A 57020-nucleotide genomic window follows, 5' to 3' on the forward strand; every position below is an offset into this window, starting at 1 on the left:
CGGTACGCATAGTGCGGCGTAGGCCGGGTAGCGCGTTGTCGTGGCGACGGAAGCCACAGCGCGGCAACGGTTGTCGCGTATTCCGACCGTGAAGGAGGTCAGCAATGGCGGACCGGAACAACCCCGGTCAGTTCGGGAACCGTTCGGACACCGAGGAGCAGGCGAGCCGCGGTGGCCGGGCGAGCACCGGAAGCTTCGGCGAACGCAACGCCGCCGATCCGCGGGAGGCGGGGCGCAAGGGCGCCGACGCGCAGCCGGCCGAGGCCAAGGCCAAGGGCGGTCAGCACAGCCACGGCGGCCACTGACGAACGAGCCGCGGGAATCGACCGCGGGTCGATGACGGCTCACCGCGAGGCCGGGCGACGGACGTCGCCCGGCCTCGCGCCCGGCCGGCGCGGTCGCCGGCTGCCGGCCCGGCCCCCAGTCGGCGATGCGGATATCAGAGCGAAACTTGCTGCGGGACAGCCGCCGTCAGCTTTCGGACGCGCGGCGAAGTTGCTCGGCTCGATGGAGCCGCTCGCGTTCGCGGCCACCGTAAGCGGCCTTGCGTACCGTGACGTCGTCCTCCAGGCCCGACCCCACGGCACCGGCGATGGTGCCCAGCACCGTGGCCATCAGCGCGATCGTGAGATAGTCGCGCACATCCACGTGCCGTGCGAGCACCCTGCCGAGGTAGGCCGGGGGTACGGTCAGCGCCACCGCGCCGAGCGTGAGCAGATACAACGTGGCGAAGAACGTGATCGCCCCCGCCGCAACGGTTGTCAGCGTGCCGATGTTGCGCAGGGTGCGGTCCGGGTCGCGAGCGCGCACGGTGTCGTGTTCGGGCCGTTGCCACAGGCTGTGTCCCAATACGATCCACACCGTCAATGTGACGAGCGCGACCATGGTGATCGCGGCCAGGCGCCACGGCCCCAGCACGGTGGCCAGCTGCCAGATACTGGAGTAGAGCACCCCGAAAGCCGTGCCCGCCAACGCACCCGCCAACGCCGTGGACAGGCCGACCACCAGCTGCCAGGGGCGATTCGCCCGCACCATACCGGCCAGCAACGTCACCGTTCCCGCCAGGCGAGGCCGATAGACGTTCACCTCCGAGCAGTCGGGGCCGTAGATCCGTACCCGGCGCGATCGCGCGGCCAGGAATGGTGACAGGCCCGCCGGCGGTCGGTTCGGCACCGCGAGCATGCCGACGACGGTCGCGGCCAGCGCGGTCACTCGATGCCGCAATCGCAGACCGCCCAGGGCCGGGACGGACACCAGTGCGACGCGATGCACACTGTCGATGGTCGCGATCCGCACCCCGGTGTCGTCCCGCACCGGCAGATCGGTCAGGCACAGCGCCAGATCCCACGAGGTGTCGCGCACATGGTGACGGGCCTTGTCGATGAGGTATTCGTCCCCCGGATACATGGCCTCGAACGGGGCATCCAGGGTCTCGACCCGCCAATCGACCTCGTCTCCGCCGCGGGCGCGCAGCTCATCGGGCAGATCCGTGACCAGGTGTCGGGCGAGCCGCACCGGCAGATCGGGGTCGGCCAGCACACCGACCGTCACTTGTGACACATCTTCCTCCGGGGGTAATCGCCAGTCGATCCATCGCGGCACTACCCGGCAGCGCACCCGCCAATCCGATCGATCGATGTGCGATGCGGTGCGGACTGGGCGGTGTGAGTGCCCCGCGTGCGGGTAGGTCGCAAGGACACTCCCGAGAGAGAGGAATCAGATGGGAAACGACACCGACGCCACCGTCATCGATCTGCTTCTGGCACAACATGTTCAGATCGAGCAGTTGCTCCACCGCATCCTGTCGACGCCGAGCACCGCGAAGCGGGAGCCCTTCGAGGACCTGGTCCGCCTGCTGGCGGTGCACGAAAGCGCCGAAGAGGAGATCGTGCACCCGTTCGTCCGGCAGTCCGGCATCGATCAGGGCGTCGTCGACAGTCGGCTGGCCGAGGAGCACGAGGCCAAGCAAGTGCTGTCGGACCTGTACGAGCTGGGCGTGGAGAACGTCGAATTCGACACCAAATTCCAGGAATTCGCGCACAGCGTCATCGAGCACGCGCGCAACGAGGAAAAAGAGGAGTTCAACCACCTCGCCGAACACTGCGGCCGGGCCGAACTCACCCGGCTCGCAACGTTGGTGCGCGCCGCCGAGGCCATCGCTCCCACCCGGCCGCACCCGAGCGGCGGAGAGAGCGCGGTGGCCAACCTCATCGCCGGTCCGCCCCTGGCGGTCTTCGATCGCGTCCGCGACATGGTTCGCGACTGGAGTCGCAAAGCCGGCGACTGAGTACCGAGAACGGATATGACAGACGAGTTCGACGCGGCGGACGCCGGTCACGAATCCGCTGTGGGACAACCGCATTCATCACGTGAAGGGGAGCCGATCGTCGAAGCGGAGGCCGCGGCGGAACGGGCGAGCACCCCGGCGCACCCGCTGGGGCAGCCGGGTCGGCTGTTCGATCGCCGCTCGCCGTTCATCGTCGGATTGACCGGCGCCGCCGGAGTCGCGGTGACCTACGCCCTGATCCAGGCCATGCTCACCGCCGGGCAGGCGCTGATGTTGATCGCGGTCGCGCTGTTCCTCGCGATCGGGCTCGAGCCCGCCGTGTCGTGGCTGGTCCGGCATCGGCTGCCGCGGTGGGCCGCGGTCACCCTGGTCCTGCTGCTCGTGCTCGGGCTGATCGCCGGATTCCTGGCCGCCGTCATCTCACCGCTGGCCTCGCAGGGGGCCGCGTTCGCGCACAACGCGCCGGGGTACCTGCAACATCTCGCGCAGCGATACCCGATCGTCGGCAGCCTCGACTCGCGGTTCCACCTGCAGAATCAGGTCCGGCACGCGCTGGGTTCGGAATCGTCCCGGCTGGCCGGCGGAGTCCTGGACATCGGGCGCGCGGTCTTCGGGGCGGTGACCGCGACGGTGGTCGTCTTCGTGCTGACGGCCTATTTCCTGGCCGACTTCCCCCGGGTTCGCAGCAGTGCGTACCGGCTGTTCCCGCGCGAACGCCGGCCTCGCGCCATCCTCATCGGCGACGAGATCTTCGCGAAGGTCGGCGCGTACATCCTCGGAAACCTGCTGATCTCGCTGATCACCGGTGTCGCGACCATCATCTGGCTGCTCGCCTTCGACGTTCCGTACGCGCTGGTGCTCGCCGTGCTGGTCGCGGTGCTGGATCTCATCCCCATCGTGGGGTCGACCGTCGCGGGCGTCATCGTCGCGCTGGTCTCGCTGACGGTGTCGTTCCCGGTCATGATCGCGACGGTCGGCTTCTTCATCGCGCTGCGCCTGATCGAGGATTACCTGCTGGTGCCGCGCATCATCGGCCGCACGGTACGGGTGCCGGCGCTGGTCACTGTGGTCTCGGTACTGCTCGGCGGAGCGCTGCTCGGTGTCGTCGGCGCCCTGCTGGCGATCCCGGTCGCCGCGGCACTGCTGCTCGTGGTCCGCGAAACCGTGCTTCCCTCGCTGGACCGGTGATCGGCACCCGGAAAAGGTGGCCCCGGATCTTCCGGGGCCACCTTTCATTCATCAGCCATGTCGGGGTCGGACCATCCTGGCGGATCGGCTAGAAGTAGTGGGAACGGCCCGCGACCGGGCGTCCCAGCGCCCCGAGCAGCGCCAGGGCCAATCCGACCACGAGCGCGATTATGCCGAGGATCCACAGGATGTGGATCCCGAAGATGAAACCGAGAACCAGAAGAATGATTCCGATGACGATCATGAACAACTCCTTACCTCGACGAGCCGGCCCGCGACCCGCTTCCTGCAAACCCCGCGCTGGTGACGAAGGGCGTGCGGGTGCCGGACGGCGCCACTTGCGTCGATGCGCCAGTGGCACTAGCCGGAACCCGCGACGTCGAGCGCAATACCCGCAATCGCGCGGTCGAACCCGGCGGCGGATGGTTTCGCGGACAACCTCGGTGAGTGTGTTCGCGCCGGGAACGGGTAGGTCGCCGGTATGGACCATTCCCACGCTCCGATCCTGTCCGCGCTGGCGGACTACCATCGCCGCGGCCGCTACGGATTCACCCCGCCCGGACATCGGCAGGGCCGCGGCGCCGACCGCCGGACGATCGAGGTCATCGGACAGGACGCGTTCGGCTCGGACGTGCTGGCCAGCCCCGGCCTGGACGACAGGCTGTCTCGCGGCGGATACCTCGCCGAGGCCGAGTCCCTGATGGCCGACGCGGTCGGCGCCGACTCCGCGTTCTTCTCCACCTGCGGAAGCTCCCTGTCGGTGAAGGCCGCGATGATGGCCGTCGCCGGCGGGCAGGACGGCGGCCTGCTCGTGGCCCGCGACAGCCACAAATCGATCGTCGCCGGGCTGATCTTCTCCGGTGTGCAGCCTCGGTGGATCGCACCGCGCTGGGACGCGGACCGCCATTTCTCCCACCCGCCCTCGCCCGAACAGGTACGCCGGGCCTGGAACCGACACCCCGACGCCGCCGGCGCGCTGATCGTGAGCCCGAGCCCCTACGGCACCTGCGCCGACATCGCGGGCATCGCCGAGGTGTGCCACGAGCGCGGCAAACCGCTCATCGTCGATGAGGCGTGGGGTGCGCATCTGCCGTTCCACGACGAATTGCCCACGTGGGCAATGGATGCCGGCGCCGACGTGTGCGTGGTCAGCGTGCACAAGATGGGCATGGGATTCGAGCAGGGGTCGGTGTTCCATCTCCAGGGCGACCTCGTCGACCCCACGCGCCTGAGCGAATGCGCGGATCTGCTGATGACCACCAGCCCGAACGTGCTCGTCTACGCGGCCTTGGACGGCTGGCGCAGGCAGATGGTCGAATACGGGAGGAAATCGCTCGGTCATGCCCTGGACCTGGCCCGGCGCGCCCGCGACGGGCTCGACGCCGTCGCTGACGTCGTGGTCCTCGAGGACGCGTTGCTCGGCGTGCAGGCATCGCACGACCTCGATCGGTTGCAGGTGCTGACCGACGTGTCTGCCACCGGCGCCACCGGTTACGCCGCGGCCGACTGGCTGCGCGAACATCGCGGGATCGACGTCGGTCTCAGCGACCATCGACGAGTGCTGGCGAGTCTGTCCATGGCCGACACCGCCGAGCGCATCGATCAACTCGTGCGGGCGATGACCGATTGGCGCGCACAGGTCGGCGATCCCGCACCGCACGGAATTCGGCTGCCGTCCCCGAACGAGCTCCAGCTCGAGAGCGTGATGCTGCCCCGGGACGCGTTCTTCGGCCCCACCGACATGGTCCCGGTCGAGGACGCCGCCGGACGTATCGCCGCCGAACAGCTCACTCCGTATCCGCCCGGTATCCCCGCCGTCGTTCCCGGCGAATGTCTGGACGCCGCCGTGCTCGAATATCTGCGGACCGGCGTCGAGGCGGGGATGAACGTTCCGGACGCCGCCGATCCGGAATTGAAGACGATCCGCGTCGTCGCTCGCACCGCGAAGAGGTGAGCGCCCCGGATGCCGCCCCAGCCGAATTCCGTGTACCCCGCTCGATACGACGTTTGGCCCGATACGGCACGGGGTACCGCGGTCAGACCGAAACGTCAGCACCGCTTCCGAGTCGCAGGAGGTTCGTCATGGTGACCACCGATTCCGACCGCGTGCGAAAAGCGTTGTCCAACGCGCATTTCCCGGCGGAGAAGGAGCAACTGGTCGAATGCGCGAGGCGGGCGCACGCCGATGCCGACACCGTCCGCGCCCTGCGCGCGATACCGGTGGTCTCCTATGCCAACGTCACCGAGGTCCTGCAATCGGTCGACCTGCGGCCGAGCACGAACCCCGCCGATCGGGCCGCGCGCCGGCGCACCCACACTCATCCCGGACTGGCCGAACAGGAGAAGGATGTTCCCGTCGGCCCGATCGTCGACGAACTCGGCTTCAACCGCGACAGCTGAGCGATCCCGGAGGAGGGGCATCGGTGCATGTGACAGTTCTCGGAATGGGCAGAATGGGCCACGCGCTCGGCGAGCGGCTACTGGGCGCAGGACATGAGGTCGAGGTGTGGAACCGCACGCCGGGCCGGGCCGACGGGTTGGTCGAGCGCGGCGCACGCGAACTCGAGGCTCCGGACGACATCGCGGCGGGCACCGATGCCGTCTTCGTCTGCACGGCCGATGATCGCAGCGTGCTGGACGTCGCGGCGCCCGAAGGCACGGCTCGGCCGAAATGGGCGGACACGGTCGTGGCCGTCATGTCGACCGTGTCCGCGGACACCCTGACGCAACTGCACCGGCTCTACCGTGACCGACTGGTCGCGGCACCTATTCTCGGTGCGCCTCGAGCGGTTTCGGCCGGCAAGGCAACCTTCGTCATCGGCGGCGCACGCTCCGCACGGGCGGCCCTGGGGCCGGTCTGGGAGCTGTTCGCCGGGCCGATCGACACCGGCGACGACCCGGTCCGTGCGGGCGTGGTCAAACTGGTCAACAATCAGTTGCTGATGACCGGCCTGGCCGTGGTGGCCGAGGCCGCCCGCGTCGCCCGCGCGGCCGGTATCGAGGAGCAGGCGCTGGCCGACCTGTTGCGCGAATCGCCGATGGTCCCGGCGGGCGTGCACAACCGGATCGACGGCCTGTTCGACCCCGGACACGACGGCTGGTTCACCACCGTGCTCGGAGCGAAGGATCTCGGTCACGCCCTCGACCTCGTCCCGGACGACTACCAGCTTCCGCTGACCCGGGCCGCCCGCGAGGCGTATCTGCGCGTCGCGCGGGACGGCTGGGACACAGCCGACCTGACCGCGATCGTCGAACTCGGCCGACCGGCCGGCGGCGGACCTCAGTCGGCGAGCGCTCGCTGACGCAGGCCCGCGAGCGTCTTGGACAGCAGCCGGGAGACCTGCATCTGCGATACGCCGATCCGCTCGGCGATCTCGGTTTGGGTGAGATTCTCGAAGAACCTCAGCCGCAACACCATTCGCTCCCGGTCCGGGAGTTCACGCAGCAGCGGGCCGATCGCGAGCGAGTCCTCGGTCAGCTGGTAACCGTCGTCCTCGTCGCCGAGTTCCGCGATGACCCGGGCGGTGCTGGGCTCCTGATCGGCGTCGCTCGGTGAATTATCGATCGAGTCGGCGCTGTAGGCGTTCGCGGCCAGCAGGGCCTGGGTCATCTCGAACCGGTCCACGTCCAGCTCGGCGGCCAGTTCGGTGACGGTGGGCATCCGGTGCAGCCGCTGCGCCAGGCGTTCGGTCGCGGGCCCGATGGCGGCCTGGAGTTCCTTGGCCGGGCGCGGTACCCGCACCATCCAGGTGTGGTCCCGGAAGTGACGGCGAACCTCCCCCATGATCGTGGGTACCGCGAAGGACATGAACGTGCTCTGCCGCGACGGGTCGAAACGATCCACCGCCAGGACGACGCCCAGTGACGCGATCTGGAACAGATCCTCGAAGGCTTCCCCCCGCCGGCTGTAGCGGCGCGCGATATGGTCGGCCAGCGGCAGGCAGCGGTCCACAATCTCCTTGCGTAGCCGGGCGCGTTCGGGATCGTTCTCGGATAGTGCGGCCAGTTTCTCGAACCAGGGCTCGAGATCGTCGTAACTGTCGCGGCCTCGATTCGAGCGTGACGCGGACGTCGCCCCGGTGGTGACGTGCGAGGTCATGAGGTGCCTCTCCAGCGGCCAGGTCGTCGCGCGCCGAACGCTGGAGATTCAACGTCGGCGCATCGAGTAGGCCGCGGCCCCCAGTATTGCTCGAGCCGGCGCACCCGGTCAGTGCGCAATACGAAGTGCCCGGTCCGAAACGCGAAGAGGCTGGTCAGCGAGGGTGGCGAGATCGGTTCCGGCAGCGGTGCCAGAGCGTCCGGCACGCCCAACCGGGACACAGTTCGGCGCCCGGTGTCGCACCGGGCGCCGGAAGGGTGCAGGAGGCTGCGCGCGAAGCCTCAGGAGACCGTGACGGGGTGGTGAATATCCTTGTCCGAGACGATTTTCCGGGTCGGTCCGGTCCCAAGGGCGGTGGCGCCGGCGTCGATGATCGGGGTCTCGTCACCGCGGATCGCGCGTTCGCAGCGGCGGGCCAGATCGTGTCGGTCATCACCCGCGGGTTCGGCCGGCAGCAGAGTCAGTTCGGCGACCACGCCGCGCGAGTGCAGCACCCGGGCGACCGAGTCCAGGAAGGTGTCCACGCCGACGAAACCGGGCACGGTGGACAGCTCACCGGTTCGATCCAGATACCGTATCCGGATCGGCTGTACGGCCGTGCCGGTGTCCACCGCGGCCTGGAAGAGCGCCGGGCGCATCCGGCCGTGCGCCCGGCCGCACCAGGTGGTGCCCTCGGGGAACATCCCGACGTGCTCACCCCCAGACAGCCGCGCGGCGATGGACCCGATCACGTCCGGCAGTCCGCGCAACCGTTCCCGCTCGATCGGGATGACCCGCATCAGTCGCGCGAGACGGCCGAGTACCGGCCACTCGATCAGATCCGCACGAGCCACGAAGCCCATCGGCTGAACCGCGGCCAGCGCCAGCACATCGGTCCAGCCGACATGCCCGGCCACGATCAGCAGCGCCGGGTCGGCGGGCGACTCACTCGACTCGCAGGTCGCGCCACGCTCGTCGACGACCCGCAATCCGAGTCCGCAACAACGCAATACGGCACGCGCGTAGCGACGGTGCAGGGTGCGCCGGCGACTGCGCGGCGTGGCCAGGTTGACCACCGGGAAGGCGAACAGCAGACCGAACGCACCCATCACCCGCGCGGCGACGCGCAGCGACCCGCCCTCGGCGACGGTCTCGACGCAGCCGGGTTCACACGGACTCGACGGCATCCAGGCGTGCACCGCTTCCGCAGGCGGGCACGATAACGCTGCGGATCCCGGAGATACCAACGCGGACATCGAATTTCACCGCCCATCCATGACCGAGGCCGCCGACTGTAAGCGCTCCAGGTACCGGCGGTTGATGGTGTCCAGGCCGAGCAGGACCACGAAGTCCGCGACGGCGAAATCCGGGTCGTGCGCGGGCTGGCCGCAGATGTCCGCGCCCAGGCGCAGGTATCCGCGCAGCAGCGGCGGAAGTTTCGGCCGCGCGGGCGGTTCCAGCTCGTCCAGGGTGCGGCCGTCGACCACGACCGGATTCAGCGGGCGCGCCCACCGGGCCGGATCGCCACCGTGCTTGGCCAGCACCAGGTCTCGCACTCCGCGCACATTCGCGCCGACGGGATCGCCGGGCGCGTCCTGCATGGGCACCGACGCGCAACCCATCACCCAGTCGTAGCCGGTGAGCTGGATGTAGTGCAGGATGCCCGCCCACATCAGCGTCACCACCGAGCCGTTGCGGTGGTCGGGCACCACGCAGGCCCGGCCCATCTCCACGATCCGCTGACCTTCGGGATCCATTGCGCTCAGGTCGAATTCGGTGGCGGTGTAGTAACCGCCCGCCGCGGCGACCTTGTCCGGCGGCAGCATCCGATAGCAGCCCACGAACTGATCGGTCAGCTCGTCGCGCACGAGCAGGTGGTCGCAGTGGTCGTCGAACGAGTCCGCGTCCAGGCCGTCGGCGCGCTCGGGGATGCGGAATCCGGGTTCCCCGGCGAAGACCTGGTAGCGCAGCCGCTGTGCGGCGATGCGGTGCTCGGCGTCGGAGGACACCACCAGCGAGTACTGTGGGCGGCCGTCCCCGGCGGCCGCGCCGTGCACCGGCGCGGAGGAAGCCGCGGCGGGTGCGGACTCGGGTGAGAGCAGGGCGGGGTCTGACACTGCCTTTGTCGCCATGATCCGATGAAGCCAGCTCGAATCGGCCCCTGAGCATCCGCTGAGTGTCGCCCCGATGCCAGTCCGGTGAACGAGACGAGCATCACACCCGACGTTAACCGCGAGGTTGTGTCCAGTTCGCCCGCGATTGCCGAACGGGTCGCAACCGAGGCGAATCCGCCATCCCCCATATCCTGTCAACTCTCGATCGTGTCCGCGAAACCGGGCTCGCCGATCCGGCGGGTATTGCTCCGCAGAATCTCGGTGACTCGCTCGACCCAGTCCGCGATGGCGGCCCACTCCTCGGCGCTGTACCGACCCGTCAGTCCGGCCATGTCCTGCCCGTAGGGCCCGAACACCGCGGCCAGCAACGCATCGACGCGGCTGTTCGGAACCAACTCGACCAGCACCTTGCGCCGATCGCCCGGGTCGCGAGTGCGGCGGGCGTACCCGGCCTTTTCCAAGCGATCGACCAGTCCGGTGACCGCCCCGGTGGTCAGCCCGGTGCGTTCGGCGATCACCCCCGCGCTGACCGGCCCGAGGGCCGACAGCAGATCCATGCATTTGCGTTCGGATGCGCTGAGCCCCAACAGTTTTCCGGTCGCCTCGTGAAAGTTGACCATCGCCGCCGCGAATTCGCGGCCCAGCAGCGTGTGGTCCTGCGGCACTTGCGTCATGGCCCGATCATATCTTAGCCTTTAACTATCTTGGCAACTAAGATACTTGCCAGCTGAACTGATACCAGGGGGAATCGAACCCATGCCCGAACCCGATAAACGCACCAAGGCGACCTGGCTCGCGATCACCGTCGTGAATCTCTTCGCGGATATGTTGCTGCCGACGCTGATCTACCTCGCGCTCGCACCGACCGGGCTGTCCGCCGCGCTACGCCTGACCGTCGGTGGAATTCTGCTCGGCGCCAAGGCGTTCGGCGGGCGCATCGAAACCGGCGAATTTCGTTGGCGGACGGCACTTCTCGCTACCACGATCCCGCTCATCGCCCTCTTCGGCTGCCATCTGGCCGGTGGCGACGACCGGATCTCGATGGTCGCGGGCGCGATCGCGGGCGCGGTGGTCGCCGCGGCCGATCTGGCATTCACCCGGCTGCGCAGCGCGTCGCGCCTCCCGATCGATACCTTCGCGGTCATCGTGCTGGCCGAGGTCGCGACCAGCGTCGTGGTCACCTCGATCAGCGGTGACGCTCGATTCGTCCTGGCTCGCGGCTCGTTCTACCTCGCCGTCGCCGGACTGGTCATCCTGGGATCGACCTGGACCGATCGGCCGATGATGCAAGTGGCGCTCGAGCCCGTTGCCACGAAAGGTGACCCGCTGCGCACCGCGGCCTACGACCGGCTCTGGGTGAGCTCCGCCCGGTTCCGCACGATCTATCGCGCGATCAACGGTTCGCTGGGCGTTGTCCTGCTGGCCGACGCGGCGCTGCGGATCGTCGTGATCTACAGCTTCACATCCGGGCAGATCGCACAATCCGGACTCGTATCCCAATTGCCTTTCGCCGCATTGATCCTCGCGTGGTTCGCGATCAATCGAGGACTGGTGGTACCGCGCGCCCGCCGCATGCTGGACGCCGAATGTGATGTGATCCGACCTTCGGAAAAGGAGCTTTTGCAGGAAGCGGATGCTTCATATACTCGGGTGTCGCCGACCGTCCGGTCGGCCGGGTGAAAAGGGATTAATAAGACATGAAACGTGTTTTCGCAAGCGCCGCAGTGACTCTCGCCCTCGTGGCGGGTGGCAGCACCGTCGCCGCGACCACCGCGGGCGCGCAGACGATGCCGGCTCCGATCGCCGCCACCGGCTCCGCCGACGGCGCGGGCACTACCGGCATCCTGCAGACACTGCTCGCGGGTAAGGTCGGATGCCTGCTGGGCAGCCTGCTCGGGACCAAGCTGCCCAACTGCTGATCCACCCGAAACACATCGCTCGAAAACGTTCGAGCACAGCGTGATTCGCGCCCGTCCGGCGATATCCGGGCGGGCGCGACGGCTGTCCGGGACAATCACCCCGGGATGTCACCAACGCCGCACGGTCGCCTGCGAATGCGACCGGATCGCCTCGGATTCCTCCTCGGGCACGTAAACCGACTGCACCGCAACACGTCCCGGGCCGACCAGCCGCAACCAGATGCTGCGATAGCTGAAACTGCGCCACCACCCCAGCCCGCGGGTGTGCGGATACTCCAGATGCAGATGCGCGGTCACCGACAGATCCCGGTACAGCAGCGCGGAAGGCTTGACCAGCAGACTCTGCCCCGGCGCGAGATCGCGGATGAAGGTATTGCCCGGCGCGTGCAGCAACAGCAGCCCGGGACCGGTCTGGGCGCTGAAGATATCGCCGAACATGCCCAGCGGGTAGTGCGTCTTGCGGTCGTCGCCGCTGCCGGTGACGAACCAGACGTTGTTGTTGGACCAGTCGTAGGAGATGTTGCCGCCGGCCGCCAGGAATCGGTGCTCGCGCACCCACATCTGCTGACCGTGCGCCAGCGGCAGTACCACGATATCCCCGGCGTGCGTACCGGACAGCGCGATATGTCCGGGCCCGCGACCGGTCATCATGATCAGCGGCAGCCCGCCCATCATCCGCCGCCACGCGCCCTTGAGGCTCATCCGGTCCAACTGCGCGTTCGGATCGACCCACAGCAGGTTGTGGTGCGAGAAGTAGATCCAATCACCCCGCGCCAGAGCGAAATCCGCCGCCGGGACCAGCGTTCCCTCGATCTGGCAACGGGATTGGCCGAACTGGATCCGGGTCATATCGCGGACCGCGGGCTGTTTGGTCCAGCCCGACGCGCTCACCGCGGCCCGGATATCCACCGGCGCACCGCAATTCGGGCAGGTGCTCGCGTTCGGATCGCTCGGTTGACGACAGAACAGGCAGGTGTAGGCGTTCATCTCGGCCTACCCGGACCGGTGGTGAACGTACATCGATTGGATGCCGACCCGGCCGGGCCCGGTCATCTCGGCCAGATACATCCGGCCGAACAAGCCGACCTTGATGTTCTGCGGTACCGCCTGCATCTGCACGGACGCGTCCTTGTAGAGGAATCCGCCCGGCTCGACCAGGATCTTCTCGCCCGGACGCAGATTCCGTTCGAAGACGTTGCCGTACCCGTGCAGCATCAGCAGCCCCGGATAGCCCTGGGTGATGAAGCGGTCCATGTACATTCCGTTGCCGCCGTGCAGGATATTGGCCAGTCCCTTGATCCGCACGAACGAATAGTTGATGCTGCCCGAGGCGAGCAGGAACGCGTGCTCGCGCACATCGAGTTCCATCCCCGGATGCATCGGCAGCACCACCAGCTCGCCGGGCGAATCCCGGGAGAACGCGATCCGGCCCGGCCCCTGCGACACGGTGATGACGTGCGGCATTCCGGCCAGCGAACGTTTCACCCCGCCACCGGTATTGAGCGCGAAGATCGGGACGGTCTCGTCCTTCCAGAGCATCACGTGATGCTCGTAGTAGACCTGATCGCCCGGCCCGAGCGCGATCTCGGCTACCGGGACCAGCTCACCCTCGACCTGACACACGCTGCCGCCGAACCGGAATTCGGTCATATCGCGCAGTCGCGGCGCCTCCCGCCAGCCCGAATCGCTGACCTTGTTCGCCTCGTCCAGCGGCGCACCGCAACTGGGGCAGGTATGCCCCGTGCCGGGCGGTGTCTGCACCCCGCACCAGTCGCACTGCAGCTTGTCCACAGCCGAATCCTCCCCGTGCGCAACCGGTCCGCGACCGTTCGTCGAAACGAGTAGAAGGTAGCACCCGGCCGGGGATCATTCGAGTGCGTTATTCCGAATTCGGATCCCGTTCCGGCAGCGGCCGCTCGACGACGACCGGACGTCCCAGCGGATTGCGCACCCGGCGCTTGGCGGCCTGATAGACCAGGATCGTCTCGGCCGCGACCACATCCCAGGCGAAGTCGGCGGTCAGCCGCTCCCGCGCGGCGAAGGCGCGATCCTGCGCGGCCCGCGGATCATCCAGCACCGCGCACGCGGCCTCGACCAGGCCGGATACATCGGCGGGTGCGAACGAAGCACCCGTGACGCCGTCCACCACCAGCTCACCGAGCCCGCCCGCGGTCGAGGTGACCAGCGGTATCCCCGCCGCGGCGGCCTCGAGCGCGACGATGCCGAAAGGTTCGTAGCGGCTGGGCAATACGACCGCGTCGGCGCCGTGCAGCCAGCCCAGCAACTCCTCGTGGTCGAGACGGCCGACGAAATTGACCGCCCGCGCCACCCGGTGCACCCGGGCACGCTCGCGCAGCCATTCGAACTGGGTGCCCACACCGGCGACGGTCAGCGTCGTCCCGGGATGTGCGCGCCTGATCCGAGGTAGCGCCGCGATCGCGTCCTGCACGCCCTTCTCGTATTCCAGCCGCCCGACGTACAACAGCCGCGGCGGACCCGAGCGCGGCAGCCGGGCGCGAAAAGGCCAGGCCCCCACGTCGATTCCGTTGCGGATCACCCGCAGCGGCACCCGCTCGGGGTGATAGAGCCGCTCCACCTCGTCCTGCATCGAGGCCGAACACGTGATGAGCGCGTCGGATTCGTTGGCCAGCCACCACTCCACCGAGTGCACCTGCCGGTTGACCCGGCCCGACACCCAGCCGCTGTGCCGCCCGGCCTCGGTGGCGTGAATGGTGGAAACCAGTGGTACGTCGAAGTATTCGGCCAGTGCGATGGCCGGATGCGCGACCAGCCAGTCGTGCGCGTGCACCACATCGGGCGTCCAGCCCTCGGCGATGCCCGGCTTGCTCAGCGCCACGCCCGCGCGCACCATCGCGTGCCCCATCGCGAGGGTCCAGGCGAGCATGTCCTCGCCGAAGTCGAACGCGGGGGGATCCTCCGCGACCGCGACGACCAGCACCCGGTCCTCGATATAGGTGTGCGTGGGGTGGGTGGAGGCGTCGGTGCCCATCGGACGGCGGGCCAGCACGACGACCTCGTGCCCGGCGGCGGCCAATTCGGTGGCCAGGTGATGGACGTGCCGCCCCAGGCCGCCGACCACGACCGGTGGGTATTCCCACGACACCATCAAGATCTTCATGCTGGTCCTCTGTGTTGGGTGTGATCGCCCGCCGAGGGGACCACCGGCGCCGCGGGGCCCAGCCGCCGCGCGTCCAACGCGGGAAAGAGTCCGTCGGCCGCGTACCATCCTGCCGCCAGATCCCGTGCCTTGGCCAGTTGTCCGGCCAGGGCAGCCGCGGCGATCTCCCGCACCGCGTGCGAATGCCGGTGCGCGCGATCGCGGGCATATCCGGCGGCGGAATCCTTGCTGACCATGAACGCCCAGTCGCTCGACACCGCCAGCACGACCTCGCGCAGCAGCTGATCGGCGATCGGATCGCGCAATTGCGCACCGCCCGCCTCGGCGCGCAGCTTGTCCAGCGTGTCCAGGGTGAAACGGACGATCTCGGCGTTCAGCTCGACCAGATCGCGCACCTGGTCCCCGGCCCAGACCCGCCAATCCTTGCCCGAACCCCAGGACGAGTCCGCGAGCTGAACCGGCTCTCCCACGTACCCCTTCGCGCGGGCGCCGGCCAGCGTGCCGACCTCGACCCCGGCCTCGGGCAGTGCGCGCAGCACTTGTTCGAGCCACTGCGGACCCTCGTGCCACCAGTGCCCGAACAGTTCGGTGTCGAACGCGGCCACCACCAGCGCCGGCCGCCCGATCCGGGCGGATTCGGCGATCAGGCGCTCGCGCACGGTCGTCACGAAGTCGGCCACGTCGCGGCGCACCGCCGCGGCCGCGAGTTCCGGATCGTAGGGGGCCTTGTCCGGGCCCTCGACCTGCTTGCCGGTGACCCGCGCGGGTTTGAGTCCGGTGGCGTGGTCGTAATGGTGGAAGTCGCGGTAGGCGCCGTGCCCGGGATATCCCGATTTCGGCGACCACACCCGATAACTCACCTGCAGGTCCCGGCCGAATGCCAGGACGTCCGAATCGCGCACCGGCCGCCCCAGGGTGGTGTCACCGCGCAAGGCGGGACCGTCCACCATGAAGTGCGTCACGCCCGCGGCGGCGTATTCCGCTTCCATTCCCGGGGTGAAACCGCATTCGGGAGCCCAGATACCCGCGGGAGTGTGGCCCCAGCGGTGCCGGGCGTCGGCCAGTCCTTCGGCGAGTTCGAAGGTGCGCAGCCGCCGATCCAGCAGCGGCTGGAACGGGTGGGCCAGCGGCCCGCCGAGCAGTTCGATCGCGCCGGCATCGATCAGCTCCCGCCACACCGGCGAACCGCCGTGCCGCCAGCGCTGTTCGAAATCGGCCAGCGCGGCCGCGGCCAGGCCGTGCTCGTGGCGCCCGAGCGCGACGTTCCCGGCCATCGCGGCCTCGTCGGCGCGCAACTGCCAGTTGCCGAGCCAGTGGTGCATACCGGCCAGCGCGTGCGGATCGTCCAGCTGGGCGGCGAGCACCGGCGTGATACCCAGGCTCAGCAGATTCGAACGGCCTTCGGCGGCAAGGTTTCTCAATACCCGCGCCACGGGAAGATAGGACGCGGCCCAGGACTGGTAGAGCCACTCCTCCCCCACCGGCCAGCGCCCGTGATGGGCCAGCCACGGCAGATGCGAGTGCAGCACCAGGGTGAACTGTCCCGGCACGGACCGTGCCTGCGCGCCGGATGCGCCGGTCACGGCTTCACCGCGATCGCGACCAGGTCCAGGCTCGCGTCGATGCGCGGATCCCACACTCCGCCAACGCCTTCCGGCCCGGCGCCCGCCGGGGCGATGTCCATTGCGAAATCCTCGCTGCGAACCGCGGCGACGTCGGCGGCCAGGTCGGCGGGCCAGGGCTGCCCGGCCAGGGCGCGCTCGATCTGCGCGTCGATGATCGATCCGCCCCATTTATCGTCCAGCGTGACGATTTCCGGCCCATGGTGCACGCCGGTCATCACCTCGACGCGAAAACCCGCCGCCACCAACAGTTCCGCCATCTCCGCGGCGTTCAGCTCGCGGGTGTGGAAGGGGTTCAGCGGCGTATCGCGGCCGGGCGAGAAGGTGATCCGGTTCGGCGTGCTGATCAGCAGCTCACCGCCGGGACGCAACACCCGCAGACATTCGCGCAGGAACTGCGCCTGATCCCAGAGATGTTCGATCACCTGGAAATTCACCACGACGTCGACCGAATCGTCGTCCAGCGGCAACTCGGCCAGATTCCCCTGGATCATCTCCACCCGGGGGTACGCCGCGCGCACGTGCTCGACCGCGCTCGCGTCGTAGTCCAGGCCGATCACCCTGGCGGCGACATCGGCGATCACGTTCGCGCCGTAGCCCTCCCCGGACCCGGCCTCGAGCACGGTGCGGCCGGCGCAGCGCGAAAGCAGTCGCAGGTAGGCGATCTCGTGCCGGCGGAACCAGTAGTTCTCCTCCGGGATACCCGGCACGGTCCGCTCACCGGTCAGCGGTAACGGGTCCACCGCGCTGGCTTCCGCAGCAGAGAAAACGGCCTCACTCATCCGACAGACGTTAGCGGTCGCCTGTATCACACCGACGCGCGGAGGTGGCGATGGAGAACATCACACCGTAAGTTACCCATGAGTAACTTAACGTAGGGTAATCTCCCGAAACGAGCTACTTCCGTGGACGTACGGCCCTCGTGCGACCCCACTTTCACGTGTCCACCAGAACAGGAGGTCGACGAAGACCAATGCCGAACATCGTCGTACTGATCAAGCAGGTTCCCGACACCTGGTCCGAGCGCAAGCTGACCGATGGCGACTACACCCTCGACCGCGAGGCCGCCGACGCCATCCTGGACGAGATCAACGAGCGGGCCGTCGAAGAGGCCCTGCTGATCAAGGAAGCGCAGGGCGGCGAGGTGACGGTCCTGGCCATGGGCCCCGAGCGTGCCACCGAGGCCATCCGCAAGGCGCTGTCCATGGGCGCCGACAAGGCGATCCACGTCAAGGACGACGCGATCCACGGCTCCGATGCCGTGCAGACCGCGTACGTGCTGGCCGCCGCGCTGGGCCAGGTCGAGGGTGTGGAACTGGTCATCGCCGGTAACGAGGCCACCGACGGCCGCAGCGGCGCGGTGCCCGCGATCATCGCCGAATACATCGGCATCCCCCAGCTGACGCACCTGCGCAAGCTGACCGTCGACGGCGACAAGATCACCGGCGAGCGCGAGACCGACGAGGGCGTGTTCAAACTCGAGGCGAACCTGCCCGCCATCGTCTCGGTCACCGAGAAGATCAACGAGCCGCGTTTCCCCTCCTTCAAGGGCATCATGGCCGCGAAGAAGAAGGAAGTGCAGACCTTCACCCTGGCCGACCTCGGCGTGGATCCGGCCACCGTCGGCGTCGCCAACGCGGGTTCCGCGGTCTCCGGAGTCACCCCCAAGCCGCCGCGCACGGCGGGCGAGAAGATCGTCGACGAGGGTGAGGGCGGCAACCAGATCTCCGCCTACCTGGTCGGTCAGAAGATCATCTGACGCTGCGCCCTCTGCGGCATGAGCGGGGGCCTGCGTGGTGACGCTTCGCTACCGCCTCCGGCCCTGACCGCTCATGCCGACCCCGAGCAACCCCCAGGAGAAGAGAACAATGGCAGAAGTACTCGTGCTCGTGGAGCACGCCGAAGGCGCGGTCAAGAAGGTCAGCGCCGAACTCCTCACCGCCGCCCGCGCACTGGGCACCCCGGCCGCGGTCGTGCTGGGCCCGGCCGGAACCGGTGACAAACTCGCCGACGCGCTCGCCGCGGCCGGTGCGGAGAAGATCTACGTCGCCGAATCCGATGACGCCGACGGCTTCCTGGTCACCCCGAAGGTCGACGTGCTGGCCGGGCTGAGCGAATCGGCCGCGCCGGCCGCGATCCTGGTCGCCGCCTCCGCCGAGGGCAAGGAGGTGTCGGGTCGCCTGGCCGCCCGCATCGGCTCCGGTCTGCTGGTCGACGTCATCGACGTCAAGTCCGACGGCACCGTCGTGCACTCCATCTTCGGTGGCGCGTTCACCGTGGACGCCAAGGCCACCGGCGACGTGCCGGTGATCTCGGTGCGCCCGGGCGCGGTCGAGGCCGTCCCGCAGGCCGGCGCCGGCGAGAAGGTGTCCGTCGAGGTTCCCGCGCAGGAAGAGGGCGTCACCAAGGTGACCTCCCGCGAGCCCGTGGTCGGCGGCGACCGTCCGGAGCTCACCGAGGCCACCATCGTGGTCTCCGGTGGCCGCGGCGTCGGCAGCGAGGACAACTTCCACAAGGTCGTCGAGCCGCTGGCCGATGCGCTCGGCGCCGCGGTGGGCGCGTCCCGCGCCGCGGTCGACTCCGGCTACTACCCGGGTCAGTTCCAGGTCGGCCAGACCGGTAAGACGGTCTCCCCGCAGCTGTACGTCGCGCTGGGCATCTCCGGTGCGATCCAGCACCGCGCGGGCATGCAGACCTCGAAGACCATCGTCGCGGTCAACAAGGACGAGGAAGCCCCGATCTTCGAGATCAGCGATTACGGCATCGTGGGCGACCTGTTCAACGTCGCTCCGCAGCTGACCGAAGCGGTCAAGTCGCACAAGGGCTAGTCAGCTCGAACTGCACTACAGTGGCCCCGGCTGGAAACAGCCGGGGCCACTGTTGTTTTCGATCACAAGAGTTTGTAACGGTTCGGTCGCTGTCATCCTGAATTACTGCTAATGTTGGCCGTCGTCGGGTTACAGGAGCGGTTGGGTCCTGATCCGGCGGTGCCGTCGCGAGATCGCCTGTCCCGGCGGCATTTCGAGCTTTCGAAGGGTAGGTTTTCGCCTGCCCTGTTCGGAGAAGTTGACAGGCATGAATCCGGTCGCGGGCAAGACGCGGCCGACGAGCTGAGGAAGGCGAGGCGGCCGGGCACCCGGCAAGAGGAAACCTGATGAATCAATCTACTGCCGTGACGATTTCGTGGATCCTCGCCGTGGTGCTCCTCCTGGCCGTCTGCGCGGCGGTCTACGCGGTCTACTATGCGGCTCAGCAGCGCGCACGCGCCGAGACCGCCGCCCGCGAGGTCACCTCGCGCGAGGACGCGCTCGAGTATTTCGTCACCACGACGATGCCCTTCGCGGTCGAGTCCACGCGACATTCGGACAGCCAGGTGGAACTGCCCACCGGCAACGAGCGCTTCCCCCGGCTGCTGCGCGGCCTGGCCGAGCGCTACATCTCCGATCTGCACATGGTGCAGGCCGAGACCCGCGACCGGACCCGCCACGAGGCGGAATTCGAAGCGCAACAAGCTATTTCGCAAGCCGAGAGCGCCAGCCGGGCCGAGATCGAGGCCGCCCGCGCGGAGGCCGACAAGGTCCGCAACGACGTGCAGGCCGGGGCCCACGAGGCCACCAGTGCCGCGGTGCGCTCGTTCGGCACGTCGGTGGTGAGCCTGGGCGCCGACGTCGGCCAGGTGGTCAGCGACGCGCTGCGCCGCCACCGCGGTGACGAGGTCTACGAGACGCTCTCCCGGATCGACCACAACGTCCAGCAGATGATCCGTCAGGCGCAGTCCTACGTCATCGTCTGTGGTGGTCTGCCCGGACGCCGCTGGCCGCAGCAGTCGCTGACCGACATCGTCGGCGGCGCCATCGGCCGCGTGCGCGACTACACCCGCGTCCGGCCCGGACAGCTCGACCGGGTCGTGATCAGCCGCGCGGTCGAGCCGCTGGTGCACACCCTGGCGACGTTGCTGGACAACGCGTTGCGCTACTCCCCACCGACCTCCTTCGTGGATGTCAGTTTCCAGGAAGGCCACCACGGCGTCACCGTCATCATCGATGACGCCGGTGTGCGGATGAACGCCGAGCAGATGGAGGAGGCGCGGCAGATCCTGGCCGGAGAACGCGCCGTGGACATCCACCAGCTCGGCCCCGCCCCGCGAGTCGGCCTGCCCGGTATCGCCGCCCTGGCCCGACGCTACGGCTTCAGCGTCTACGTCGATGGCCCCAACGCGTACGGGGGTATGCGCGCCATGGTATTCGTTCCCGAAACCCTGCTGACCGAGCGCAAGACCACCGAGCAGTCCGCCGCTGATCCGGCGGTGCCGGCGGTATCCGCACCCGCGCCCGTGGAACCTGTTGCGGTGCAACCGAACCCGCCGATACCCGCGCCCGCCCCGATCCGGGAGCCGGAGCCGGTGTCGATCCAGGAGCCGGAACCAGTCACCACCTCGACCGTGCACGAGATCACCCCGGGCGGACTGCCGCGCCGCCGCCGCCGGACCGTTTCGGTCTCCAGCGTGGCGCGACTGGCCAGCGCCGAGGACGGCACTGTCTCCGAAACCACCGCGCTGCCCCGCCCCGAGATCGCGACCGCGTGGCACAGCGGTTCCCAGAGCGGCCGCGCCGCATTCGACGAACACAGCGAAGGGATGACATCCTGATGGGCACACCCGGTACAGCCGTCACCGACGGCAACAAACTGGCCTGGATGCTCGACGATCTCCACGTTCCCGGCGTTCGCTTCGCCGTCCTGCTCTCCGAAGACGGTCTGCGGATCGCCCATGTCGGCGACATCGGCCTCGACGACGCCGAACGCTTCGCCGCCGCTTCCTCCGGGCTGCGTTCACTGGGCAAGGCCCTGGGCGAGTTCTGCGGTACCGCGAACGCGGTGCGGCAGAACATGACCGAGTACGACGACGGGATGATCTTCATCACCGCGGCCGGCGAGGGTGCGCTCATCGGCGTGTCGACCACCAGCGAGGTCGATGTCAGCATGGTCGCCCACCGGATGAACGAACTCGCCGGTCGAGTCGGCCGGGAGCTCGGTAGCCTTCCGCGCCAGCACTAGCGGCCGGTGACATGAGTAACCACCGGCGCGACCCGGATCTGGTGCGTTCGTATGTCCGTACAGGCGGTCGTCTACGTCCCAGTCGTGAACTCGACCTGGTGACCCTCGTTGTGGCAGCTCAGGATCCAGCACCGGGCACGAGCCCGGATGCGCTGCGGGTCCTGGGGGTGTGCAGTCGGCGCCGCGTGCTCTCGCTCGCCGAGATCGCCGCCTACCTCGATCTGCCACCTTCGGTGGTCAAGATCCTCGCATCCGACCTGCTGGACAGCGGCCACCTGGCCACACCGGCCCCGGCGAAATCCGTGCCGGAGCTTGCTTTGCTCGAGGAGGTACTCAATGGGCTCCGCGCTCTCGCCGTCTGAGTCTGCGGTTCCCGACCGCACCGTCGACTATGTGCCCGAGACCGTGACCCGGTCGGTGAAGTTACTGGTCGCCGGTAACTTCGGTGTCGGCAAGACCACGTTCGTGGGCAGCGTGTCCGAGATCCGGCCGCTGCGCACCGAGGAGACCATCACCGAGGCCAGTGTCGGCATCGACGATATGGCCGGTTTGCCAGGTAAGGTGACCACCACCGTGGCAATGGATTTCGGCCGCATCACGCTGAATCCCCAACTGGCGCTGTATCTGTTCGGCACGCCGGGGCAGCGACGGTTCATCCCGTTGTGGGAGGAGCTGTCCCGCGGCGCGCTGGGCGCGCTGGTCCTGGTCGACACCCGGCGAATCGACAAGGCCGACGAGGTACTCGCGGTGCTCGAGGAGCGCGGCGTTCCGTATTCGGTGGCGGTCAACGAATTCGAGGGGTCGCAGCGTTATCCGCTCAGCGAGATCCGCGATGCCCTGGACCTCGAGCCCAACACCCCGCTGACCGCCCTGGACGCTCGCGACCGCGGCACTTGCCTGCGTTCGCTGATCACCCTGGTCGAACATCTCTTCCACCGGGTCGAGACCCGAGGCTGAGATCCGCGGCTCAGGAGCTGTGTAGTGCGGCCAGCAGTGTCACCAGAATCGGTGAGGGCCGCACATCACTGCGCACGACCGAGGACACCGGCACCCGCAGCGGGCGGCCGGCCAGATTCAGTCGCGCGATTCCCTCGACCGCGGTGTTCGCGTACAGGATGGTCCAGGCGTCGGGCCGGTTGATCAACTCCATCGTGGCCGTGTGGTCCGGCGGGATGGGCGGCCCGAAGGTCGGCCGGATCGGCAGGTCGGCGAATGCGGCGCGGATCACATTGTGCAGCAGCACCTGTTCCTGTTCCGGCGGCAGCAACAACGGGTAGTTCCCCAACTGGGTGAGCGTGACGTCCTCGCGTCCGGCGAGCGGGTGAGAGGTCGAGGCCGCCAGTACGAGGTCCTCGACCCACAGTTGTTCGACCGTCAGACCGGGCTGATCGACGCTGCCCCGGATGAGAGCAAGATCACAATCGCCATCCGCTACCGCACTGATGCGCTGCCGGAAGGGCTTTATGACGAACTCGATCTCGGCCCCCGGATGCGCATCGCGCGCCCCGGCGATCGCGGAGAGCGATCTTGTTGCGAATGACATATTGGCGGCCAGGCGAATTCGTGGCCCCGAGGCCCGCACAGCAGCGCGAATGGCCGATTCGAGGCTCAGCATCTGTTTCGCAAGCGGAAGTAGCCGAGCGGTTGCGTCGGTCGGAACGACCGATCGCGTGGAGCGTTCGAAGAGCTGTACACCAAGATCGTGTTCGAGTCTGGCGATCTGGTGACTGATAGCCGATTGCGATATAAAGCACCGCGATGCCGCCCGACTGAAGCTGAGTTCCTCGCAGACGGCGACGAAGTACGAGAGTTGCCGTAATTCCATCACGGTCTCCATTCATGAAAGATCAAGATAAGAGTCATCTGAATTATGCGCCCTGACCCGTGGAACAGTCCCCTTCCGGATCGCGTTTACTAATGACAGAAGGAGGCTGTCATGCAAAACGTGGATGCGGGTATCGAAGCCGCGGATGTCGTCATCGTCGGATCGGGCTTCGGCGGGCTCGCCGCCGCGAAGCAGTTGAGCAAGTCGGGGGTTGATTACGTCCTCATCTCGAGCACCCCGGAGCATCTGTTCCAGCCGCTGCTGTATCAGGTAGCGACGGGTGTGCTCCCGGCCACAGACATCGCCCCGCCGATCGCGCAGGTGCTGCGTCGGCACAAGGGTGCGGATGTGCGGCTGGGTAAGGTCGTCGAGGTCGACGCCGACGCGGCGGTGCTCACCTACGAGACCGAGCAGGGCGCGCGCAAGATCCGGTACGGCTCGCTGATCGCGGCCACCGGAGCCAACCAATCTTATTTCGGCCGTGACGATTTCGCCGAGAAGACCTATTCGCTCAAGACCATCGACGACGCCAAGCGGCTGCGTGCTCAGATCGAGCGCGTCTTCGCCGAGGCCGCGGGAGCCGATCAGCAGACTCGTGAGCGGCTGCTGAGCTTCGTGGTCGTCGGCGCCGGGCCGACCGGCGTCGAGGTCGCGGGCCAGCTCAAGGAACTCGCGAAAAGGCATTACCACCAGGAGATTTCGGTCGCTCTCGTGGAGGGCGCCGGTGCCGTGCTGCCCCCGTTCGGCGGCAGCCTGTCGGAATACGCGCGGGAGTCGTTGAGCCGCAACGGCGTCGAGGTGCTGCTCGACACGTTCGTCACCGATATCGAGGACGGCAAGGTCACGGTCAAGACCAAGGACGGCGTCGAGCGTGGTATCGCCGCCGAGACCGTGGTGTGGTCGGCGGGTGTGGCGGCCGGTGGATTCGCCGGACTGCTCGCCGAGGCCACCGGCTGCGAGACCGACCGCGCAGGGCGCCTGCTGATCAATCAGGACTGCACGGTCGGCGGCCACGCCGACATCTACGCGATCGGCGATATGACGTCGCTGAACGGCTACCCCGGCCAGTCGCCCACGGCGATGCAGGAAGGCCGCCACGTCGCGGACATCATCCGCCGCAAGAAGCAGCCGGGCACGCCCTTCGTCTACTGGGACAAGGGATCCATGGCGGTGATCAGCCGGTTCAGCGCGGTCACCAAGGTCAGCGACAAGCTGAAGTTCACCGGCGTCATCGCGTGGACCGCCTGGCTCGCGGTGCACCTGTTCTACCTCGTCGGATTCCGCAACCGATTCATCGCGGTCGCGTCCTGGCTGGTGGCCTTCATCGGCACCGGCCGTCCGGGGTTCGCCGAGACCGAGAAGGTCCCCGCGGCTCCCGCCGCCGAACAACGACGAGCGGCGTAGCCGCACCCCACAGGCCCTCCGGGAACGACCGGAGGGCCCTGTCGTGCGCGGCGGACTCTCACGCAGCGCGTTCCACCTCCGCATCGGTCGTCGCCATCTCGAACAGCTCGTCGGCGAGTACGTCGGGCCCGACCCGCTCGACCTCGTTCGGCTCGACCGAGGCGAAATGCCCGGAGTCGTACAACCGCTGCGCCGCGCTCGTCTCGATGAGCCTGCCGATCTGCAGACTACCCACGCGCACCCCTGCCTGGGACACCTGCTGAGCCACCGAACGCAGGTAATTGAGTAGCCCGGACTGCGGAATGCCGACACTGGCCAACGCCGGCTGCGGGTCGCGCACGGAACTGCCCTGTGCGACGAGTACCGCGCCCGATCCACGCCGCACCATCTCCGGCAACAGGGCGTGCAGGATGCGGACGGGTGTGGTCAGATTCAGCGGCAGCCAGGATCGCAGGGTGTCCGCGTCGAGGGCGAGCGCATCCACCGGGAGGCGTTCCACCCCGCCCGGGGAGTAGAGCACCACGTCCGGAATGCCATGGCGGGCGAGTAGATCGGCCAGTGCGGTATCGACCTGAGTGTCGTCGGCGAGATCTGCCAGCAGGACATCGGCGGCGATGCCGTCGACGGCCAGCCTCTGCCGCAGCGAGTCGAGTGTGCCGCCGTTGCGCGCGATCAACGTCACCGAATACCCGGCGAGACCGAAGCGGCGCGCGGCGGACAGACCGAGCGCGGGGCCTGCGCCGAACACAGCCAGATGAGACATGACGAACTCCTGTTCCTGAAGTTGAGAAGGTACTCAAGTTGAGCACCTTCTCAACTTAGCGCGAAAGTCGAGAGGGCGCTCGAGTTGTTAGGCTGAAATCATGGTGGACGCGGCCGGACGAGGGAGTATCGCGAGCGCCGAGACGCGACCGCGCCGCCGGGACGCTCGCGACAACCGGGACAAGGTCGTCACGGCGGCCCGGAGGCGGTTCGCCACCGATGGGCTCGACGCCTCGCTCAACGCGATCGCCCGCGACGCCGGTGTCAGCATCGGCACGCTCTACAACCACTTCCCGACCCGGGAGGAGTTGATCGGCGAAGCGCTGCTCGAGCAGGTGCGGGAGTCGGTGCGCAGCGCCGAGGCCGCACTGGCGGCCGCCGATCCGTGGACAGGTCTGGTCGAACATCTGACCACGCTGGCCGCATGGCAGGCCCACGACCGCGGCTTCACCGATATCTGCGTGCGGTCGCTACCGCCCGAGAGCCCCATCGAAATCGCGAAACATCAGGGCCACAAGCTGTTTCAGCAACTGATCACGCGGGGTCGCGAATCCGGCGCGCTGCGTTCGGATGTCGACGTCACCGATATCGGACTGATGTTGTGGTCGGCCGTGCGGGCGACCGAGGCAGTACGCGAGCAGGCTCCCGATGCCTGGCGGCGGCACCTCGGCATCCTGTTGGACGGTCTGCGCAGTGCGGCCGCACATCCGCTGCCGGGGCCGCCGCTGGACCATGAAACCCTGCGCACGGCAATGCGTTCGGGTGACTGAGCGACTCAGGCGCGGCGCAGTGATACCACCGGAATCGTCCGGATGCCCTTGGTCTTCTCCGCGTATTCGGCGAACCCCGGATAACGGCGGGCCTGTTCGGCGTAGATCCGGTCCCGATCCGCGCCGGTGACCTCGCGCACGATGACCGGATAGGTCTCGGTGCCGCGCTCGATCTGCGCGGACCCTGCCGTGGTGAGGTTGTAGTACCAATCCGGATTGGTCGGCGCGCCGGCCTTGGACGCGAAAACGTAGACGAGATCCGGGTCGTGCTCATCGGCCAGATACATCATCGGAGTCACCGACTCCCGCCCGCTCTTGCGGCCACGATGATGGAGCAACAAAATCGGCGCTCCCTCGAACGGCCCACCGACACGGCCCTCGTTGGCGCGGAACTCTGCGATGGTCTTCGCATTCCAGTCGTCCATGGGACCATCCTCGCCGATATCCCGCCTCGCGAGCCGATATCGGATCGGCGCGGCGGCGATCCGACCGGTCGGAGCGAGCTACATACCGTTGACCTCGACGATCGGCGCCGGATACACGTCGTGCGGGACATCGGACCGCCACGGCGTATGCACCGACGCGCCGGGGAGATGCGCCAGTTCGGGAAGCCAGCGGCGCACGTACTCACCATCCGGATCGTGACGTTCGGCCTGGCGCAGCGGGTTCAGCACGCGGTTGGGACGGGTGTCGGTACCCGTGCCGGCCGCCCACTGCCAGTTGAGCTGGTTGTTGGCCACGTCGCCGTCGGTCAGCCAGCGCTGGAAATGCGCCGCACCGATGCGCCAATCGATACGCAGGGTCTTGGTCAGGAAGGCGGCCACGATCAGGCGGGCCCGGCCCGGCATCCATCCCTCGGCCAGCAGTTGCCGCATCGCGGCGTCGATCACCGGATATCCGGTGCGGCCCGTACGCCAGGCCTCGGCGGCGTCCGGATCGTCGCGCCATTCCACCGGCCCGCGCCGATAGTCGGTCCACCCGGCTTCCGGCCGGTCGGCCAGCAGTTGATGGTGGAAATCGCGCCAGGCCAGCTGCCGGACGAAGGCGTGGCCGCCGGGCGTCGAGGAATCGACCCGATGCACCAGCTCGGTCGGAGAGATACAGCCGAAATGCAGGTACGGCGACAGACGCGACGTCGCGTCGGCCGCGAGATCGTCACTCATCGAATCGTATTTCCGGACCGGCCCGGCGAGCCACTGCTTCATCAGTTTGCGGCCACTGGTCTCACCGCCCGCGATCATCTGCGGCGACCCCGGTTCGTCGCACAGCTGATCGAACCGGGGCAGGGCCGCGCCCCGGTACGACGGCACCACGAATCGTCGCGGCGGTGCGAGCGGGCGGCGCACGGGAGTCTGCATCCAGCGCCGGAAATACGGCGCGAAAACAGCGAAATGGTTGCGGCCGGTGGCGGGCGTCGGGTCGCCGGGTGTGGCTACCGTCAGCGAGTCGTCATGGGTGTACAGCAGGCAGTCGCGGTGCGCGAGCCGCTCGCGCAGCCGCCGCTCACGCACGCCGCTGTACCAGCTCACATCAGCGGCGATGTGCAGGCTTTCGGCGTGCGTGCGCGCGACCACGCGATCCACCTCCTCCAGAACGTCTCCGCGCCGGATCACCAGTCGACCGTCCAATGCGCGTAGTTCGTCGTCGAGCTCGCTCAGGGCGGTCAGCAGGAAGCGGATCCGGTTGGGCGCCACCGGTTCCCGCGCGATGATCCGATCGTCCAGCACGAACAGCGGGACCACCGCGGCGCCCTCGCGACAGGCCGCGCGCAACGTCGGGTTGTCGTGCACGCGCAGATCGCGGGTGAACAGGGCGATCGTGACGGTCATCGAACTCCACCTCCACGGCAGATACGATCAGCGAGCGGGAAAACCTTTGTCACACTGGGCCTTTCGTCAGGCGGCGCACAGCGGAGCGATGGTGCCCAGCCCGCCCGTGGTGGGTGAGGTCAGATAGGTGCAGCTGTTCTCACCCGCCGCCGCGATGGCCGTACGGACCGCGGCCCAGTGCGCCGGGTCGAGCGCCGGCGTGCGCGAGAGTACGAAGCCGGATATGCGCGCGGGATCGGTCACCAGCGCCCAGTCGTAGTCACCGCCCAGCGCGGTCACGACGTAGTTGGTCGGTCCGTCGCGGCGGTCCTGAGTCGGCACCCCCGGAAAGCTCACGTGCAGTTGGGCTTTGGTAGCCGGGTCGGTCACGGCCGCGGTGCCGTCGATCTGGTTCGCGCTGCCGTTCCAGGTGGTGCAACTGTTGTGCACCGATACGTCGCCGCGGGGGTCGAGGCCGTACACGGCTCGCGTATCACGGGCACAGACGAGATTGAAGTATTGCGGCACGGCAGCCAGTTGATACCAGGTGCCCAGATATCGCCCCAGTTCGAGGTGCGGAACCGGCGCGGGAGGGGCCGCGGATGCCATCGGACCGGCGACCGCGAGGGTCGCCGCGGCAACGCCGAGCGTGGCGGCCGACCGGCCGAGCCACCGGGGTCGATCGATGATCACACCGTCCTCCTTCGATTCGACTGGATACCTCACTGTAGCAAGCTTTCGATGCAAATTCGATGCGTTCTCTCGACAGATTTCGGGCAATCGTGGCTCAGCCGCGGATATCACCTGCACGAAAGGGTTTTGAACGACGCATAAACGATGCGTCTGTCGACATCCGCTCGCGGGTTCGGATGCGGCCGGGGCTGTACCGAACTACCGGATCGGCGGGCCGCCCGTGGCGGAATCAGGCATGGGTGTGGGTATCGAGGGTGCGTCCGAGGATGTGGCGGAGCGCGAATTCCAGTTCGGGGGTGCGGAATCGGTGTCCGGCATCCAGCAATCGCACCGGCCGCACGCGCTGGCTGGCGGCGGCGAGTTCGCGGGCGCCCTCGGCGCCCAGAAGCAGCGCCGGGCCGAATTCGGGGACCGGGAGCAGGGCGGGGCGATGCAGCACGCGGGCCAGGGTGCGGGCGTATTCGGCGTTGGTGACCGGGTGCGGCGCAACGGCGTTGACCGGGCCGGCCAGGTCCGTATCCCACAGTGCCCGGTGGTAGATGTCGACCAGGTCATCGATTCCGATCCAGGACAACCATTGGCGGCCGTCACCGATGCGTCCTCCGAGCCCGGCCGCGAACAGCGGGCGCTGCAGACGCAGCACGCCGCCGCGGGGCGACTGGACGATCCCGGTGCGCACGGTTACCACGCGAATGCGATCCGCGGCCACCGAGGCAGCGGACTCCCAGCGTGTGACCAGATCCGCGAGAAAGCCCGTACCGGTCGAACTGCTCTCACTCAGCTCCTGCGAGCCTCGGTCGGCGCCGTACAGACCGATCGCGGACGCGCTGACGAAGGTGCGCACCCCGGACCGCGCGGCCACGTCGGCAAGCCGTCTGGTGGGCTCGATCCGGCTGTCGGCGATGGTGCGCTTGTGCGCGTCGGTGAACCGGCCCGCGATGGAGGCTCCGGCCAGATGCACCACCGCGTCCACCCCCTCCAACAGCGTCGGATCCGGATCGGACGGGTCCCATCTGCGCTCGCCGAGTCCGGACGGTGCACGGCGAACCAGCCGGATCACGGTATGGCCACCCGTACTCAGCATTGCGGTGAGCGCGGATCCGACCAGGCCACGCGCACCGGTGACCGCGATGACCGACGGCGGCAGGCCGCGCTCGGCCGCACGCCGGTGGGCCGCCAGATCGTCGGACAGCTGGCGGGAGCGGTAGGCGAACATCGCTCGCAGGACGAACTCCGGCACCGGAGAATCGACGCGGTCCACCACTCGGGTCAGGTCCGTGTCCAAGACCTCGAATTCATGGGTGTGCCGCCAGGGCAGCAATCCCACGGGCAGTGTGGTGAGCCCGTCTGTCACCAACTCGTCGACGAACCGGTGCGGCGGATCGTAATCGCGTGCACGATGCTGGGCCACCCAGGACAGTCCGCCCGGCAGGCCCAGAATCGCACGTCCGTCGGCCAGGGATCGCGCCTCCGACCGCACGCCCACCGGTTGCCATGGCGGGGCGAGCCGAGTGAACGCCCCGGGACGTTCGAACCAGGCGAATACCTCGTGACGAGGCGCGGCGACGACACTCGACCATTCGATGCCCACGAACAGAGGGTAACCATGTTCGAGCAAATCCCTGGCTCATTCACCCGACCGGCTCCCACCGACGGCAATTCGTTCCAACACGCGACGTGCCGATCCCGTGACGAGAGCCCCCGGGCCCTGCTCGTACCGGGTGCAGCAGCGGATCACTCCGAATGCCGAACCTGACTTCGCGCCGGTCCGAAGCTGAGCCGAGCGACACCGGGGATGCGCGAGGACGCTCGGCACTCAGGCGCGGTCCTCGCGGAACGGAATGCGGACCGCCTCGACGGCGGTGCGTACCTGGTCGCAGTCGGTGTCGGTGAAGCCGCCGGACTTCTCCAGGACGGTGTCGCGGCAAGCCGTGAGCAAGGTGTCCGCCAGGGCCGGATAGTCGGCGCTGGGGTACAACTCGGTCTGCACCGCCCAGTACAGGGCGGCGGCCTTCTTCAGGCCGATTCCCCGGATCTTCCGGCCGCCGAAGGCGCCACCGTCCGTGATCAGGAAGGCCAGTTTGTTACCGACACCGCTATTGATGTGCACCCCGCCCAGATCCGGCACCCGGTTGCGATCGGAATACGTGGCCGGAGCCCAGCCCGGTCCGCGATAGGTCTCGGGCTGCGGATTTGCCACGGTGGCAGGAGATTTCATGTCCCGGACGACCCCAACCTGCGTACCGTTGCCGATCTTCCAGCGATCCACGTCGGAATGCGCTGTGCGCGTGGCCAATTCGGTGAACTCGCCGAATACGTCGGAGAGTGATTCGTTGATCGCCCCCGACTCGTTGACGTAGTCCAGATCGCTTGTCTTCTCCGTGACACCGTGGGTCAGCTCATGGGCGACGACGTCCAGCCCGAGCACCGCGGTGCCCATCACGAACCCTTCGGCATCGGACCAGAAGGCGTTCGCGTACGGGCACGTATCCGGGCAGACCCGGACCTGGGCGCGCAGCGCCCTACCCCGTCCGTCGTGCGTATCGATGCCGATCAGATCGGTGAGACTGCCCAGATCGGTGTAGTGCGCGTAGAACTTCTCGGTATCGCCGATCCAGTCGTAGACCTTGTTCGCATCCTCGTTTCCGCGCACGCGATCCTGCCCCTCGGCGCGCACGACCGGATACGACCCGTCGGCGCCGCACGGAATGCCGAGCTGCGCCGGCGCGCCGTGGAAATTCGCATCGCACACCACGCGGGCCAGATTCGCGCCGGTCCGCCACGCGTCCAGGACCGTGCCGGACGGATCGGCCGCGATGAATATCCGCCATCCCGCACCGGCCGCCGTGACCTCGAAACGATATGCGGGTACCGCGGTCTTGTCCGGACCGCTGCCGGTCAGCTCCGGATCGAACCAGGCCGCGGATCCGGTCCGCACCCGCACCGCGGGCACCGGGACGTGCGCGAGTTCGGCGACGGTGGCGAGCGCACGCTCCCGGGCGCTCGGCGGCGGAGTCGTCCGCGCCGCCGGGAAACCGCCCGAGGCGCGTTCGGCCAGTGCGCCGCTCGCCGAGAGCAACGCGCCGTCCGACCGCAGGGCAAGCGCGACGGCCGCGCCGTACACGGGCACCGCGTCGATCGACTGCGTGAGCCGCACAGTGCTACCGCCGCCCCGACGAGAAACCTTCTGCACCAACAGTTTTCCCGACGCGGCCGCACCGAAGAGCTGCCCGACGGCACTCGTGTGCGCGAGGGCCGCCTCTGCGGCACCGCCGGCCGCGCCCAGTCGCGGAACGGGACTGTCCGGGACGACCTGACGCACCGATCCGGCCGCATCGCGGTGAATCCGCTTCGGTGCCACCACGAGTGCGGGCGGGCCGGGCGGTTGAGCCGACGCCGGGCCCACCGCCGAAACGGATGCGAGTACCACCGCGCACAGGACGGCGATCGAAATCCTCATGAATCCCCCTACGGTTCGATGACAACGCCGAAACTCGGCGCGCATCGAGCGAACCCGAAAGGTTCGGCACCGACCTGCCGAGAGATGGCGTCTTACGACAAATTCGTTCTTCTGCAATCCATTTCGATTGCGGTCCCCCGAGACGAATTCTCCCGGTATTCACATGGCCGGCCCCGTGGACCGTGTGCGGTCCGTGCCGCTACAACTTGGCGTAGATCTTCTGCACCGTGGCCCAGGTGCGGGTGGTGACCTCCTTGCCGAAGGTCTTGTCCAGCCACACCATATGATTCGGCGTACCCGGCGTGCTGTTGTCCATCACCGTCAGCAGCGCCCGCACCTTCGCGTCGTACCCGCGGAGCTTCACCTGTGCGGCCAGATCCGCGGGCGGTTCGGCGCCGAGACCGGGATTGTCCGCATTCTTCAGGAAGGTGACCATCAGATAGGTCTCCCGCGAATGCGTCATACCCGCGAACGGATCGGATTCGATCAGCGCCTGAATCTCCGCGCGCGTGCGAATCAGTGTGCCGCCGCCGATTCCCAGTTCACTGGACAATCCGCGCTGAATCGTCGATTCCAGTGCGGCGCAATCGGTCTCCTCGGCGCTGAACACGAGATTGCCGCTGCCGAGCACCGACCCGACCGATTCGAACCCCAGCCCGGTGAATACGCCGCGCAATTTCTCGCCCCGCATGGCGGGATTGCTCGGAGTTATACCTCGCAGAAGAGCGGCGTATCGGTTCATGGCTCAGACGCTACCGCCCGCCACCGACAGATTCACCCCGCTGCGGCCCGCCTCGCTAGGACGCGCCGATACTCGAAGATTCCACCTGTGCAGCACTACCGTTCCGCGCCTTCTTGCGCTCGATATCGGCCAGCGCGGCCTGATGGGCAGCGCGCGCGTCGGCGGCCGCGTCCCAGGCTTCCTTGCGGTTCTTGACCACCTTGGCGGGCGCGCCGACCGCGATGCTGTAGTCCGGAACGTCGCCCTTGACCACGGCGTGCGCACCCAGGACACAGCCGCGGCCGACCCGGGTGCCGCGCAATACGGTGACCTTCGCCGCGATCCAGGTGTCCGGACCGATGCGCACCGGGCTCTTCACGATGCCCTGATCCTTGATCGGCATGGTGACGTCGTCCATCTTGTGGTCGAAGTCGCAGATGTAGCACCAGTCCGCCACCAGCGTGGACGCGCCGATCTCGATGTCCAGATAGGTGTTCACGACGTTGTCCTTGCCGAACACCACCTTGTCGCCGATGCGCAGCGAACCCTCGTGGCAGCGGATCGCGTTGCCGTCGCCGATGTGCACCCAGCGGCCGATCTCCATGCGTCCCAGCTCGGGCGTCGCGTGCACCTCGACCCGGCGTCCCAGGAAGACCATGCCGCGCAGCACGATGTGCGGGTTGGCCAGGCGGAATTTCAGCAGCCGGTAGTACCGCACCAGATACCAGGGCGTATACGCCCGATTGGCGAGCACCCAGCGCAGCGACGCCACGGTCAGGAAGCGCGCCTGTTCCGGATCCCGGCGGCGCGAACCCCGCCAACGCGAACGCAACGGTGCGCCCCACATGCTCGTCACGAAGTGCTCCTCGCAGCCATCGGGCGATCCTGTCGTCCCGCGGTGTCGTCGTCGAGCTACCAGGGTACTTTCGGTCGCGATCGGCCGATCCCCTACCCTGGCCGTCCGCGGAAATCCAGCCGAACCGGACCCACTGCGTGAGGCGGCACACCGCCCGCTCGCCGGGGCGGTTAGTCTCGTGCAAGCCCGTACGAGCAGATGGGAGACAAGGTCAGGTGCGTACCAGCATCCGGCGACCCGCGCACGATCTCCGTACCATTGTGCGCCGCCCGGCATTCCGTGCCGCCGCGGCCCTCGGTGCGGTCGGCGTGCTGACCCTGAGCGGCTGCGGGGGAACGACGCTCGACGACATCACGGTGGGCCCCGGCCACGGCTGGCCCTCGTCCTTCCACGACGGGCGCAACAGCGGTACGACGTCGGTCACCGGATCGCGGCATCTGACGCTGAGCTGGTCGAGGCCGATCGGCGGGCCGGCGCTCACGCCCACGACGGTCGGGCCGGACGGGCAACTGTTCGTCACCACCGGTATCGACAACGCCTGCGTCGGCGCTCCCGGCCCCGTCGGCGCGCTGTTCTCGTTCCAGATGCCCACGGGCCGTAAACGTTTCTGCAATCCGCTGGGCGTGGACGCGATCCACTCCGTCACGGCGGTGGACGAGTTGGCCAACGTCTACGTGGGCGACGACGGCGCGATGAATTCGATCAACTCGCTCGGTGAGCCGCGCTGGCGCACCCCGGTGGCCGGTGTTCCGGTCTCGGTGCAGTTCACCGGTGACAGCCGGGTGCTGTCGGTCACCCAATCCGGCCAGGTCGACGTGCTGAACCGGCAGACCGGCGATCGCATGGTCCCGTCGTTCCAGCTGCTGGGCGAACCGGATCTGCTCGCCCATCCGGACCTGCCGCGCCCGGCCGACGGCGACGGCCTCGACGACTGCGGCTCGGGCGGGCCGCAATGTCCGGTGGCCAACGTCTCTGCCATCGACCCGAACTCCGAGCGCTTCTACGTGACCGTGTGGCAGCGCGGATCCGCGAACGCCTCACTCGTGGCACTTCGCTACGCGGACAAGAGGATTCAGCAGGACTGGAGCGCCGACATCCTGACCGGCGGCAGCGCCACCAGCCCGACGCTCTCCCCGGACGGCAAGACCGTCTACGTCGGCGACAACAGCGGTCGCCTGATCGCCGTCGACACCGCGAACGGGCACACCAAATGGGTGCAGCCGCTGGGCTTCGCGCCGCGCGGCGCGGTCTCGGACAACGACGGCCTGCTGATACCGGGCGGCGACGACGGGCATCTGCTGGCCCTGCGCGACGACGGCGACAAGGTCCGGATCGCTTGGGAGCGCAAGGATCTGCAGTTGCGCGGCCGTCCCGCGCAGACCGCCGGCGACACCGGATACGTGGTGTCCCCGATCGGCGACGCGCTGAACCTGGTCACCTTCGACACCCGCACCGGCACCACCGTCGCCTCGGCCGTGCTGCCCGGCGCTCAGGGCACCACCACCGGCACCTCGGTCGGGCAGAAGGGCGAGGTCGTGGTGACCGCACGGGTCGGGCAGATATACGTTTTCAAACCCGAGACGTAGCGAATCGCCGGCCGGGGCGAATTCACCTGTGCCCCAGTCCTCTTCGGAACGAGCTCAGCGGGCGGGAGGCGTCCGGCAGAGGAATACCGCCGGAGTGCGGCCGATTCGGGTGACGACCAGCGTCAACGGGACGGACCCGCGCGGCTTCAATCGAGCGCGCAGGGCGTCGGGGTCCAGATCGACTCCGCGCACGAGGATCTCCAGCGCGCCGCAGTCCCGGCGGCGCAGCTCGGCGCGCAGTGTCTTCTCGCGCAGATCCAGCCGATCCAGGATGCGCAGCCCCCGCACCCCTTCGGGCACGCGGTCGCCGGTGAGGTAGGCGATCCGTGGATCCAGTTGCCACAGGCCGTTTTCGGCGGCGTAGTGGCGGACCAGACCGGCGCGCACCACCGCGCCGTCCGGATCGACGATCCACTCCCCCGGCGGTCGTTCCGGCAGTTCGTCGGGGGCGCTGTCGGTGAGCGTCCAGGAGCCGCCGTCCGAGCGCAGGACCGTCGCGCGGCGGCGGACGCCGGGCTCGGCCAGTCCGGGCGACCACAGGCACGCCTCGCGCACCGCGCCGTCGAGTGAGACCACCTCGGCCTCGTACTCGGCGAACTGATCGAAATCCAGTCCGGGAGCGCATTTCACGGCGATATCGCGGCCGCGGTAGGCATCGAGCAGATCCGGCAGCGGTGGCCGCAGTTGCGCCGGATCGTGCGTGCGGCGGCCGTCCGCGCGACGGGCCGGATCGGCGATCAGCACGGTCCCGGCACTGCACGGTACGAGCGCATCGGCCTTGGCCAGCAGCACATTCGGAGCGGCGGCGAGATTGTGCGCGGCCATCGCGAGGCGCACGTCGTCCAGGTCGCTGCCGATCACCGCCGGGCAGACCTCGTGCAGCGCGGCGAGTTCCGCGCCGATCGAACAGGTCAGGTCGTGCACCGGGCGGCCGGCGAGCCGACCGGCCCGATGCCGCGCGACCACACCGGGCGTCGCCTGCTGCAAGGCCTCGTCGGTGAACAGCCAATCCTGCGCGCCGGCCAGTTTCGCCGTGGCGCGACGGCGCAGACGCACCGTTTCCACCAGCGCGGCGGCACGATCACCGTGGCCGCGCCGCACCCGCTCGAGATCGCCCAGCAGGCTCGATGTGCTCAGCGACAGTACGCCGACCTCGGCCAGGGCCGCCCGACCGGCGGCGCCCCCGAGATACTCGATGTCCGCATGGGAGAACCGGTACGCCACTAGCGCATCCCGCCCGGCCGCATTACCTTCCCGCGCCGCCCGGCTTCACCCCGGTGATCATCGCGTTGTAGAAGAACTGCCGGGGCACGACGTGCCGCAGCACCTTCTCGTCCAGCTTGCTCAGGCCGAGCCACGCCCGGTACTGCGCCATGCGATAACGCCAGGTCAGCTTCTCGTCGGGCACCGCGGCCTCGAAAGTGCGCACGGGCCAGCCCCACAGCGCGGCGGCGAACTCCTCGGTCTCGGCGTGCACCTCGGTCGCGCCCGCGCGGCGGGCGATGTCCTCGAGCTCGGACGGATCGAAGGTGTGCAGATCCACCACGGCCTCGAGGGCCGCCGCCCGGGAGGACTCGTCCAGTTCCTCCTGCGGACGCCGCCAGTCCGACAGGAACGGCAGCTTGGTGACCTCGGTGGTCACCTTCCAGGTGATCTGTCCCAGCTTGCGGGCGTAGAAGTTGCCGATCGTGGTCGGCTCACCGGCGAATACGAACCGTCCGCCCGGCTTCAGCACGCGCAGGCATTCCTTCAGCGCCAGCTCGACGTCCGGAATGTGGTGCAGCACAGCGTGGCCGCAGACCAGGTCGAAGGTGTCGTCCTCATAGGGAATGGTCTCGGCGTCGGCGACCCGGCCGTCGACATCCAGGCCGAGGTTCCGGCCGTTGCGGGTGGCGACCTTGACCATGCCCGGTGACAGGTCGGTCACCGAACCGGACTTCGCCACCCCGGACTGCATCAGGTTCAGCAGGAAGAATCCCGTGCCGCAGCCGAGTTCCAGCGCGCGTTCGTAGGGCAGCGGAGCATCGGGCACCACCGCGTCGAAGCGGCCGCGGGCATACGCGATACAGCGCTCGTCGTACGAGATCGACCACTTGTCGTCGTAGGTCTCGGCCTCCCAGTCGTGATAGAGGACCTGGGCGAGCTTGTTATCGGAAAGCGCGGCCTGGACCTGCGCCTCGGTGGCGTGCGGGTTCGGCGCGGGGTCGTCATGACGTGCGGTCATGATCGGAAAGGGTAGCCCAGCCTCACGTGTGCATCCTCACCAGGCCCGTGGCGAACGGCTCGGCCGAATCCGGCGACCGTTTCCGAGGTCGGCAGCCGGATCCCGCCCCGATCCGGTCAGCGGCCGACGAATTCCGCCGATCCTGGACCAGCGACCAGATAAGAACCTGTTCCTATGCCGCGATCTTCGGTGCCGAACAGCTCCGCCCACTCCCCGCGAGCCCGGTCGTGGCCGTGGGTTCCGGCCTCGAAGACGGCCTTGGCGGCGGCCAGCGCACGAGCCGGACCGGAGACGAACCGGCGGGCCCAGCGCATCGCGGCGAGGTAGACGTCGTCGGGGGCGACGACCTCGTCGACCAGGCCGAGCGCGGCGGCCTCCTCCGGTTCGACGAAGCGTCCCGTGTACACCAGGTCCTTCGCCCGCGCGGGCCCGATGAGCAGACTCAGTCGCCGGATCCCCGAGAGCGGGATCAGACCCGCGTGAATCTGCGGCAGGCCCAGACGTACGTTGTCGCCGATGATGCGACGATCCGCGCCCAGCGCCAGTTCCAATCCGGCGCCGAGTGCGTAACCGCTGATCGCGGCCACCGTGGGCTGCGGCAGCCGGGCCAGGCAGCCCAGCGCGGCCTGCAGATCCGCGGCTCGCGCCGCCGCCTGCTCCGGGGTGAGGCGATCGAGTTCGGCCATTTCGTCGCCCGCGGAGAACACCCGTTCGTCGCCGTAGACGACGACCGCGCGCACCTCGGCGTCCGCGCCGATCCGCTCGGCCTCGGCGGCCAGCTCCCGCGCCACTTGCAGGTCGATCAGATTCATCGGCGGCCGCGCGAAGCGCAGCACGGCGATACCCGCCTCGGGTCGGTCAACGGTCACGAATTCGGCCACGGGGCACGAGCCTACTGGTCGCTCGATCCCCGTCCGGCGGCACGGCTCCCGGACCACTCGCCCCCACCCGGGCAGCGTCGCGTCCGGACTCTCGCCGCCACACCGGCGGCACCCGCATCCGGAACTTCCGCCCCGGGAAGCTCGCATCCCGGACCGGCAGCACAACTCCCGGCACACTCGCCACCCGGGCAGCGTCGCATCGGGAACTCTCGCCGCCACACCGGCTGCACCCGCATCCGGAACTTCCGCCCCGGGAAGCTCGCATCCAGGACCGGCAGCGCAACTCCCGGGCCCTCGATCCCGCACGGGCGGCACCGCGTCCGGAGCGACCCCGCATCGGCGATACGAGGTCCGGGCCGCTGGTTCCGGTTGCACGTTCCCGGTCCGGCCGCGCGACGGACACGGCGTCCGCCGACAGCATAGCGACCGGACGACAGCTCTCGGAAACGACGCCGACGCGGCGGATGTTCAGTCGGCCGGCTGGGATCCGCGCAGCCGCGACCCGTCCGGGAGATCGGCGAAGTACCGTTCGTTGTTCGGGAATTGCAGCCGCGGTTTACCGTCCACGGTCGTCAGGACGGGCTGGATCGGCTCGAACTCCGGTGTGGCGGCGAAGATTTCGGCGGTAGAGGAGAATTCGCCGATCGCGACCAACTGGGACCAGGTGGGCGGCAGCAGCACGTCGGCACCGGCCTTCCACCGTTCGAGGGCCTCAGCGGGAGTGCACCAGACGACGTGCTGCGCCTCGGACGTGGCCCCGTCGGCACGCTGCCCCTCCGGCAGGACCGCGACGAAGAACCGGGTGTCGTACCGCCGCGATTCCACGGTGGGGGTGATCCAGTTGGCCCAGGGCCGCAACAGATCCGCGCGCAGCACCAGATTCTCGCCGGCCAGGAACTGGCCCAGGGACAGCTCGCGACGCTCCAGGCGAGCACGCGCGTCGCTGTACACCGACGTATCGGAGACGACGGTGTCGGCCGTCGGCCCCGCGAGCAGCACACCGCATTCCTCGAACGTCTCGCGCACGGCCGCGCACACCAGCGCCTGCGCCCGCGCGTCGTCGACGCCGAACCGCTCGGCCCACCAGGCGGGCCCCGGACCGGCCCAGGTGATTTCGGCCTGTGCGTCGGAAGGATCCACCCCGCCGCCCGGGAAGACCGTCATCCCGGCGGCGAACGCCATCGCCTTGACGCGCCGCTGCAGGAACACCTCGGGCCCGGACTCGCCGTCACGCACCAACATGACCGTGGACGCGTCCTTGGGCGCCACGGGCGCGGAATCGTTCACAGCCACACCGTGCCGGTCGTCGGGTTCGCGCGGCGCGGGGCGCGCGGTGTCCTCGGTTCACTCACGGCAACAGTCTCACTCACCCTTCGCACCCTAACGGGTGCTTGGTCCCCCGCTTTGCCAGGCCCGGCTCACCCCTCGGACGGCCCTGTACCCGGTGAGTCCGGCCGACCAGGATCGGTTGCCGGGCGATACGGCGCGTTCGCACGGTCGCTCAGGCGCGGTGCCGCCCGAGCCGGCGACTCCGACGCGCGAAATAACGCCCCTCGATGCGATCCAGCGTGATCGACTGCCGGAACGCCTTGCTGAGGTTCTCGGCAGTCAGTACGTCCTCGAGCAAACCCTGGGCGACGACGCTGCCCTCGTTCAGCAGCAGGCCGTGCGAGAAGCCCGGCGGAATCTCCTCCACGTGATGGGTGACGAGCACGGTGGCCGGCGAGTCCGGATTCGACGCCAGATCGCCGAGCCGCTCCACCAGTTCCTCCCGGCCGCCCAGATCCAGCCCGGCGCCGGGCTCGTCGAGCAGCAGCAGTTCCGGATCGGTCATCAGCGCCCGCGCGATCAGAACGCGCTTGCGCTCCCCCTCGGACAGGGTTCCGTAGGCGCGGTCGGAAAGATGTTCCGCGCCCAGGCTTTCCAGCATGTCCACCGCGCGATCGGTGTCGACGTCGTCGTATTCCTCACGCCAGCGGCCCATCACGGCGTAGCCCGCCGACACCACCAGATCGCTGACCTTCTCGTCCAACGGCACCCGGCTGGCCACCGCGGCCGAGGACAGTCCGATGCGCGGACGCAGGTCGTTGATATCGGTCCGGCCCAGCACCTCACCCAGCAGATGGGCGGTACCCGAGGTCGGATGGAGTTCGGCGGCGGCCATTCGGAGCAGGGAGGTCTTACCGGCGCCGTTGGGCCCGAGCACGACCCAGCGCTCGTCGAGCTCCACTTGCCAGCTGAGGGGACCTACGAGCGTATGTCCCGACCGCCGGACGGTCACCTGGTTGAAATCGATGAGTAGATCGGGATCCGGTTGCGGCACGGGCTCCATCTTGGACCACGCGCCCGAAACATTCCCAACATGGTCCGTTTGCACGTAGATGTCATATCTCGCCGCGCGCCGGAAATGGCCGCGAATTCGCCATCGAGCCGGTGAGATTGGACACTGTCACGAGTCAGCGCGAGACGCCCGGCGGGACGGCGATCACGGTCATCGATCCGGGGGCGACCTCGGTGAATCCGGCGTCCCGCACCGCGGTGGCCGAACCCTCCCGGACCAACCGGCACAGCGCGGGCCAGTGCGGACCGGCCTCGCGCACCGCACAGCGGTAGCCGCGCGCGGCCCATTCGAACACCTGCTCCACCGACAACGCACCGGCCAGCAGCATGCTCGCGTGACCGACCTGGGCCGCGGCCTTTCCGACGGTCATGCCCAGCTCCGAATCCAGCCACAACACAGGCAGTTCCGGATCGGCGGGACCGGGATCGTCCGATTCGAGGTCGGTGCCGCCGATCTGCAATCTGCGGATGCGCTGATCGATGGCGCCGACCGGACCCGGCACCAGCGCCCGCGCCTGCGCGCCCTCGACCTGCACGGTGAGCCCGTCGACCTCGTTCGCGGCCAGCCACTGCGCACCCCGCGCCCGCCGCGCCACCTTGCGGATCCGGGAACGTTTCCAGGTCAGATACCGCTGCTCCCACTCTCCGCCGGGGCCGACCCGAGGGTCCATGCACAACGCGACCGCGGCGGTCGCGGCCGCCGCGAGCAGCGCGCTCCGGCGTGGCGGGTCCTGTTTCGGGATGTGCAGGACCATCTGCATCGCCTGGACCAGGGCCGGATCCTGCGGATCACCACCACCCCCGTACCCGCGCGCCAGTTCGGCATGCCGCGCGACGAATCCGTCGTCGAGCTCCGCGGATACCAGGGCGGCCCCGCCCGTCATCTCCGGACCCGGCGAACCGAATTGCGGCTCATCGCATGCGAATTCGGACAACTCGTCCTCCCACTCCGGTACCACCCGGCACCCTGCCGACCCGCGACGTCGCCACCCGTTCCCAGGCCGGAAGTCCGTACTCGGACACGATCAGTTCAGCGGGACGCGCCGCAACAGGCCGTCACGGGCGTCGGCGGCCTCGACCTCGTCGCGGGTGACCCCGAGGATGAACAGGACCGCGTCCAGATACGGGTGCGACAGCGCGGCGTCGGCGATCTCGCGCAACGCGGGCTTGGCGTTGAACGCGATGCCAAGACCCGCCGCGTTGAGCATGTCGATATCGTTCGCGCCGTCGCCCACCGCGACGGTCTGTTCCATCGGCACACCGGCCTCGGCGGCGAAACGCCGCAGCGCCACCGCCTTCGCCGGGCGGTCCACGATTTCCCCGATCACCTTGCCGGTCAGGCGGCCGCCGACCACCTCGAGGGTGTTGGCCTGGACGAAATCCAATTCCAGCTCGTGCGCGAGGGGTTCGATGACCTGACGGAAACCGCCGGAGACCACACCGCAGCGAAAGCCCAGCCGGCGCAGCGTGCGAATGGTGGTGCGGGCGCCGGGGGTCAGCGTGATGGCCTCGGCGACCTCGTCGATCACCGACTCCTGCAGCCCGCTCAGGGTCGCCACCCGCTGCCGCAGCGATTCGGCGAAATCTATTTCACCGCGCATCGCCGCCTCGGTCACCTTGCGGACCTCGTCCTCGACCCCGGCGTGCGCGGCGAGCATCTCGATCACCTCGCCCTGGATGAGGGTGGAGTCGACGTCGAAGACGATCAGCCGCTTCGCGCGCCGGGCCAGACCGGCGCGTTCCACGGCGATATCGACGTTCTGCTTGGCCGCGACCTCGGCGAGGGTGGTGCGCAGCCGTGTCTCCGCGGACTCTTCGGCGGGCGCGGTCACGGTCAGTTCCAGCCCCGTCACCGGATAGTCCGCGACGCCCCGGATCGCGTCGATGTTGACGTTCTGTTCGGCCAGTTTGCGCGCGATGACGCTGAACGCCCGCGCGGTCACCGGGCTGCCCAGCACCACGATCGCATGCGTCGAATACCGGGTCCCGGCCGCGGATTCCGCGCCGATCTCGACCTCGACCTGCATGCCGACGGTGACCATCGCGTCCTCGAGCTCGTCCTGCAGGCCCTCTGGATCGCCCGGGCAGGACACCAGCACCCCGAGGGTCAGCCGACCTCGGATCACGACCTGCTCGACGTCCAGCAGGCTCACCCCGTTGCGCGCCAGCGCCGCGAGCAGGACCGAGGTGACGCCGGGCCGGTCGGGACCGGTGACGGTGATCAGCACCGTCGTCCCCGCGGCAGCCTGTGCGACCACGGACGGTCCGTGGTTGCCGGATTCAGGCTCGGACGTGCTCACGTTGTCTCCCTCTCGCGACATGCTCGGCCGCCGACGACGGCCCCTCATTGTCTCAGGCTGTTTCCGGCGGGCCGGACACGGCCCACGGCACCGTGTCCGGAATCACCGCCGGGAAAAACCGAACGCGGCGGCCGTCTCGGATGAGACGACCGCCGCGCCGGTCATTGCGGAGAATCAGCCGATCAGCTCGGCACCTTGTCCAGCTCCTTGACGGTGTGCGACTTCGAGCCCCAGCCGACGTGCGCCTCGGCCCGCATCCGCTCGACCATGTGCGGATAGTGCAGCTCGAACGCCGGACGCTCGGACCGGATGCGCGGCAGCTCGTAGAAGTTGTGCCGCGGCGGCGGACAGGAGGTCGCCCACTCCAGCGAGTTGCCGTAACCCCACGGATCGTCCACGGTCACGACCTCGCCGTAACGGTAGGACTTGAACACGTTCCAGACGAACGGCAGGGTCGAGGCGCCCAGGATGAACGCGCCGATCGTGGAGATGGTGTTCAGCGTGGTGAACCCGTCGGTGGGCAGGTAGTCGGCGTACCGGCGCGGCATACCCTCCGCACCCAGCCAGTGCTGCACCAGGAAGGTGGTGTGGAAGCCGACCATGGTGGCCCAGAAGTGCCACTTGCCCAGGCGCTCGTCCATCATGCGGCCGGTCATCTTCGGGAACCAGAAGTAGATGCCCGCGAAGGTGGCGAACACGATGGTGCCGAAGAGCACGTAGTGGAAGTGCGCGACCACGAAGTAGGTGTCCGAGACGTGGAAGTCCAGCGGCGGGCTGGCCAGGATGACACCGGACAGACCACCGAACAGGAAGGTCACCAGGAAGCCCACCGACCACAGCATCGGCGTCTCGAAGGTCAGCTGACCGCGCCACATGGTGCCGATCCAGTTGAAGAACTTCACGCCGGTCGGAACCGCGATCAGGAAGGTCATGAAGGAGAAGTACGGCAGCAGCACCGCGCCGGTGGCGTACATGTGGTGCGCCCACACCGCGATGGACAGCGCCGCGATACCCAGCGTCGCGTAGACCAGAGTGGTGTAACCGAAGATCGGCTTACGGCTGAAGACCGGGAAGATCTCCGAGACGATGCCGAAGAACGGCAGCGCGATGATGTACACCTCGGGATGGCCGAAGTACCAGAACAGGTGCTGGTACAGGATGGCGCCGCCGTTGGCCGGATCGTAGATGTGCCCGCCCAGGTGCCGGTCGTAGGCGAGGCCGAACAGCGCCGCGGTCAGCAGCGGGAACGCCAGCAGCACCAGCACGCTGGTGACCGCGATGTTCCAGGTGAAGATCGGCATGCGGAACAGCGTCATACCCGGGCAGCGCAGGCAGACCACGGTGGTGAGCATGTTGACGCCACCGAGGATGGTGCCCAGACCGGAGACGGCCAGACCCAGGATCCACAGGTCGGCGCCGACGCCCGGGGAGTGCACGATGTCCGACAGCGGGGTGTAGGCGGTCCAGCCGAAGTCGGCCGCACCACCGGGGGTGACGAAACCGGCGGTCGCCATGCTCGCGCCGAACAGGTACAGCCAGTAGCTGAACGCGTTCAGACGCGGGAACGCGACGTCGGGCGCGCCGATCTGCAAGGGCAGCACGATGTTCGCGAAACCGAACACGATCGCCGTCGCATAGAACAGCAGCATGATCGTGCCGTGCATGGTGAACAGCTGGTTGAACTGCTCGGGCGAGAGGAACTGCAGACCCGGACGAGCCAGCTCCGCACGCATCAGCAACGCCATCAGCCCGCCGATCATGAAGAACGACGTGGCCGTCACCAGGTACATCACCCCGAGGACCTTCGGGTCGGTGGTGGTGACCAACTTGTAGATGAACGACCCCTTGGGCCCCAGGCGTTGCGGGTACGGCCGAGTCGCTTCCAATTGGGGGACTGGCTGGGGCTCTACAGCAGTCACTGATCCTCCTGAAGGTATGCCTTCTGGTCGTTGTCGTACGTCTGGCTCCGGCCCGGCGGACAGGCGCACGGCGAACGACGGTGGCTTTCGCTACTACGGATCGTAAACCGTGCTGCCGCAGGCATCACGCCCGGTCCTACTCTGTGTCGTAATTGGGTGTCACGCCCCACGTCTGCGCGGCGGACGAGGAGCCGACGGCCCGGGTGAGCGCGCAGGGCCCGCACATGCCGGCGAAGGCGGCGCATGTGTACCCTTCCCGCATGCCCGTGAGCCAGCGCAGCGAGCGAACATCCGACCCGGCCGAGCGCCCGCGCGCTGCGGGTATACGCGAGAACGGGCGCGCCCGCCGCCGCACGCGACGTTTGCGCGGCAGTTGCCTGATGCTCGCCGCGGCCGTGGCCGCATTGACCGCCTGCGGCAACGGTTCCGGCGACAACGCGAGTTCGATCGTGCGCACCACCACCAATATCGCCGGCGCCGACGTGGTCGGCGTCGAACGCGACACCACCCGCGCCTGCCCGCTGCCGAGCGATCCGGATCAGCCCTCGGGCACCCGCCAGGTGACCGGCCCCGCTGGGCCGGTGCAGGTCTCGGCGGACCCGAAGCGAGTCGTCGTCCTGGACACCGCCGCCCTGGACGCGGCCTGCGCGCTGGGCCTGTGGCAGCGAGTGGTCGGCGCGACGACGCTCGCCGGGCCCAGCCCGCAGCCCTCGTACCTGGGTTACGGCCTGCAGATCGTGCCGAGCGTCGGCGTCGCGGGCGCACCCGATGTCGCGAAAATCGCTGCGATGCACCCGGATCTGGTGCTCGGCACGGTCGGCGACGGTGATCTGAACGCGTTGCGCGCGGCCGCACCCACGGTGCTGATCGGCAAGGATCCCAGCTGGCAGACCTCGTTCAGCGCCTTCGCGGACGCACTCGGGCGGGCGAACGCGGGCGCGAAGGCCATCGCCGACTACCACACCTACGCGCACGACACCGGCACCGCGATCGCGGCCTCGCTCTCGCAGGCCTCGGTCCTGCGGTTCGGGGCCTCCGATGCGCAAGTACAGGGTGCGGATACCTTTGCCGGACGTGTGCTGGCCGATGCGGGCGTACAACGCCCGCAAGCGCAGCGGGATGCGTCCTATCGGGTGAGCAGCCTGGGTAGCGAGCAGGACCGGGCCAAGGTCGAAGGCGACATCATCTATGTGATGTTCGACGGGCAGGCCGGGGAGAGCTACGGCCGGAAGGTCATGCGCGGCGACGACTGGAAGGAACTCGGCGCGGTCTCGGACAAGCGCGATTTCGTCGTGGACGACACCATCTGGCACGGCTCGGGTCTCACCGCCGCCCGCGCCCTGATCGAGGACCTGCGCACCTCGCTCAACGCGTACGTGAACGACTGATCCGGCAACACCCGCCGGTCATCGGCCCGGGTCAGTAGATACGCAACCCGCGACGCCGCACGATGGCCACCGCGATCGCGGTGCCGATGATCCACACCAGCAGGCCGATTCCGGCGTTCCAGACGAAGCGCAGATTTCGATCCAGGTGCGGGAGCAGACGCAGCAACGGATCGTGCTGGGTGCCATCGATCGGGGCGACGAGGTAGTAGACGCCGTAGGGCAGCGCCAGGTGAGCGAGCCACAGCAGCGTGGTCCGGTTGCGCCGTTCGCGCCACCGCCGCACCAGCGTCCGGGTCTCCACGGCCAGCAGGACCGAGACGATATTCCCGACGCCGAGCCAGCACAGCAGCGGCAGCGTCACCACGAACAGGGTGCCGACGAGCTGGTCCGGTCGCATCGCGTGCGCGAGGACCGCGGTCAAGGCCAAGGTTGGCAGGCCCACGATGACAAGCAGCGCAAGGTTTTTCGTGACCAGGATGCCGCGCATCGACATGCCGGCGGCCAGGCTCGCGCGCACTCGCGGCGCGTCCAGGCCCAGCACATTGGTCGTGGTGACATCGGCCAGGATGAAGGTGGCGAAATAGGTTCCGACCAGGACCACCCAGCCGAACTGGCGATGCGGGTGAGCCAGCGGCGAGTAGAGCAGATACAGCAGCGAGAGCACGATGTTCACCCCGACGCCCTCGAGCCAGTACCGCGGCGGTGCGAACGACCAGCGCACCTCGTCGGCCACGCGCTGGAGCAAGCTGTGTCCGGGGGTCATCGGCGGCGGTGGTGGTGGTGCGGTGCGAAGCTCGTGTTCGCTCAGATATGCGCGCAGCCGTCCGCGCGCACCCGCGGAGACATGCTCAGCCCACCGAATCGACAAATTCACCTATCTTCGCCGCGATGACGTCCGGAATCCGCTGCGGCAGCAGATGTCCATCCCCCGCGACCAGCTCCAGGCGGGATCGCGGGAACCGGTCGTGCAGCGCGCGTGCGGTCGAGATCGGGACGACTTTATCGGTCGGATCGGCGATGATCAACGCGGGTATATCGGTTGCGTCGAGGCGCTCGAGCCAGTGGTCCAGGCTGCGGAACAGTTCGCGCTGTTCGAGCAGGACGGTGCGCCACACCGGGCCGTACTCGTGCCGGATGTCGCCGAACGCGTGCCAAGCCGCGACGGCCTGCGGGCGACGGGTGCGATGCCACCGGGCCAGCCGCGGCATCATCGACCACATCGCCAGCGCCAGCGCCGGTCCGGCGACGGGCGCGGCGAGTATCTCGTCCCATCTGGTGGCACAGTCGGGCCCGACTCCGGCGATGGAGATCAGCCCGCGCACCCGTTCCGGCGCGATCGCGGCCGCGGCGAGCGCGACACCGCCGCCATAGGAGTGCCCGGCCAGCACCGCATCGTGAATTCCGGCGCGGTCCAACTGATCCAGCAACCAAACAGCGTTGTCTTCCAGAGTGCCCGCGGGACATTCGTTGCCACCGTATCCGGGCCGATCCCACGCCAGCGCCCGCACCGAGGACGGCAACCGCTCGAGCACACCGTTCCAGGCCGAATGATCCCCTGGCTGCCCGTGCAGCAGGACGACCGGCGCGGTCGTGGTCATCGCCCTCCCCCTCCGCGAATCCATCGGCTGCCGAAGCGCCTCGGAAGCTCGGGGCCCGACGACCGGATCGGAAGTGTTCATCATTCCCCGCTCCTGTCCCAATTACTGTCCAGTTACCGACAGTAACCGCCGAAGCTGTCCCCCAGCCAGGTAGTTTCTGTGTGATCGCTGTGCACTGTCACCGGGTGAGCGGCGCACGACCGCACCGGCGTCCGGGACGAATTCCGAACGCCGACAAGCAGTTACGACATCCGACCCGCTCGGGGAGATGAGGCGCACACCCGCCCGTTGGGGCGAATCATTCCGGGGAGCGCCGGATCACAGCCGGGGCAACCTCCCGATCGCCCCGCCGCCGCGTGTGCGTTCGTCCGCAAAACGCGGGATCAGAACTCCCAGTCCTCATCCTCGGTGTTGACCGCCTTGCCGATGACGTAGCTCGAACCCGAACCGGAGAAGAAGTCGTGGTTCTCATCGGCGTTGGGCGACAACGCCGACAGGATGGCCGGGTTGACCTCGGTCTCGTCCTTGGGGAACAGGCCCTCGTAACCGAGGTTCATCAGGGCCTTGTTGGCGTTGTAGCGCAGGAACTTCTTGACGTCCTCGGTGAGACCGACCTCGTCGTACAGATCCTGGGTGTACTCGACCTCGTTCTCGTACAGCTCGAACAGCAGCTCGAAGGTGTAGTTCTTGAGTTCTTCGCGTTCGGGCTCGGTGAGCTGCTCGAGGCCCTTCTGATACTTGTAGCCGATGTAGTAGCCGTGCACGGCCTCGTCACGGATGATCAGGCGGATCAGATCGGCGGTGTTGGTGAGCTTGGCGCGCGAGGACCAGTACATCGGCAGATAGAAACCGGAGTAGAACAGGAAGCTCTCCAGCAGCGTCGAGGCCACCTTGCGCTTCAGCGGCTCGTCGCCCCGGTAGTAGTCCAGCACGATCTCGGCCTTGCGCTGCAGATTGCGATTCTCCTCCGACCAGCGGAAGGCGTCGTCGATCTCGCGGGTCGAGCAGAGCGTGGAGAAGATCGAGCTGTAGCTCTTGGCGTGCACCGACTCCATGAACGCGATGTTGGTGTACACCGCCTCCTCGTGCGGAGTGAGCGCGTCCGGGATCAGACTCACCGCGCCGACCGTGCCCTGGATCGTGTCCAGCAGCGTCAGACCGGTGAAAACCCGCATGGTGAGCTGCTTTTCATGCGCGGTCAGCGTATTCCACGAGGGAATGTCATTGGACACCGGAACCTTCTCGGGCAACCAGAAGTTGCCGGTGAGCCTGTCCCAGACCTCGGCATCCTTCTCATCGGGCACCCGATTCCAGTTGATCGCAGACACTCGATCGATCAGCTTCACGCCTGCTCACTCACCCTTCCGCATCGCCTGACATTATACGCTGGAACACTACTCCTAGTGGAACTCGGCGCTGCACAACACAACACCTTGTGTCTCCACCGTCCTGCGGATACCCGCGCGACTGTGCGGAGATCCACATCGGGGTCGCTGGTCACGACGAAATGCGCTTCGCCACATCGAATTCGCGTGCGCCCACCGGCCCCGCCGAGGCGCTCACAGTTTGCCAGACCGACGAACGAGCGCACCGGCCGCCCGCTCACCCGCCCCAACTCTGCACCACCGCGGCTTCCACATCGAGCCAGGTGCGGGTGGGACGAACCCATTCCGGCGGCGGCTGGGTCTGCGCGCCGAACCAGAACAGATTCGGCACCAGGCCCCGGAGCGCGGTGTGCACGTCGATCCGGTCGTCGACCATATGCGTGATCCCCAACTCCGCACAGTGGATCGCCTTGTCCGCCCGAGCCCGGCAGAACCGCAGATTCTCCCGCGGAATCCCCGTGCGGGCGAAGAAATCATGATGATCGAGCCACTGCCGGGTCCGCTGCTCGACGCGCGGTCCGCACTTCGAGATAACCCACGCCCCCTGGAAACGCGGCACGATGCGCGCGAGCACCTCGAAGGCGCCGGGGCTCGGCGGCGTCATCATCGCCTGCTCGAAACCGCCGGACAGAAAGACGGTGTCCGCGTCTCCCGGTTCGGCCGCTGCCCCCTGGATGACCCGGCCGAAGTCGACGCCCAGGCGTTGGGCGGCAATGGTTTTGCTCGAGATGGCACTCCCCCGGAACGCATCAGCGACCGATCCGCACATCGGTCGTACGCATCCAGCATGACCTCACGTGCACTGGCACACAACTGGTTTGCGGTCCGGAGTGCGCACGCCCCGGCCCCTGCTTCGTAACCCAGTGCGCAAGCCCTCGACGAACGAGGCCGAATCACGCACTGCCGCAGACGATGAGAAAAGCATTCACCGGTTTCACGGCTGGACGCCACTTCTCGGAAAACTCCTCACGAGGTTCCGGCGCGCGAAGTTCGAAGACAGCGGAAGATACTGGTGCGCAATCGCATTCAGCGCGCTGAACATTTCCCGGTTTCACTGTCGCAGGGCGGATGACCGGGCCGATGCGTCCGCCAGGACGACGCGGCGTCACAACTCGCCGTCGGCGAGCAGAAGTTCGGCGACAGCCCCCGGCGCCTCGTGCATGGCGTCGTGGCCGGTGGGCAGGTCATGGACCAGCCACTCGGGGTCGGCCTGCAGGCGGGCGCGCAGTCCCGCGAAGGGCGTGTGATCCTCCCAGCCCGAGCAGTAGACGAACTCCCGGCGCGGGACCTGGGCATGCACGCCGGTGAGCCGGATCGTCTGCATGAACGCGGCGAGGGGATGGGGGCGGCGGCGGGGATCGCCGTCGCCCGGCGGACGGACGGCATAGCCGGTGCCCGCGGCGCCGGAGGCGATCACATGCCGGAAGTACTCGTTCATCGCGGACCAGCACGACTCGCCGTCGCGTGGGACGTATGCGTCCAGGTGCACCAGACGGGAAATCCGGCCGCCCGAGCGGTCGGCCGCGGCGGCGATCACCATCCCGCCGTAGCTGTGACCGACCAGCGTCACATCCGTGAGGTGGGCGCGCTCGAGGAACCGCACCACGTCGTCGGCGTGGGTGTCGAGGTTGGCCGTCGCGACCGTCGCGGTGTGGTCGTCCGGCCGCAGCCCGGTCAGGGTCAGGGCGTGCACGGCGTGACCGGCACTCTCCAGCAACGGAACAACCGACTCGTACGACCAGGAACCTTTCCAACCGCCGGGCACGAGGACGAACGTCGCCATGATTGTCTCCATTTCGCGAACCGCGGCATCGAGACACGCTGCCTCGAAGACCTCCGCATGGGGACAGTGTCATCGGCGCGGGGTGTGGCTTGCTACCGATAGAAAGCCATTCGATACCGCTATCCGGCCAACCTGGTACCGAGCAGCGCGGAATCAGATACCCAGGACGAGCTTCGCGGTGGTGAAGTAGATGATCAGGCCGGTGGCATCGACCAGGGTCGTGACCATCGGGGCGGAGATCACCGCCGGGTCGATCCGTAACTTCTTGGCCAGCAACGGCATCGTGCCGCCGATGGTCGCCGCCCAGCCGCAGATGATCACCAGGGTGATGCCGACGACCACGGCGATCTGCGCGCCGACGAACACGGCTCCGATGACCATGCCGACTACCGCGAGCATCGAACCCAGCACCAGGCCGACCCGGCATTCGCGCCAGATGACCTTCAGCAGATCCGACACCCGCACCTCGCCGACGGCCAGTGCGCGCACGCACGAGGTCGCCGCCTGCGCACCGGCATTGCCGCCCGCGCCGATCAGCAGCGGAATGAACAGCGCGAGATGCGCGGCGCGGGCCAGCGTGACCTCGAACGCGTCGGTCACGGTAACCGTCAACGTGGCCGCAACCAGGAGCAACAGCAACCACATCGCGCGGTAACGAGCCAGCTGGAAGACCCCGGCGGCCATGTAGTGGCCGGCCCACGGGCTCGCCCCGGCCTGACGCGCCACGTCCTCGCTGTCCGCGGCCTCGATGACCTCGACCGCGTCATCGATCGTCAGCAAGCCGACCAGCCGATCCTCGCTGTCGACGACCGGCAGGTTGATCAGATTGGTTTCCCGCATGAGCCGCGCCGCCTTCTCCGCGGCATCGGTCGCGCGCGCGAAAACCGGTGCGGTGACGACGAGTTCGGTCAACATGCGGTCCGGATCGCTGAGGACGAGTTCCCGCATTTCGACGATGCCGGTGAGCCTGCGTCCGCCGTCCACCACGGGCAGCGTGTACACGGTCTCGGCGTGCGCCCCCTTCGCACGCACCACCAGCAGCGCCTGTTCTACGGTGAGATCCCGGTGCAGCGCAACGACTTCCGGGGTCATATAGCGTCCGGCCGAACCTTCGGGATATCCGAGCAACGCCGCGGTCATCCGCCGCTCCCGCGGGCTCAGCCCGGCCAGCACCTTCTTCGCGACGGTGGCCGGCGCCTCACGCAGCATCCGGGCCCGGTCGTCGGGATCCATGCCCTCGACCAGATCGCGGAAGCTCTGATCCCGCATCCCGGCCAGGATCTGCTGCTGATCGACGGGTTCGAGCTCCTCGAAGACCGCCAGCGCCCGGTCCTTGTCCAGCAACCGGAACGCGATACCCGCGTGCACGGCGTCCAGGCGGGCGAGTTCATCGGCGATCCGGTGCGGCGGGCGATTCTCCAACCACGTCAGCGCGGCGTCGACCTGCCGCGCATCGATGCAATCCCGCAACGATACGTCATCCGAAACAGCTTCGGCGACAACGGATTCAGTGGCATCCGTCCCGATGGCTGCCGTTTCGGCGACCGCCGTCGCATCGGACTCCGCGCCCACGATTGCGCCGGAGACGGCGGTTTCGGCCCTCCCCAACTGTGCTGCGGTGACAGTGTTTTCAGCCTCGGCACACAGACTTTCGGCGCCGGAGAACACAGCAGAACGATCGTCACCCGGCGCATCGGAGCGTGCGGGAGCGACGAAGAACACATCGGTCGACATGAGAAGAACCTCGGCATACAGCGAGTGGGTACGGGATCGCGAATCACCGCGAGGCACCGACCTCGCCACCGAAAGCTCTATCGGCAGAACAGCAGGACGGCGCCGCGCGGCATTCGACTGGGGGGTTCGCTACGCACAGCCACCCACCTCCTCATCGCCGGCACTTCACCGTCGGAAACTTCGCGCCCGATGCCCACCCAGGCACCGCTGCGACCTGCAACATTGCCCGATCGACGCGTGGACGCACAACGCCCGGATGCAGGTTACACCTTCATAGGCCCGAACGCCGAAACATCGAAAATCACCACTTCCGGCAACCGCGTTCCGGGCCCGCATCACGAGCCTGCAGCCTTCATCGACAACCTCATCGACCGTCGGCGCTGATGTACCCGAGGGTGTCGGCCGACAGCACCATTCGCCTGGTTCACCCAGGCATCGTGCCGTCAGGCGACCCCACACCCGGCCAACGAATGTGAGCCGAAGTCGCCGTTCCGGCAGCCACACCGCTCCGCGACCGGGCGCCACAGCGAGCCATCGCCCAAACCTCAACGGGGAGATCATGTTTCCTGTCGTTCGAGGAACATGCGACACGGCGGCGGGGTAACCTGGTTGCCGATTCGCCATTCGGACGGGTGGGGCTTGCATATGGTCGAGTATGTGGTTCGCGATGTTGTGCGCGACGTGATCGCGGATGTCGCGATCAACGAGCTGTTCATCGTCGATGGGCTTGCGCTGCACAGCGATGCCAGTGTCGTTCACCGCCTGCGACGCGGTGGCGGCCGCAACGAGCCGTTGGGCTTCGGCGTCGAAGAGCTCACGGCATTGGCGACACCCGTGGTCTGGCTGGCCCTCGACGAACTGGCACATCGCATCGCGGGTGACGCGATCGACGGGGCCTTCAAGGGACTGAAGAGCTTGACGCGCAAGGTCTTGCGCAGCAGGCGAGCGCCCACGACCATTCCGGCACTGTCCCGAGAGCAACTCGGTGAGGTACGTCGCCTGGTCGAAGAGCTGGCAGCCGAGCGAGGACTGGAACCCGGTCGCGCACAGGAGATTTCGGATGGCGTCGTCGCGAGGTTGGCGACGGCTCCGGAGCAGGAGCCACCCACGGGCTCGCCGGCCATCAGCGAGTGATGTCGGCGTCCGCCGCACCGCGATTCGACGACCGGGCCATCGCGGCGGGGACAGCGGTACGGTTCATCCTGCTGGCCGTACTGATCGTGGTCACGACCGCGTCCATGGCCGAGGAGTTCGTCGACAGCCGCTTCACCAGCTGGGGCTGCCTCCTGGCCGCGGGCGGCGATCCGAACAACGGCTCAATTGCGATATTCGACGCGATGCGGCGGCAGCACGCGGCGTACTCGGATTGCGAAACCCGTTTCGGCCGCACCGAGCCCTGGTGGATTCCCCTGACCGCGGTTGCCGCGCTGCTACTGGTCGCGATCCTCGTCACCGCGGTACTCACCCGGACGCGGTCTGGGCGCCGCGACATTACCGTCGAAAAACTGTCCGGCTACGCGGATCTGTCCCCCATGCTCCGAGAGCTGGTCTCCGCCACCGGGATCACGCAGCCGGTGCGATTCGTGGTCGATCCCTCGGCCTTATCGGCGGGCGCGGTGGTGACGGGCCGGACGCGACGTCCCACGGTCCGGCTGCACGGCGGGCTTCTCGCCCATATCGCCAGTGAGCCGCAGCGGTTTCGCGCGGTGGTACTACACGAGCTGGGGCATATCTACAACCGTGACGTCACCCTCACGTACTCCACGATCGCGCTCTGGCGCGCGTATCTCGTCACAGCCCTGCTGCCCTATCTGCTGTGGGCCATCTGGTGGCTGACGCGACCGTACCGGTGGCACAGCGATATTCCGTTCAGCGTTCGCAACCTGGCGATGACGGGCGTGATCGTCGCCCTCGTCTATCTGGTCAGGGCGGATGTACTGCGTGCCCGCGAAGTGTATGCCGACCGCACGGCGGTGCGGTGGGGCGCCGACCCGCGCGGATGGGTCATCCCCGACCCCGGTCCGAAGCCGAATCCGCTGCGCCGCATGGCCGCGAGCATCAAGGAGCTGTTCGTCACCCACCCGCGGTGGACGGTACGCCGGCGCGCACTCGACGACCCGTCCGTCCTGTTCGGAATGTTCGGGCTCCCGATCGTCGCGACGGGGATGGCCGCGTCACTCATCAGCGGCCGGATGTCCGGCTTGGCCCTCGTGTCCACGATGCGGCCAATGATGGTGCCGATTTCCTCGGGTGTCGCCGCCGCACTGGTCACCGGCATCGTCGGGTTCGCGGTCTGGCGCGCAACGATTTTCGCCGCCGTGACCGCTCGACCGCACGGGTCCGGACTGAAGTTGGGCCTATGCCTGGGGATCGGGTTTTCCCTGGGCGAGTTGGTACTGAACCGGGCGACCATCGCGGACTGGCTCCCGAATCACCCGGCGGTTCTCCTGGTGCCGATACCGATCGGCATCTTCTACGGCTTGTGGACCACGCAGAGCGCGGAACTCTGGGTCACGGCGTGGGCGGGCCGGTCGATGCGAATTCCGTTCTGGATCAACGTCATCGCCGGCTTCGTGGTGCTGTCCGCAGTGCTCTGGTGGTGGGACGACAACGCGTGGATGCTCACCACCTGGATGTTCGACGCGGATTCCGTGCAGTTGACCGGCCTGCTCGTCCAACTGCCGGTCGGTTTCCCGCTGCGCGTGCTGAACGCGTTGCTGTACCTGGGCCAGAGTGTCGCGCATGCTCCTCTCGTCATGGCAGCCGTGGCCGTGATCGCCGGCTCGCCGCTGTTGTTGTGGACCACATCCGTCTCCGGAGACCGTGCGGCGTGGCAATCGCGTTTCCTGCTGGCGAGCGAACGGATCGTGCCGTCGTCTGTTCCGGCGTTGCCGTCGTTGCGGGGCGTTCTCGCGGCAGCGGCCGCGGGGACGGCCACGTCGTGCTGTACCGCGGTAATCTTCGCGATGACAATGCACACCGTGGATCCGCCGGGCCCTCGGTCCCTCGGGGTGGCGATCGCGATCTACCTGGCGTGGTTCCTGATACCGACCGCACTGGGTGTCGTGGTCGGTGCGGCCGTTGCCACGGCACGTAGTTCGCGAGCGCCTCTGCTCGCGGCGCTGGTCGCCACGCAACTCGGGGTGTGGGCCGGCACGGCCGGTCTCGCGGCGCTGATCACCGTGGACGGGTGCGTCGCTCCCTTGGCGACCACTAGAACTCTCTGCGACGTGCGGTCCGGACTCGCCGTGCCACTGCGCGAATGGCTGCCCGTGGCGCTGGTCGCCGGAGTCGTGGAAGCGGCGGTCGTCGCCGCGCTCGTTCTGGCGATCCGCCGCATTCCGGGCATCCGGGAGCATCGCCCGATTCACCCGCGCTCGCCCTCGATCCCGATCCGGCGGCGGCTGGCCACCGCGTCACTGTTCCTCGCGATAGTCGGCGTGTCGGTCGCGGTGACAGTACGGGGAACCATTGCCTCCGGCTCGGACGAGACCGTCGATTTCGGCGCGGTACAACAGCTGGCCGTACCCCTCGCTTCCCCGTACGTCCTGGCGAACCAGGTGGCCGCATGGGATGAGTACAGCGACGACATCGGCCCGCGGATGGAGCGGGACATGCAGAATTTCGCCGATGTCGCGGGCCCGGCGCTCGAGTCCGGCAATGACGACGCGCTGATCACCGTTCGCCCGGAATGCACCGATCTGACCGGGCTCGTCACGTCGGCCAGGCGCTATTTCCGGAATCCCGATCCACCGGCCGAATCCCTGTGGAAAAAGATGGTCGACGACGTGGATCGCGGAAGCCGGGAGTGCGCGGCGGGTTTGGCTCTGCTGACAGCGCCGGCCGATCATCGGGCCGATGAGGCGGCGCAGCACTTCCTCACTGCCCTCGCAGACTTCAGCGATGCTTTCGACGCCGACGAGGCAATGCTCCGACGGATCGAAACCATCATCACGGTCCCGAAACCATGAGGCATTACCGCCGCCGGTTCCGGCGAATCCCCGAACTTCGGGCAACGCTCGGCGAATCCGCTACAGCATGCAGCTGACGCAACCCTCCACCTCGGTCCCCTCCAAAGCCATTTGGCGGATGCGGATGTAGTACAACGTCTTGATTCCCTTGCGCCAGGCGTAGATCTGGGCCTTGTTGACGTCGCGGGTGGTGGCGCTGTCCTTGAAGAA

Annotated in this window: 56 protein-coding genes (1 of these 56 only partly in view); 21 read left to right on the top strand and 35 right to left on the bottom strand. The window is 68.0% G+C overall.

Going from position 1 to position 57020, the window contains the following annotated elements:
• The first annotated feature begins 104 nt into the window (after window positions 1–104).
• Window positions 105–305, top strand: coding sequence for a hypothetical protein (locus AC5WS7_RS24310; protein WP_495956878.1), 201 nt, complete (start codon window positions 105–107; stop codon window positions 303–305).
• 166 nt (window positions 306–471) lie between these two features.
• Here AC5WS7_RS24310 and AC5WS7_RS24315 read toward each other — a convergent pair whose 3' ends face one another.
• Window positions 472–1560 (bottom strand): hypothetical protein, encoded by a 1089-nt coding sequence (locus AC5WS7_RS24315; RefSeq protein WP_495956879.1) that lies wholly within the window; start codon window positions 1558–1560, stop codon window positions 472–474.
• 160 nt (window positions 1561–1720) lie between these two features.
• Between AC5WS7_RS24315 and AC5WS7_RS24320 the strand changes: the two genes are divergently transcribed.
• Window positions 1721–2287, top strand: a complete 567-nt coding sequence (locus tag AC5WS7_RS24320) for a hemerythrin domain-containing protein (protein WP_495956880.1) — start codon at window positions 1721–1723, stop codon at window positions 2285–2287.
• A 15-nt stretch (window positions 2288–2302) separates the two neighbouring features.
• The gene (locus AC5WS7_RS24325) at window positions 2303–3475 is read left to right on the top strand and encodes an AI-2E family transporter (protein WP_495956881.1); all 1173 of its coding nucleotides are present in this window, start codon (window positions 2303–2305) and stop codon (window positions 3473–3475) included.
• 88 nt (window positions 3476–3563) lie between these two features.
• Here the strand turns inward: AC5WS7_RS24325 and AC5WS7_RS24330 are convergent, their stop codons facing one another.
• The gene (locus AC5WS7_RS24330; RefSeq protein ID WP_169813313.1) at window positions 3564–3719 is read right to left on the bottom strand and encodes a DUF6131 family protein; all 156 of its coding nucleotides are present in this window, start codon (window positions 3717–3719) and stop codon (window positions 3564–3566) included.
• A gap of 237 nt (window positions 3720–3956) precedes the next feature.
• Here AC5WS7_RS24330 and AC5WS7_RS24335 point away from each other — a divergent pair, with 237 nt between their 5' ends.
• The 3 genes from AC5WS7_RS24335 (at window position 3957) to AC5WS7_RS24345 (ending at window position 6777) form a co-directional block, all read left to right on the top strand.
• Window positions 3957–5429: an aminotransferase class I/II-fold pyridoxal phosphate-dependent enzyme gene (locus AC5WS7_RS24335; RefSeq protein ID WP_495956882.1), complete on the top strand. Its 1473-nt coding sequence runs from the start codon at window positions 3957–3959 to the stop codon at window positions 5427–5429.
• Between the two features lie 128 nt (window positions 5430–5557).
• Entirely contained in the window at window positions 5558–5875 is a 318-nt protein-coding gene (locus tag AC5WS7_RS24340; protein ID WP_495956883.1) for a DUF2795 domain-containing protein, read from the top strand.
• Between the two features lie 29 nt (window positions 5876–5904).
• Window positions 5905–6777, top strand: a complete 873-nt coding sequence (locus AC5WS7_RS24345) for an NAD(P)-dependent oxidoreductase (protein ID WP_495957171.1) — start codon at window positions 5905–5907, stop codon at window positions 6775–6777.
• On the opposite strand, the gene AC5WS7_RS24350 is transcribed toward AC5WS7_RS24345, so the two are convergent.
• From AC5WS7_RS24350 to AC5WS7_RS24365, 4 genes are all read right to left on the bottom strand, one after another.
• Window positions 6756–7574: a SigB/SigF/SigG family RNA polymerase sigma factor gene (locus AC5WS7_RS24350; protein WP_495956884.1), complete on the bottom strand. Its 819-nt coding sequence runs from the start codon at window positions 7572–7574 to the stop codon at window positions 6756–6758. The two genes, AC5WS7_RS24345 and AC5WS7_RS24350, sit on opposite strands and share 22 nt — an antisense overlap.
• A gap of 281 nt (window positions 7575–7855) precedes the next feature.
• A complete protein-coding gene (locus tag AC5WS7_RS24355) occupies window positions 7856–8740 on the bottom strand; it encodes a lysophospholipid acyltransferase family protein (RefSeq protein WP_495956885.1) in 885 nt (294 codons plus the stop codon).
• Window positions 8741–8815: 75 nt separating this feature from the next.
• Window positions 8816–9610 (bottom strand): GNAT family N-acetyltransferase, encoded by a 795-nt coding sequence (locus AC5WS7_RS24360; protein WP_495957172.1) that lies wholly within the window; start codon window positions 9608–9610, stop codon window positions 8816–8818.
• Window positions 9611–9861: 251 nt separating this feature from the next.
• Complete coding sequence (locus tag AC5WS7_RS24365) at window positions 9862–10341, bottom strand: MarR family winged helix-turn-helix transcriptional regulator (protein WP_495956886.1); 480 nt, start codon at window positions 10339–10341, stop codon at window positions 9862–9864.
• Between the two features lie 82 nt (window positions 10342–10423).
• On the opposite strand from AC5WS7_RS24365, the gene AC5WS7_RS24370 reads away from it, so the two are divergent.
• Window positions 10424–11347, top strand: coding sequence for a VC0807 family protein (locus AC5WS7_RS24370; RefSeq protein ID WP_495956887.1), 924 nt, complete (start codon window positions 10424–10426; stop codon window positions 11345–11347).
• A gap of 17 nt (window positions 11348–11364) precedes the next feature.
• Window positions 11365–11586 carry a hypothetical protein gene (locus tag AC5WS7_RS24375; protein WP_495956888.1) on the top strand — a complete coding sequence of 74 codons (222 nt, stop codon included), beginning with the start codon at window positions 11365–11367 and terminating at the stop codon, window positions 11584–11586.
• A 108-nt stretch (window positions 11587–11694) separates the two neighbouring features.
• On the opposite strand, the gene AC5WS7_RS24380 is transcribed toward AC5WS7_RS24375, so the two are convergent.
• The 5 genes from AC5WS7_RS24380 to AC5WS7_RS24400 form a co-directional block, all read right to left on the bottom strand.
• Window positions 11695–12573, bottom strand: coding sequence for an AIM24 family protein (locus AC5WS7_RS24380; protein WP_495956889.1), 879 nt, complete (start codon window positions 12571–12573; stop codon window positions 11695–11697).
• 6 nt (window positions 12574–12579) lie between these two features.
• Complete coding sequence (locus tag AC5WS7_RS24385) at window positions 12580–13377, bottom strand: AIM24 family protein (protein WP_495956890.1); 798 nt, start codon at window positions 13375–13377, stop codon at window positions 12580–12582.
• 88 nt (window positions 13378–13465) lie between these two features.
• Window positions 13466–14725, bottom strand: a complete 1260-nt coding sequence (locus AC5WS7_RS24390) for a glycosyltransferase family 4 protein (RefSeq protein ID WP_495956891.1) — start codon at window positions 14723–14725, stop codon at window positions 13466–13468.
• Window positions 14722–16308, bottom strand: a complete 1587-nt coding sequence (locus AC5WS7_RS24395; RefSeq protein WP_495956892.1) for a 1,4-alpha-glucan branching protein domain-containing protein — start codon at window positions 16306–16308, stop codon at window positions 14722–14724. The genes AC5WS7_RS24390 and AC5WS7_RS24395 overlap by 4 nt, the downstream gene beginning before the upstream one ends.
• Complete coding sequence (locus tag AC5WS7_RS24400; protein WP_495956893.1) at window positions 16305–17129, bottom strand: class I SAM-dependent methyltransferase; 825 nt, start codon at window positions 17127–17129, stop codon at window positions 16305–16307. Before AC5WS7_RS24400 ends, AC5WS7_RS24395 begins: the two co-directional genes overlap by 4 nt.
• A gap of 191 nt (window positions 17130–17320) precedes the next feature.
• Between AC5WS7_RS24400 and AC5WS7_RS24405 the strand changes: the two genes are divergently transcribed.
• From AC5WS7_RS24405 to AC5WS7_RS24430, 6 genes are all read left to right on the top strand, one after another.
• Window positions 17321–18106 (top strand): electron transfer flavoprotein subunit beta/FixA family protein, encoded by a 786-nt coding sequence (locus tag AC5WS7_RS24405; protein ID WP_067889177.1) that lies wholly within the window; start codon window positions 17321–17323, stop codon window positions 18104–18106.
• Window positions 18107–18215: 109 nt separating this feature from the next.
• Complete coding sequence (locus AC5WS7_RS24410) at window positions 18216–19175, top strand: electron transfer flavoprotein subunit alpha/FixB family protein (RefSeq protein WP_495956894.1); 960 nt, start codon at window positions 18216–18218, stop codon at window positions 19173–19175.
• Window positions 19176–19519: 344 nt separating this feature from the next.
• Window positions 19520–20995 (top strand): ATP-binding protein, encoded by a 1476-nt coding sequence (locus tag AC5WS7_RS24415; RefSeq protein WP_495956895.1) that lies wholly within the window; start codon window positions 19520–19522, stop codon window positions 20993–20995.
• Window positions 20995–21402 (top strand): roadblock/LC7 domain-containing protein, encoded by a 408-nt coding sequence (locus AC5WS7_RS24420; protein ID WP_495956896.1) that lies wholly within the window; start codon window positions 20995–20997, stop codon window positions 21400–21402. The genes AC5WS7_RS24415 and AC5WS7_RS24420 overlap by 1 nt, the downstream gene beginning before the upstream one ends.
• 11 nt (window positions 21403–21413) lie before the next feature.
• The gene (locus tag AC5WS7_RS24425; protein WP_495956897.1) at window positions 21414–21764 is read left to right on the top strand and encodes a DUF742 domain-containing protein; all 351 of its coding nucleotides are present in this window, start codon (window positions 21414–21416) and stop codon (window positions 21762–21764) included.
• Window positions 21739–22359 (top strand): GTP-binding protein, encoded by a 621-nt coding sequence (locus AC5WS7_RS24430; RefSeq protein WP_067889189.1) that lies wholly within the window; start codon window positions 21739–21741, stop codon window positions 22357–22359. The genes AC5WS7_RS24425 and AC5WS7_RS24430 overlap by 26 nt, the downstream gene beginning before the upstream one ends.
• 10 nt (window positions 22360–22369) lie before the next feature.
• Here the strand turns inward: AC5WS7_RS24430 and AC5WS7_RS24435 are convergent, their stop codons facing one another.
• Entirely contained in the window at window positions 22370–23227 is an 858-nt protein-coding gene (locus AC5WS7_RS24435) for a LysR family transcriptional regulator (RefSeq protein WP_495957173.1), read from the bottom strand.
• A 111-nt stretch (window positions 23228–23338) separates the two neighbouring features.
• Between AC5WS7_RS24435 and AC5WS7_RS24440 the strand changes: the two genes are divergently transcribed.
• A complete protein-coding gene (locus tag AC5WS7_RS24440; RefSeq protein WP_495956898.1) occupies window positions 23339–24631 on the top strand; it encodes an NAD(P)/FAD-dependent oxidoreductase in 1293 nt (430 codons plus the stop codon).
• Between the two features lie 58 nt (window positions 24632–24689).
• Here the strand turns inward: AC5WS7_RS24440 and AC5WS7_RS24445 are convergent, their stop codons facing one another.
• Window positions 24690–25394: an SDR family NAD(P)-dependent oxidoreductase gene (locus tag AC5WS7_RS24445; RefSeq protein ID WP_495956899.1), complete on the bottom strand. Its 705-nt coding sequence runs from the start codon at window positions 25392–25394 to the stop codon at window positions 24690–24692.
• Between the two features lie 100 nt (window positions 25395–25494).
• Between AC5WS7_RS24445 and AC5WS7_RS24450 the strand changes: the two genes are divergently transcribed.
• Window positions 25495–26163, top strand: a complete 669-nt coding sequence (locus tag AC5WS7_RS24450; protein WP_495956900.1) for a TetR/AcrR family transcriptional regulator — start codon at window positions 25495–25497, stop codon at window positions 26161–26163.
• A gap of 5 nt (window positions 26164–26168) precedes the next feature.
• On the opposite strand, the gene AC5WS7_RS24455 is transcribed toward AC5WS7_RS24450, so the two are convergent.
• The 7 genes from AC5WS7_RS24455 to AC5WS7_RS24485 all read right to left on the bottom strand — a co-directional run bounded on the left by AC5WS7_RS24455 (window position 26169) and on the right by AC5WS7_RS24485 (window position 33692).
• Complete coding sequence (locus AC5WS7_RS24455; protein WP_495956901.1) at window positions 26169–26588, bottom strand: nitroreductase/quinone reductase family protein; 420 nt, start codon at window positions 26586–26588, stop codon at window positions 26169–26171.
• A gap of 78 nt (window positions 26589–26666) precedes the next feature.
• Complete coding sequence (locus tag AC5WS7_RS24460) at window positions 26667–27992, bottom strand: cryptochrome/photolyase family protein (RefSeq protein WP_495956902.1); 1326 nt, start codon at window positions 27990–27992, stop codon at window positions 26667–26669.
• A 66-nt stretch (window positions 27993–28058) separates the two neighbouring features.
• A complete protein-coding gene (locus AC5WS7_RS24465; protein WP_495957174.1) occupies window positions 28059–28658 on the bottom strand; it encodes a lipocalin family protein in 600 nt (199 codons plus the stop codon).
• Window positions 28659–28893: 235 nt separating this feature from the next.
• Window positions 28894–30255 (bottom strand): TIGR01777 family oxidoreductase, encoded by a 1362-nt coding sequence (locus AC5WS7_RS24470; RefSeq protein ID WP_495956903.1) that lies wholly within the window; start codon window positions 30253–30255, stop codon window positions 28894–28896.
• Between the two features lie 225 nt (window positions 30256–30480).
• Complete coding sequence (locus AC5WS7_RS24475; RefSeq protein ID WP_495956904.1) at window positions 30481–32124, bottom strand: M4 family metallopeptidase; 1644 nt, start codon at window positions 32122–32124, stop codon at window positions 30481–30483.
• 199 nt (window positions 32125–32323) lie between these two features.
• Window positions 32324–32866, bottom strand: coding sequence for a DUF1697 domain-containing protein (locus AC5WS7_RS24480; protein WP_495956905.1), 543 nt, complete (start codon window positions 32864–32866; stop codon window positions 32324–32326).
• A 55-nt stretch (window positions 32867–32921) separates the two neighbouring features.
• Window positions 32922–33692 (bottom strand): acyltransferase, encoded by a 771-nt coding sequence (locus tag AC5WS7_RS24485; protein WP_495957175.1) that lies wholly within the window; start codon window positions 33690–33692, stop codon window positions 32922–32924.
• 224 nt (window positions 33693–33916) lie between these two features.
• Here AC5WS7_RS24485 and AC5WS7_RS24490 point away from each other — a divergent pair, with 224 nt between their 5' ends.
• Entirely contained in the window at window positions 33917–35287 is a 1371-nt protein-coding gene (locus AC5WS7_RS24490; RefSeq protein ID WP_495956906.1) for an outer membrane protein assembly factor BamB family protein, read from the top strand.
• Between the two features lie 54 nt (window positions 35288–35341).
• Here AC5WS7_RS24490 and AC5WS7_RS24495 read toward each other — a convergent pair whose 3' ends face one another.
• The 8 genes from AC5WS7_RS24495 to ctaD all read right to left on the bottom strand — a co-directional run bounded on the left by AC5WS7_RS24495 (window position 35342) and on the right by ctaD (window position 44951).
• Window positions 35342–36511 carry a THUMP-like domain-containing protein gene (locus AC5WS7_RS24495; RefSeq protein WP_495956907.1) on the bottom strand — a complete coding sequence of 390 codons (1170 nt, stop codon included), beginning with the start codon at window positions 36509–36511 and terminating at the stop codon, window positions 35342–35344.
• A gap of 22 nt (window positions 36512–36533) precedes the next feature.
• On the bottom strand, window positions 36534–37511 hold the full coding sequence (locus AC5WS7_RS24500) for a methyltransferase domain-containing protein (RefSeq protein WP_495956908.1): 978 nt from the start codon (window positions 37509–37511) through the stop codon (window positions 36534–36536).
• 116 nt (window positions 37512–37627) lie between these two features.
• On the bottom strand, window positions 37628–38392 hold the full coding sequence (locus AC5WS7_RS24505) for an enoyl-CoA hydratase-related protein (RefSeq protein WP_495956909.1): 765 nt from the start codon (window positions 38390–38392) through the stop codon (window positions 37628–37630).
• A gap of 468 nt (window positions 38393–38860) precedes the next feature.
• The gene (locus AC5WS7_RS24510; protein ID WP_495957176.1) at window positions 38861–39634 is read right to left on the bottom strand and encodes an NUDIX hydrolase; all 774 of its coding nucleotides are present in this window, start codon (window positions 39632–39634) and stop codon (window positions 38861–38863) included.
• 259 nt (window positions 39635–39893) lie between these two features.
• On the bottom strand, window positions 39894–40724 hold the full coding sequence (locus tag AC5WS7_RS24515) for an ABC transporter ATP-binding protein (protein WP_495957177.1): 831 nt from the start codon (window positions 40722–40724) through the stop codon (window positions 39894–39896).
• Between the two features lie 124 nt (window positions 40725–40848).
• Complete coding sequence (locus AC5WS7_RS24520) at window positions 40849–41616, bottom strand: aminoacyl-tRNA hydrolase (RefSeq protein ID WP_495957178.1); 768 nt, start codon at window positions 41614–41616, stop codon at window positions 40849–40851.
• Between the two features lie 141 nt (window positions 41617–41757).
• Window positions 41758–43053, bottom strand: a complete 1296-nt coding sequence (serB, locus tag AC5WS7_RS24525; RefSeq protein WP_495956910.1) for a phosphoserine phosphatase SerB — start codon at window positions 43051–43053, stop codon at window positions 41758–41760.
• A 161-nt stretch (window positions 43054–43214) separates the two neighbouring features.
• Window positions 43215–44951 (bottom strand): aa3-type cytochrome oxidase subunit I, encoded by a 1737-nt coding sequence (gene ctaD / locus AC5WS7_RS24530; protein WP_495956911.1) that lies wholly within the window; start codon window positions 44949–44951, stop codon window positions 43215–43217.
• A gap of 260 nt (window positions 44952–45211) precedes the next feature.
• Between ctaD and AC5WS7_RS24535 the strand changes: the two genes are divergently transcribed.
• Window positions 45212–46339, top strand: a complete 1128-nt coding sequence (locus tag AC5WS7_RS24535; RefSeq protein ID WP_495956912.1) for an ABC transporter substrate-binding protein — start codon at window positions 45212–45214, stop codon at window positions 46337–46339.
• 31 nt (window positions 46340–46370) lie between these two features.
• Here AC5WS7_RS24535 and AC5WS7_RS24540 read toward each other — a convergent pair whose 3' ends face one another.
• The 6 genes from AC5WS7_RS24540 to mgtE form a co-directional block, all read right to left on the bottom strand.
• Window positions 46371–47207 carry a hypothetical protein gene (locus AC5WS7_RS24540; protein WP_495956913.1) on the bottom strand — a complete coding sequence of 279 codons (837 nt, stop codon included), beginning with the start codon at window positions 47205–47207 and terminating at the stop codon, window positions 46371–46373.
• Window positions 47188–47937 carry an alpha/beta fold hydrolase gene (locus AC5WS7_RS24545; protein ID WP_495956914.1) on the bottom strand — a complete coding sequence of 250 codons (750 nt, stop codon included), beginning with the start codon at window positions 47935–47937 and terminating at the stop codon, window positions 47188–47190. Before AC5WS7_RS24545 ends, AC5WS7_RS24540 begins: the two co-directional genes overlap by 20 nt.
• A gap of 383 nt (window positions 47938–48320) precedes the next feature.
• The gene (nrdF, locus tag AC5WS7_RS24550) at window positions 48321–49283 is read right to left on the bottom strand and encodes a class 1b ribonucleoside-diphosphate reductase subunit beta (protein ID WP_495956915.1); all 963 of its coding nucleotides are present in this window, start codon (window positions 49281–49283) and stop codon (window positions 48321–48323) included.
• A 256-nt stretch (window positions 49284–49539) separates the two neighbouring features.
• Window positions 49540–50091, bottom strand: coding sequence for a hypothetical protein (locus tag AC5WS7_RS24555; RefSeq protein ID WP_495956916.1), 552 nt, complete (start codon window positions 50089–50091; stop codon window positions 49540–49542).
• A gap of 336 nt (window positions 50092–50427) precedes the next feature.
• On the bottom strand, window positions 50428–51105 hold the full coding sequence (locus AC5WS7_RS24560; RefSeq protein WP_495956917.1) for an alpha/beta fold hydrolase: 678 nt from the start codon (window positions 51103–51105) through the stop codon (window positions 50428–50430).
• 153 nt (window positions 51106–51258) lie between these two features.
• Window positions 51259–52839 (bottom strand): magnesium transporter, encoded by a 1581-nt coding sequence (mgtE, locus tag AC5WS7_RS24565; protein ID WP_495956918.1) that lies wholly within the window; start codon window positions 52837–52839, stop codon window positions 51259–51261.
• 237 nt (window positions 52840–53076) lie between these two features.
• On the opposite strand from mgtE, the gene AC5WS7_RS24570 reads away from it, so the two are divergent.
• From AC5WS7_RS24570 to AC5WS7_RS24580, 3 genes are all read left to right on the top strand, one after another.
• Window positions 53077–53223 carry a hypothetical protein gene (locus AC5WS7_RS24570; RefSeq protein WP_495956919.1) on the top strand — a complete coding sequence of 49 codons (147 nt, stop codon included), beginning with the start codon at window positions 53077–53079 and terminating at the stop codon, window positions 53221–53223.
• Window positions 53224–53511: 288 nt separating this feature from the next.
• Complete coding sequence (locus AC5WS7_RS24575; RefSeq protein ID WP_495956920.1) at window positions 53512–53973, top strand: hypothetical protein; 462 nt, start codon at window positions 53512–53514, stop codon at window positions 53971–53973.
• Window positions 53973–56810, top strand: coding sequence for a M48 family metalloprotease (locus AC5WS7_RS24580; protein ID WP_495957179.1), 2838 nt, complete (start codon window positions 53973–53975; stop codon window positions 56808–56810). Before AC5WS7_RS24575 ends, AC5WS7_RS24580 begins: the two co-directional genes overlap by 1 nt.
• Window positions 56811–56870: 60 nt before the next feature.
• Here AC5WS7_RS24580 and nrdE read toward each other — a convergent pair whose 3' ends face one another.
• Window positions 56871–57020: the 3' end of a class 1b ribonucleoside-diphosphate reductase subunit alpha gene (nrdE, locus tag AC5WS7_RS24585; RefSeq protein ID WP_495957180.1), read on the bottom strand. Its footprint extends 1932 nt past the window's final position; the window shows 150 of its 2082 coding nt (coding positions 1933–2082); its start codon lies off the right edge, out of view; it ends in the stop codon at window positions 56871–56873.

This window comes from Nocardia sp. PLKS1-43, from assembly GCF_059510335.1.

Bases quoted from the DNA above. Each gene is read 5' to 3' on its own strand.
- AC5WS7_RS24510 (WP_495957176.1), bottom strand. From the start codon at position 39,634: ATGTTGGTGCGTGACGGCGAGTCCGGGCCCGAGGTGTTCCTGCAGCGG.
- AC5WS7_RS24335 (WP_495956882.1), top strand. From the start codon at position 3,957: ATGGACCATTCCCACGCTCCGATCCTGTCCGCGCTGGCGGACTACCAT.
- AC5WS7_RS24370 (WP_495956887.1), top strand. From the start codon at position 10,424: ATGCCCGAACCCGATAAACGCACCAAGGCGACCTGGCTCGCGATCACC.
- AC5WS7_RS24340 (WP_495956883.1), top strand. From the start codon at position 5,558: ATGGTGACCACCGATTCCGACCGCGTGCGAAAAGCGTTGTCCAACGCG.
- AC5WS7_RS24580 (WP_495957179.1), top strand. From the start codon at position 53,973: ATGTCGGCGTCCGCCGCACCGCGATTCGACGACCGGGCCATCGCGGCG.
- AC5WS7_RS24425 (WP_495956897.1), top strand. From the start codon at position 21,414: ATGAGTAACCACCGGCGCGACCCGGATCTGGTGCGTTCGTATGTCCGT.
- AC5WS7_RS24430 (WP_067889189.1), top strand. From the start codon at position 21,739: ATGGGCTCCGCGCTCTCGCCGTCTGAGTCTGCGGTTCCCGACCGCACC.
- AC5WS7_RS24560 (WP_495956917.1), bottom strand. From the start codon at position 51,105: ATGGCGACGTTCGTCCTCGTGCCCGGCGGTTGGAAAGGTTCCTGGTCG.
- AC5WS7_RS24330 (WP_169813313.1), bottom strand. From the start codon at position 3,719: ATGATCGTCATCGGAATCATTCTTCTGGTTCTCGGTTTCATCTTCGGG.
- AC5WS7_RS24450 (WP_495956900.1), top strand. From the start codon at position 25,495: ATGGTGGACGCGGCCGGACGAGGGAGTATCGCGAGCGCCGAGACGCGA.
- AC5WS7_RS24440 (WP_495956898.1), top strand. From the start codon at position 23,339: ATGCAAAACGTGGATGCGGGTATCGAAGCCGCGGATGTCGTCATCGTC.
- AC5WS7_RS24320 (WP_495956880.1), top strand. From the start codon at position 1,721: ATGGGAAACGACACCGACGCCACCGTCATCGATCTGCTTCTGGCACAA.
- AC5WS7_RS24480 (WP_495956905.1), bottom strand. From the start codon at position 32,866: ATGAACCGATACGCCGCTCTTCTGCGAGGTATAACTCCGAGCAATCCC.
- AC5WS7_RS24435 (WP_495957173.1), bottom strand. From the start codon at position 23,227: ATGGAATTACGGCAACTCTCGTACTTCGTCGCCGTCTGCGAGGAACTC.
- AC5WS7_RS24375 (WP_495956888.1), top strand. From the start codon at position 11,365: ATGAAACGTGTTTTCGCAAGCGCCGCAGTGACTCTCGCCCTCGTGGCG.
- AC5WS7_RS24520 (WP_495957178.1), bottom strand. From the start codon at position 41,616: ATGACGGGCGGGGCCGCCCTGGTATCCGCGGAGCTCGACGACGGATTC.
- AC5WS7_RS24310 (WP_495956878.1), top strand. From the start codon at position 105: ATGGCGGACCGGAACAACCCCGGTCAGTTCGGGAACCGTTCGGACACC.
- AC5WS7_RS24400 (WP_495956893.1), bottom strand. From the start codon at position 17,129: ATGAGTGAGGCCGTTTTCTCTGCTGCGGAAGCCAGCGCGGTGGACCCG.
- AC5WS7_RS24420 (WP_495956896.1), top strand. From the start codon at position 20,995: ATGGGCACACCCGGTACAGCCGTCACCGACGGCAACAAACTGGCCTGG.
- AC5WS7_RS24410 (WP_495956894.1), top strand. From the start codon at position 18,216: ATGGCAGAAGTACTCGTGCTCGTGGAGCACGCCGAAGGCGCGGTCAAG.
- AC5WS7_RS24500 (WP_495956908.1), bottom strand. From the start codon at position 37,511: ATGACCGCACGTCATGACGACCCCGCGCCGAACCCGCACGCCACCGAG.
- AC5WS7_RS24405 (WP_067889177.1), top strand. From the start codon at position 17,321: ATGCCGAACATCGTCGTACTGATCAAGCAGGTTCCCGACACCTGGTCC.
- AC5WS7_RS24445 (WP_495956899.1), bottom strand. From the start codon at position 25,394: ATGTCTCATCTGGCTGTGTTCGGCGCAGGCCCCGCGCTCGGTCTGTCC.
- serB (WP_495956910.1), bottom strand. From the start codon at position 43,053: ATGTCGCGAGAGGGAGACAACGTGAGCACGTCCGAGCCTGAATCCGGC.
- AC5WS7_RS24390 (WP_495956891.1), bottom strand. From the start codon at position 14,725: ATGAAGATCTTGATGGTGTCGTGGGAATACCCACCGGTCGTGGTCGGC.
- AC5WS7_RS24350 (WP_495956884.1), bottom strand. From the start codon at position 7,574: ATGACCTCGCACGTCACCACCGGGGCGACGTCCGCGTCACGCTCGAAT.
- AC5WS7_RS24485 (WP_495957175.1), bottom strand. From the start codon at position 33,692: ATGTGGGGCGCACCGTTGCGTTCGCGTTGGCGGGGTTCGCGCCGCCGG.
- AC5WS7_RS24355 (WP_495956885.1), bottom strand. From the start codon at position 8,740: ATGCCGTCGAGTCCGTGTGAACCCGGCTGCGTCGAGACCGTCGCCGAG.
- AC5WS7_RS24380 (WP_495956889.1), bottom strand. From the start codon at position 12,573: ATGAACGCCTACACCTGCCTGTTCTGTCGTCAACCGAGCGATCCGAAC.
- AC5WS7_RS24455 (WP_495956901.1), bottom strand. From the start codon at position 26,588: ATGGACGACTGGAATGCGAAGACCATCGCAGAGTTCCGCGCCAACGAG.
- AC5WS7_RS24515 (WP_495957177.1), bottom strand. From the start codon at position 40,724: ATGGAGCCCGTGCCGCAACCGGATCCCGATCTACTCATCGATTTCAAC.
- AC5WS7_RS24545 (WP_495956914.1), bottom strand. From the start codon at position 47,937: ATGACCACGACCGCGCCGGTCGTCCTGCTGCACGGGCAGCCAGGGGAT.
- AC5WS7_RS24535 (WP_495956912.1), top strand. From the start codon at position 45,212: ATGCCCGTGAGCCAGCGCAGCGAGCGAACATCCGACCCGGCCGAGCGC.
- AC5WS7_RS24555 (WP_495956916.1), bottom strand. From the start codon at position 50,091: ATGTGCGGATCGGTCGCTGATGCGTTCCGGGGGAGTGCCATCTCGAGC.
- AC5WS7_RS24365 (WP_495956886.1), bottom strand. From the start codon at position 10,341: ATGACGCAAGTGCCGCAGGACCACACGCTGCTGGGCCGCGAATTCGCG.
- AC5WS7_RS24475 (WP_495956904.1), bottom strand. From the start codon at position 32,124: ATGAGGATTTCGATCGCCGTCCTGTGCGCGGTGGTACTCGCATCCGTT.
- AC5WS7_RS24460 (WP_495956902.1), bottom strand. From the start codon at position 27,992: ATGACCGTCACGATCGCCCTGTTCACCCGCGATCTGCGCGTGCACGAC.
- mgtE (WP_495956918.1), bottom strand. From the start codon at position 52,839: ATGTCGACCGATGTGTTCTTCGTCGCTCCCGCACGCTCCGATGCGCCG.
- AC5WS7_RS24325 (WP_495956881.1), top strand. From the start codon at position 2,303: ATGACAGACGAGTTCGACGCGGCGGACGCCGGTCACGAATCCGCTGTG.